Here is a 47,691-nt window from a genome sequence, read left to right as displayed (position 1 = left end):
GTATGACAAGGACGGGCTGCTCGTCAAGGCACAGAACGCGGAGAACCTGCTGGAGTTCACCCGCGACAGGAAGACAGGGCTGGTCACCGGGGAAAAGCAGGGAGAATATACCGTCAGCCGCACGTATGACAGCGAGGGAAACTGCACCCGCATCACCAGCAGTCTGGGAGCGGACATCCGCCATACATACGACCGGGAGGGTAATTTGCAGACCATGCAGGCGGGCGAGGGCTGGCAGGCGTCCTGGGTGCGTGACAACACGGGACTGGAGGTGCAGCGCACCTTCTCCGGCGGTGTGACCGTCAGGACGGAGCGCGACCGTTTCGGGCGCGAGGTGCGCAAGTCGGTGCGTGCAGGCAGCATCGAGCGCGGGGCGTACCGTTATGAGTGGGGTATTGCCAACCGGCTGCTCGCCAAGGAGAACGAGCTGACCGGGACGCTCATGCGCTACGATTACGACCGTTTCGACTTCCTCATCCGTCAGGAAACGACAGACGGCTCTGAAACGGACGTGATTTACCGCGTGCCGGATTTCGTGGGAAATCTTTTTGAGACACCGGAGAAGAAAGACCGCAAATACGGTGCGGGAGGACGATTGCTGGAAGATCCGAATTGTTTCTACCACTACGACGACGAGGGCAACCTCGTTTTCCGCGAGTTCAAGGAGCTGCAGGACAACAACGTGGTCCATGACCGCAAGCGCATGGAGAAGGAACGCGGCATCCGCTGCCTGGCAACAGGCACGGGCTGGCTCTACGAGTGGGCGTCCAACGGTATGCTGAAGAAAGTGATACGTCCGGACGGCAGGCCCGTGGAGTTCCGTTATGATGCGCTGGGGCGCCGTACCGCCAAGCGGTATTTCGACAAGGTCACACGTTGGGTGTGGGACGGCAACGTGCCTTTACATGAATGGTGCTACAAGGTAACGGAAACACAACAGGACGAAGGAGGAAACACCGCTCCAAAAGAACCGGCAGAAGATATTACCACCTGGGTGTTCGAGGCGGACACGTTTGTGCCTGCGGCAAAGATACTGGGCGATAAGCAGTTTTCCATCGTATCCAACTACATGGGCACACCCATCCAGATGTACGACGAGCAGGGGAACAAGACCTGGGAATGTTCCTTGGATATTTACGGCAAAGTCGTTAACTTTGTGGGAAAATCCCGATATGATTGTCCTTTCAGATTCCAGGGACAGTATGAGGATATTGAAACTGGACTGTATTATAATAGATTCAGGTATTATGATGCTAATATCGGAAGTTATATTTCTCAGGATCCTATAAGGTTACTTGGAAATAATCCTACCTTATATGGATATGTAAGTAACCTAAATTTATTCATCGACCTTTTTGGATTAGAAACATACTTTACAAGATTAGGAAATTTTGGAGAAAAGAGAGTTATGGAAGCATTAAACAAATCAGGGAATTACACATATATATTTCAAGTCCAAAATGCCGCTAATCAAGGTATAGATATAATAGCTAAAACCAAAGATGGGTATTATGATGTGTTTGAAGTAAAAACAACAAGAGGAAGCAAAGCCCCATCATTATATGGCGATCAACTAATGCCTAATGAATTTATCATAAATCGGCTACTTAAAGCTAACAATAATACTGAAGCTTTTCGTATCAGTCAAGATAAAGTTGAGCAAATATTATCTAATATGGGCAGAAAGTATCTTATTGAAGTAAAAGTCGGAAATGGTTACAAAGGACGATGGTATGTAAAAGGAATGGAACAAAAAGATTGGATTACTGAAGCAAAAAAACAAAGGAAAAAACATTAATGAATATGAATAAAAAGATAAAAAAAATATTGGAAAAGTCTGTAAATGAAGAGCCTAATGCATTCATGGAAGAACATAAGCAAAAAATAGTCCTTTTTGCAAAGAGTCCTCATATTGCTACATTAGACTATTTATCTATGCGATTAGTTGCTAGTTTCTACTTGCAAAAATACTGTAAATTATTTTGGTATAACCCTAATGAAAATAACTTTTATTTAATTTTAGATTATTTATTTTACTATTTTTCAAGCTATATTGTTTATTTTTCAGACTCAAATCGAAAAAATGAATTAGTGAATCAAGTCGGATTAGCATCTGCTTTTTTGGGAGTTTTGACTTTTTTCCAAAAAAAAGAATCCGATATTATGCTATGTATTTTAATTGAAAGAATAGATGATGTATTAAAGAGCGATTTTCCTTATGTATACTATCAAGATACAATTCTGCAAGAATCAATTGTTATGTATGATAAATATTATAATAAAAACAACAGCCACTTATTAAATATTTATGCAAAAAAGGAATTTAATTCCATATATGCCAAGTTGATAGACAATATCTGTACAGATGACACGAATCTTTTAAACCAACTAATAGATGATATTTGTATCTATCATTTACGCAAATGTAATGACAACAACTTCTCTAAAAATGAGTTCTATTTTACAGAATGGCAATTAATTCCGACAGAAATAATAGTATTATTACGTTATCGATACATTCAAGGCAAATGTATTAACTTTATAACAAACGAACTGATAAAAGATTTTATTCCATTTTTAACAGCAAAAGCATTCACTCTTTCAGAAGAAACCAGCCTATTTAAAGATAAACTTTATAATACATATCTTAACAAGGCTATAAAATCTTTGAATAATTCAAAGGTAATGGATATATTAAATTTATAATTTATGAATACTGACAAGACAACTCATTTTATGCCCAAAAATCAATATACTGAAGTCTCTAAAGAGATAACTGAATTTGTAGATAAATACACTCAAGATAATATTGGTAATAATGCAAATATTATTATCAAGACATTTGATGCCAATCATAATAGATGGTTTCATATAGTACCATTTATGGAAGATTGCAAAGGATATGCAGAGGCCCTTATGCGTTATTGTATTGCGGTTGACAATCAGCCAACATATGAATCCCTGCAAAAATTGTCTTCATACATATCAGAATTTGAAAATTACAACTTGGCACATCATGCATATCGTAAAGATCTATATTATTCCCTTGGCATCGCTTGGCATCGTCTTGGGAAAATATATGACAAATTTGCTATAGAGGCATTTAAAAAATATATATTCTACCTTCTTGGCCTATCAAGCCATACATCCTATTCCCCCATTTGCTACTCTTTCAGGAAATGCACAACCTACCTTTATCAGTCACTAGCATTAGAGCAACTGAATCTGTCATCTCCCTGTACATTTAATGACCCATTTGATAGCCCTATTATCAGCCTGCTAGACAAAAATGATGAAATAGCAATGCTAATTAAATCTGCCTATCTTGATTGCGTTAAAATATCATGTTTTGTAAGTAACGTAATGCAGCCATTCCATGAAGACGGAAATATATTGGGGGAAATTGTACGAGATAAAAGGAAACAAGAAGATAATACTTCAGAAGAATTTCAAAATGAATTAATGTGGGCACATTATGCCGACTATCATAGGGGGATATGTATCAAATATCATTTTCCAAACTCTTTAACCAGTCTCTATTCTGAACCTGGAACATCTGTTAAATACTTCAGAGATGTCCAATATAAGGATGACTTATCTGTTCTGACAGAGAAAGATAGTATAACTATTGAAGATGCTTTTTTCGCTAAAAGTAAAGCTTGGAAATACGAAAATGAGCTTAGGCTAATTCTGTGCGATCCGAACAGTACCGGTCTGTACGATTCTATTGATATTCCAAACTGTATTGAAGCAATATACTTTGGAGTAAATTGTGCAAATAAAGATATCAAAGTCATCAGAGAAATAATGAAGAATAAGGAACTTATAACAAAACAAGAAAGAATAGTGAACGACAAACGTGAAACTGTTGAAACAAGGACTCCTATTAGCTTTTACCAAATGGAGTTTGATTCTAAAAAATTCGGTTCACTTATAGCCAAGAAATTACAATGATAAGACAATGAAGGAGAAAGAGAGAATAGATAATTTCCAAATTGGAAATGTTTATGCTGTTGAACTAATAAATAAGACATGAGGGATTATTCAATTATGTCATATTAGCAAAGTTGAAAATGTTTGTTTTCTAACTTATGCCTTGTTTGATATAAATGAAAAATCAATATCAACGTTAAAGAATGAAATTTTGAAATATGATTTATTGACTCCATTTATTGTTGCTACTCTTTCAGAACGTCCTACAAAAGGGATAATGCTGTAAGAACAATGTCTTAATCGATTTAATTCTAACTGATTGAATATTTAACAATAAATACAGTTGTATCTTAAGTGAATATTTTATGAAAGAATTGCTTATATATTATAATTTGATACTTTGAATTTAATGTTCTTATTGGTATATTGCTAATTATCAGACTGATAATTTTATCTTATATCGGACTGATGTTATAATAATGATACATCATAATTCTAATTATATCTATGAGCCAATACAATAACATTTTTATAAGCAGAGAAGATTTTCTGGATTATAAAGCAAAAGGAATTCCGTTTACCGGATTTGTAATAGGAGAAGGGTATGCTTTTGTACAATATCAGGAGTATCACGAGGATATGGATGGAACAGTCATGGATATAAACGACAATATACCATCATACCAGATATGCATACCTAACATTGTCCAAGTCCAATGTATTGATACATCAAAGGAAATGATAAAAAAAAGCCTTAGAGGGCTATTTAGCAAAAATGGATACGCAAGATATGTTGTGTGTGAAGGGGATACCTTAGCATATATTGCAGAAATGTTTGACGTTACTGTTGAAGAATTAAAAAGTTGGAACGAGCTGTCAAGTGAAAGTTCAATATCAATTGGACAAAAATTATTAATAATTGACATAACGGAAAGAAGGATTATAGATATACTTCACACGGTAGATAATGGAGAAATTAAAGAAGCTGGAGCTTTAACTTCTCTTGAATTTTGGTTGGATTCACCATCCGACAATTTTCTTGAAGGCATAGGTAAAATAGCGGCCAACATGCTTTATAGCACGATCAATTCTCCTGTTGTCTTTTTTACAGGTCATACTTTAGCTGGAGCAAGTCAATTACCGGAAGAACAGTTTGAAGCCTTTTTGGATATAATATCGTATCCTTTTTTGAAAGGAATCAAAGCTATTGGCTTTTGCGGTAAAGTCAACAAAGGATTAAAAGGATATAATCAATTCCTAAAAACAAAACAATATAAGATGTATAAACCTTCAGGCAAAGGTTGGCAAAAAGAAGCAAGCAAAAAATTCAAGCAGGCAAGAGAACATTATATTATGCATCATAGAGCTAAAGAATACTGGGATAATGTAAACGAGGGGATTTCGACATGGAATGAATTCTCTAAAGATAATAATGATTGATATGGTAGGATTATAATATTTAGGCAAATACATTATTGGGTTATGGTATAAATATGTAAAACGAAAATATATACTTTATATGGAGTTTGAAGTTCATCTTTCTAATTTTTTTATTGTGCTTGGAAGTATGTAGTGGCTCTCATATTAGGCATAACAATTATTTATTTTTCAATTAAATAAGAAAAGCAGAATGGCTAATATCATCACATTAGAACGAATAGGAAAATTCATCATTTGGTTTTGGAATAAGTATATTAAGAAAAGATATATACCTTATATTGACCTTGAATTTCATTATCCCAACTATCTCTTTATAGCACTGGGATGTCTTGTTGTTGCCATTTTTTTTGTCATTGCAATTACTTATTTTTCAATTAAATAAGGGAAGCAGAATGGCAAATATTATAACATTGGAACGGATAGGGAAATTCATCATCTGGTTTTGGAATAAGTATATTAAGAAAAAATATATACCTTACATTGACCTTGAATTTCATTATCCCAACTATCTCTTTATAGCACTGGGAAGTATTGTAGCTGCTATTGGACATAGCAATTATTTAAGGTGAGTTCGATATAATCCAAAACATCGTGAGTTGCCCGTCTTTGACAAAATAAAGGTCAATGGCTGGCTTCTTTTCACGCTATAGCAAAAAATATCTTTCTTCAGATGACAGAATAGACAATATATCGAATAAGGCTTTAGGATACTGATTTTCAATTACTCTGTTTCTTATTCAGCAAAAACGCTGATATAAAATAATGTTGCTTACCTACTTACACAAGAGATGTCTTTTCCACACCATCCAACGAATCTTCCTCCATGACGGAACTTGGAATGTGCGGGCAAGAAATACAGCACCGATCACTTCTGCACCGACCCGTTCCAGATTTCGGACAAATCCGGTCAGGCTGCTTCCTGTTGTGAAAAGGTCATCCACAATCACTACCTTTTTCCCTTGCAATGCCAGCGACATGGAATAGTTCGCCGTATCAACGCTCGACCGTTGGGCAGCTGTGTGCTTGCTTTCCCGGTTCCTGATGATTTCTATCAGATGCAGTCCGGATAGGGCATAGCCATACCGTTCCAGATAATGGGCTATTTTTGCGAAACGTCTGTAATACCGTTCAGAGGTACTACACGGCATAAATACCGCTGTCACATTCTCATTGACAGAAAGAACTTTAAATGCTTGTGAGAAATAGTCTTCACATAGTTCTTTTCCATCCTTAAAAGCATACACATTTTGTACAAAATCCGTCTGCTCATCCCTCAGCCAGCTTTCATACCGTTGTGGAAAATAATAGCCGGCACACACGCAACGTATTTTCCCGAAACGGAAAGCCCGCATCGGTTGTACGATGTCAAACAGTTCCGGGCATGTCAGTGCATACAACAAACCGGCATGTCTGCTCCCGGCCATCACGGCTTGTCCGGCTAATTCTTCCCTGTCTTCTTTCTTGTAGCAGGCCACCGCATGCTGGAGGAATGCTTTTGCCGCCTTTCGCCTCCAGTATCTGGCATAAGCCCATAGCCCGACAATACATAAGACTATGCCTCCGTTTATCAATAGGGTCAGGATAAAATCATTCATTATTCATGAAATTAAGATTAGACCAGACTAAAATAGAGATTATTTGATGAACACTTTGCTATGGACAGATGTTTTTAGCTTATATTTAGATTCAAGCGGCTAAACATGCAATTAAATAAGAGGGTTTGCAAATGCTTGAAATTTACAATCACATGAATCTTCTATGACATTTGATGCCATTGACAGCCAGTTACCGACATCTGTTTTGACAATACGATTACAAGTAATATATTTGCTCAATCTAAAATGAAATGTATGGAATTTGTATGTATAGAGGCTAAAACATTTGAAGACATGTGCATGGCTTTGGAATTGCTCAAGAAGAAAGTGGAAACGTTGTCCCAAAGGCATTTGCCCAAGCGACTGGACAAATGGCTGGACAATCAGGAAGTATGCGCCATATTGCGTATCTCGCCACGAACCTTGCAATCTTTGCGTAGCAACGGTACTTTGTCTTACACCCAGATTGACCGCAGGACCTATTATCAGGAGCACGATGTTATGAGATTATTAGGAATGGCAGGCTATAGACGTAAATCGAGGAAGGAGTCCGAAAGATGAGTAAAGTTATAATGCGTGACGATCCGCAGGCTATTGCGTTTTTCCAGGACATGAAGCATTTGTCTGCTTTACTCGACATGCTGGGAACCAATACGCGGCCGATATTGAATGGAGAAAGTTTTCTGACTGACACCGAACTGGCACAGCACTTGAAATTGACAAAGCGCACGTTACAGGAATATCGTAACACAGGAAAAATCCCGTTTTATCATATAGGCGGTAAAATTCTGTATCGGGAAGCAGACATAGAGAAACTGCTTGTAGAGAACAGGCGGGAAGCTTTCCGGTAAAGAGAGATAAAAACCAGAAAGGATTGTCGTTATGAGAAACAATCCTTCCTGGTTTTATTATATTTCAGACTTCATGCAATATTTTAGCGGAATACTCCGGCCACTTCCTTCATATCCTCCATGATGCTGTTGTCAAGCACCCGCGCGTAATGCTGGGTCATGCGTGTGGACGAATGTCCCAGCATTTTCGATACGTTCTGGATGGCCACATGGTTGGCGAGCGTCACCGTGGTCGCGAAGGTGTGCCGGCTGACATGGACGGTCAGGTGTTTCTTTATGTCGCATAAAGTAGCTATTTCCTTCAGATATTCATTCATCTTCTGATTCGACGGGATGGGCAGGCAAGGTGCGTCCGGATCTTTTTCGTTCCATCCTTTGTATTTCTCCAAAATGGCGATGGCAGGCGGTAGCAACGGCACATTACTCGTGCAGGTTTCCTTGTTCGTCGTGATTTTCACCCTCGACTTGTGTATCCACAGCTTCCCGTTGTTGTCCCTGTACAGATGTATGGGACGTAGGGTACTCACATCTATGTACGAGAGCCCGGTGAAGCAGCAGAACAGGAAGAAGTCCTTCACATGGTTCAGCCGTGCCGTTGAAAACTCCTTCTCCATGATTCGTTGCAATTCGTCCAGTGTGAGGAAAGTCGGGCATGTCTCTTCCTTCTTGAACAGCCGTTTCCGTTTACCCACCAGCGGATCAAAGTTCAGCCAGCCGTTATCCCTGGCTATGCCCAACACCTTGCGGAAGCAGCTCATGTATTTAGTAAGTGTATTCTGCGAGAGTTTCCTCTCTGTCCGCAGGTGCATTTCAAATGTGTCGATGAATTCCCCGTTCAGTTCGTAGAACGTGATGTCCTCCTTCTTATAGAATTCCTTTACTACTGTTTTCAGCGATTCATAGCAGTTGTCATAGCGGGAGATAGTAGACGGTTGGTATTCCTGCCCGATAAGAGAACGCCAGTCATCAATACATTTTTTCATTGTTTCCACAACCAAATGTCTTTCCTCCTTAGAGAACAGTTTGACCAGCATGTTTCTGGGAGTGATCAGCGCATCCCGGCAGAGCAGTTCCTTGTGGATTTGATACAGCCGTACTTTCAGAGCCTCTATGTAACTGTTCAGTTCCAAGGACACACGGTCCTTCCCTTTACTGCATCCCTTCAGGTTATTCCACAGATGGATGGGTACAGAGCGTTGGATGCGTATCTCATCCTGTTGCCCGTTGATGGTTATCCGGAGGAACACCGGAGCCTCGCCGTTTTTCTTCAGCCTGCTCTTGCGGATGAAGAACAAAACCTTCATTGAATCCTGTTTCATTTCACCTTGTTTTTTACGTTACAAAATTAGCAAAATAGGGAACAGGTAATTCCTATACAAGAATATGAAAATCAGCGAAGTATAATACATTTCAGGTGCTTTTTTCAGTGACCCTAAAAAGGACCCTGAATTTGCCCCTCATAACTTCTCTAAAACGCTATTTTTTGCCGCCCGAAAACCAATAAAAAAGCCCTAATTCCGTTGGGAATCAGAGCTTTTCCTAATTTTGCTTTTTCGAGTTGCGGTGCGTACGGGACTCGAACCCGTGACCCCATGCGTGACAGGCATGTATTCTAACCAACTGAACTAACGCACCAGTTATTTCTAACTGTTTATTTTTTTGTTGGCGGTGCGTACGGGACTCGAACCCGTGACCCCATGCGTGACAGGCATGTATTCTAACCAACTGAACTAACGCACCAATTATTCTCGGCTTTTGAGTTGTTTTATGTCTCAATTGCGGTGCAAAGATACAACAATTTTCCGTACTTGCAATACTTTGACCGATTTTTTTTCAAAAAAAGTGATTATCACCTCATTTTTTACCGAAATCCGGCTGTTTTGAGGTGATAATCGTTGAATTATGGGCAAGTTATTTTATTCTCTTATATCCGTATTTTGCCAGGTCTCCAAGTTCTTCTTCGATACGGAGAAGCTGGTTATATTTTGCCATTCTGTCCGAGCGGCTCAAAGAACCTGTCTTTATCTGACCGCTGTTGGTTGCTACAGCGATGTCTGCTATTGTGGCATCTTCTGTTTCTCCGGAGCGGTGTGATGTAACAGTAGTATAGCCATGTCTGTGTGCCATTTCTATTGCATCGAGTGTTTCACTCAGCGAGCCGATCTGGTTTACTTTTATCAGGATTGAGTTTCCGCATCCCATTTCTATACCTTTTGAGAGGAATTCCACGTTAGTAACGAACAGGTCGTCGCCAACCAGCTGGCATCTGTCACCGATTCTTTCTGTAAGTTTCTTCCATCCATACCAGTCGTTTTCGCTCATACCGTCCTCTATTGAGTCGATAGGATATTTGTTTATCAATTCTTCCAGATAGTCAATCTGTTCGTCAGAAGTACGTTTCTTTCCTTTTTCTCCTTCGAAAATTGTGTAATCGTATATTCCGTTCTTGTAAAACTCTGACGAAGCACAGTCCATACCAATCATAATGTCTTTTCCTGGTTCGTAGCCTGCGGCTTTGATAGCAGAGATTATTGATTCAAGAGCGTCTTCTGTACCGTTGAGTGAAGGTGCAAATCCACCCTCATCGCCTACTGCAGTGCTGAGTCCTCTGTCATGAAGTACTTTTTTAAGGGCATGGAAGACTTCTGCCCCCATTCTAAGTCCTTCGCGGAAGGATTCTGCACCTACAGGACGAATCATGAATTCCTGGAAGGCTATAGGAGCGTCGCTGTGAGAGCCTCCGTTTATGATGTTCATCATAGGTACAGGCAAAGTGTATGTATTCACACCGCCAATGTATCTGTAGAGAGGGATGTTAAGATAGTTTGCGGCTGCCTTTGCTACAGCAAGCGATACGCCTAGAATTGCGTTTGCTCCAAGCTTTGATTTGGTCTTAGTGCCGTCCAGTTCAAGCATCTTCTTGTCTATAGCTCTTTGTTGCAGCACGGACCAACCTGTAAGTGCAGGTGCAATGACATTGTTTACGTTATATACAGCTTTCAGTACGCCTTTACCTCCGTATCTGCTTTTGTCATTATCGCGCAGTTCAAGAGCCTCGTTTTCACCTGTTGATGCTCCTGAAGGAACAGATGCTCTACCTGTAATTCCTGACTCAAGACGAACTTCTACTTCTACTGTCGGGTTTCCGCGTGAATCCAAGATTTCACGTCCTTTGATTGATTCTATTCTCATAATCTTAAATTGTTTATTTGTTTTATATTTTACAAAGATGGAAATCTCCATCATTATTTACAATACCTAAAAGTTGGTATTTTTAATGTCATGGTATAAAAGAAAACAGGTTGCTGTGGCAAATGTAGGTACATTTTACCAAGGCAACCTGTGTATCTATATGTTATAAGGAACTGTTATCAATAGTTGTTTTTCTTAACTTCGAAATAAGCCTGTGGGTGAAGGCATGCAGGACATATTTCAGGAGCCTCTGTACCTACGTGTACATAACCACAGTTGCGGCACTGCCATACTGTTTCAACATCTTTCTTGAATACCTTTCCTTCTTCGATATTCTTAACGAAAGCTCTGTATCTTTCTTCGTGTCCCTTTTCAGCTACGGCAATTTCACGATACATTTTTGCGATTGCAGGGAAACCTTCTTCGTCTGCAATGTCAGCAAAACGTGGGTAATCCAATGACCATTCTTCGTTTTCTCCGGCAGCTGCTGCTTTCAGGTTTTCAAGTGTTGTACCGATTACGCCTGCTGGATAGCTTGCTGTGATTTCTACCATTCCGCCTTCAAGCCATTTGAACATACGTTTTGCGTGTTCCTTTTCCTGATCTGCAGTTTCAGTGAAGATTGCAGAAATCTGTTCGTAACCTTCTTTCTTTGCTACACTTGCAAAATAAGTGTAACGCATTCTAGCCTGTGATTCACCTGCAAATGAGATTGCCAAATTTTTCTCTGTTCTTGTTCCTTTGATGCTTTTTTCCATAATTGTAGTTATTTTGTTGGGTTAGACTTCTTGTTTTATTTTCACACTGCAAATGTAATATATTTATTCAAATTTGTAATTATTACAATTTTTAATTTATAATCTTTTAAGCTTTTAGCCTCAAATCATAATTTATATAGTTATAAAAGTATGTTATATGGCAGAAAATACGTAATTTTGCAAAAAAATATTTATAAATAGAAATAAGATTGTTTTATGAAAGGGGTTGAGTTTCATCCTAAACTGTTTTCTACACTCAAGAATTACAGTAAATCAGATTTCATGACTGATTTGATGGCGGGTATAATAGTAGGTATTGTAGCCTTGCCGTTGGCTATCGCGTTTGGTATTGCTTCAGGTGTAACTCCTGAGAAAGGTATCATTACGGCTATTGTGGCTGGATTTATCATTTCGTTCCTTGGTGGCAGTAAGGTGCAGATAGGTGGTCCTACAGGTGCTTTTATTGTTATCATCTACGGTATTATCCAGCAATATGGATTGAGCGGACTTATGGTTGCCACTATGATGGCGGGAGTCTTGCTTATATTATTAGGTGTATTCAAGTTGGGAACTGTTATAAAGTTCATCCCCTATCCTATTATTATAGGTTTTACCAGTGGTATTGCCGTAACAATCTTTACTACACAGATAGCAGACATCTTTGGCCTTGATTTCAGGGGAGAGAAGGTTCCTGGAGATTTCATTGGTAAATGGATGCTCTATTTCAGACATTTTGATACAGTGAACTGGTGGAATGCCATAGTAAGTGTAGTCAGTGTGTTTATCATAGCTATAACTCCAAAGTTCTCAAAGAAGGTGCCTGGGTCGCTTGTTGCCATTATTCTGGTTACTGTAGGAGTGTGTTTGCTGAAGCAGTATGCAGGAATCACATTTATTGATACTATAGGCGATCGTTTCAGTATTAAGGCTGAGCTTCCTTCGGCAGCTGTTCCTGCGATAAATTGGGAGGCTATACAGAATCTTTTCCCTGTAGCGATAACTATAGCAGTTCTTGGAGCAATAGAATCTTTGCTTTCTGCTGCTGTGGCTGATGGTGTGATTGGTGACAGACACGATTCAAATACAGAACTTATAGCTCAGGGTATTGCCAATGTGGTATCTCCTATTTTTGGAGGTATTCCTGCAACAGGAGCAATTGCCCGTACTATGACAAATATCAATAACGGAGGAAAGTCTCCTGTGTCAGGAATTGTACATGCAATAGTTCTTCTTCTGATACTTCTTTTCTTAATGCCGCTTGCACAGTATATACCTATGGCATGTCTTGCCGGAGTATTGGTTATTGTATCATATAATATGAGTGGTTGGAGAGTGTTTATGGGATTGCTCAAGAATCCTAAATCGGACGTTACAGTTCTTCTTATAACATTCTTCCTTACAGTAATATTCGATTTGACAGTAGCTATTGAGGTGGGATTGCTCATTGCTTGTGTACTGTTTATGAAACGTGTGATGGAAACTACTCAGATTTCTGTTATAAAGAACGAGCTTGACCCTAATAAGGAATCGGATATGGAAGTACACGAAGAGCATCTTATTATTCCTGACGGTGTAGAGGTGTATGAGATTAACGGTCCTTATTTCTTCGGTATAGCAACTAAATTTGAGGATTTGATGGCGCAGTTGGGTGACAGACCTAAGATTCGTATCATACGTATGCGTAAGGTTCCGTTTATCGATTCTACAGGTATTCATAACCTTACTACACTTTGCCACATGTCGCAGAAAGAGAATATACATATCATCTTGTCTGGTGTAAACGAGCATGTACATAAGACACTTGAGAAATCAGGATTCTATGAACTCCTTGGCAAAGAAAATATCTGTAGCAATATAAACGAAGCCTTGGCTGTAGCTACAAAAGAAATTGAAGAACTCAATAGAAAATAAAGCTTTTAACAATTAACATAAATGCTCCATGTTGTTAACAAACGTGGAGCATTTTCTTTATTTATTAAACTATGTTATAAAGCATAGATTTTTGGCTGAAATACTTGCAGATTACCAGAAAGTCCGTACCTTTGTACTGTGTTTTTCATAGTATTAGATTTTAAGGTTAACAAAGGTTGGAGTACAGCGGTACTCCTTTTTTTATGTCTATACGTTTCGTACGATAAAATATAGTAAAAACCGCCGGCTAGAGATATGTGATGTATATCTAGCCGGCAGTTTTTGTTTCTTATTATAAATTACAGAATAACGATACGAAGAACGGTACGCTAAGGTTTATCAGAATTCCGTGAAGAATAGCCAATGGGATGGCCTCCTTGCCTGAATATTTGCTGATAGTGGCCAATAGAATATCTGATGATCCTATACCTGCGGCAGATATAGGTGCAAGCTGTCCGAAATATTTTCTTATTACCGGGGCACAAATCAGGGCCGTCATTTCGCGGAATATATTTGCAAGCAGGGCGATAGTTCCGAGTTCTGTGGCAAGCTGAAGTCCTATACTTGGTGTTTTAAGCTGAGTTATAAGTACTGAAGATACGGAATAGTATGCAAAACCGCTACCCACTGCCATACAGTCGAATATGCTCCATCTGCTCAGAATAAATGCTGCAATTGCAGAGAAAACGAATGTTCCTGTCACTGTAGCAATTGGTACAAGAAGCATCTTAAAACTCAGTTGCGATACAAATCCTTTTATGTCCTGATTGCCTCCAAGATTGATGCCAAGCAAAAGCATAAGTACATACAACACATATACCGATAGCTTATGCGCATCGAAATCCATTGTAACAAAATAACCGCCCAGACATCCCAATATAAAGAATACCAGAATCATTATGCTTCCTTTCATTTTCCGGCTCCTTTCTTGAAAAACATGTTGAATACCAGCATGGCTGCTACAGAGCTTCCTACGAGGCTTAAGGCAGATATTATTGCTGCTTGCTCGCAGTAGTAAGTCAGATTGTTAATTATTAGTTTGTTTGCCCCTACCGACAGTCCGAGAATAAATAAAAGAAGGCAAACTACAATTTGTATAAGTACAGTTACCTTGCTTAGGTCTTTTTTACTGCGCAGACTATAGCCTATCAAGGCACCGATTGCCATAATAGAAATAAAAATGAACATGTGAAGTTATAAATTAAAATTAGACATAGAAAATAAAAATCCTCGCTTGGAGTATATTCTATGGCACATTAGTGAAATTAAAAGATCGTATAGACCAGATTATTTTCATTTTTAATATCAATTTATAAGTTTTTGTGTTGCATGAAATCGGGCGCAAAGGTACGCTTTTTTCTTTTATGTTATATTTGATATACAAGAAAAATGTTTTGTGCTGTAATTCGAATATTTTATGTTTATATTGCTTACAATTTGATATGTATATTATATTACGAATTGATAGTGTATTATTAATGATGAATAAATATTCGTTTTTATTACACAATTATATAAACAAAAAAGCCCCAAGAGATTGTCTCTTGAGGCTTCCTTGTGTTGGACTACCAGGATTCGAACCTGGACAAACAGAACCAAAACCTGTTGTGCTACCATTACACCATAGTCCAAACTTATTGCTTTCTTTCGAAATGCGTGGCAAAGATACTATCTTTTTACGTTATCTTCCAAATTTTCTTTAACTTTTTTCGTACTTACAGGTTTATATTTATCATTAAATCATCGAAAAATAACACTATTGTTCTCCTTCGTGATTATGCTTCCTCAATACCCTGTGCGGCAATTCTCCGTGTCCAAGCAATTCTATAGGGCATTGCAGCTTTTCTTCTATCCATTCGGCAGAGACTTCGCTTTGAGGGTGATAGTCCAATGTACCGTTTACGCAAGCTATACTCTTTACGTTTTGCAATACCGAACCTATGTCGTGGCTTACCAGAATTATGGTTCTTTCCTTGTTTATTTCTTCAAGCAATGAGTACAGCCTGGCTTCGAAGCGTTTGTCGATATAGGTATTGGGTTCGTCAAGGATTATTGCCTTTGGATTTGATACTATGGCCCTGCCTAGTAAGGCTCTTTGCATCTGTCCTCCGCTCAACTGTCCGATAGGTTTGTTTTCCAGTCCTTCCAGTCCCATCATAACCAATGTCTCTTCTACTCTTCTATGATGTTCTTTAGTGAATTTGCTGAATAGTGTCTTTTGCTTGTTTAATCCCGATAATATTACCTCATATACTGATATGGGGAATTTTTTGTCTATTGAATTATATTGCGGCAGATAGCCTATTTCCAACCTGTCTGCGGGTATTCCGTTATTGTAGTATGTTATTTTTCCTTCCGTAGGTTCAAGCAGTCCAAGTATAACCTTAATCAGTGTGGTCTTTCCTCCTCCGTTCGGTCCTATTATACCGAGGAAATCCTTTTCTGATATTTCAAGGTTTATGTTGTGCAGGACAGTTTTTTTCTCATATCCGGCAGAAAGATTTTCTATTTTTATTATGGTGTTGTTCATTATTCTTTTGCTGTATCTTCTTTTGTACGTAATGCCTTTGCCGTTTTTACCATTTCTTCAGTCCAGTTATAGTTCAGCGGATTTACCGGAACCACTTCCACTCCAAGCTCCTTGGCTATGGTCTCTGCATTTCGCATGTCGAACTCCTGCTGTACGAATATTACTTTGGCGTTCTTTTCCTTGCATAGTTTTATGAGCGACTGCAGATGTGCAGGCGACGGTTCTTTCCCTCCTTCTTCTATGCTTATCTGCTCCAGACCATAGTCTCTGGCGAAATAAGTCAAGGCCGGATGATAAATCAGGAATGTCTTGTCGGCATCGGCAATGATTGATTTTATAGTCTCGTCTGTATTTTCTATAATTTGGGTAAGGCTGTCAAGATTATTCTTGTAGTATTCCGAGTTCTTTGCATCCAGCTCTTCTAAGGCATTATAGATATTGTTGGCTATTATTTTGGCATTTTCCGTAGAATTCCAGATATGTGGCTCCACTCCATGTGCGTGATTTTCTACTGTTTCTTTGCCGTGCGAGTGCGAACATTGCTGATGAATGAGGTTTACTCCGGCAGAAGTATCGTAGAATTGCAATTTAGGGAAATTCTCCTGTAGCTTGTCTATCCACGACTGTTCGAAACCTATATATCCTATGCGCAAGTATGCTGTACTTTTACTTAGACTTACCATCTGCTGTGGAGTAGGGTCGTATGTTTCCGGACTGCTTCCTTCCGGTACCATGCTTACTACCTTAAACTTGTCGCCAGCTATTGTTTCAGTGAAATATCTCAGCGGTTCTATGGTGACAGTTATTGTAGGCTTGTCGTTCCTTTCGGCATTTTGGCACGATGACAATGCCAGAAGCAAGCATATTATTGATAATAATGTTTTCATGTTATGATTAAAATTTAAAGGATTTATACTACTTGTCGGATACTTTTTTGGTACCTCTCAATATCTCTCTTTTTCCTCCAGGAGGACCGGCAAGTCGTTCTACGGTGAAGCCTGCTTTCTGAAGCATACGTCTGACAACTCCTTTTGCGCAATATGTGGTCAGTATCCCGTTGTCGTCAAGCACTTCATACAGATTGTCAAACAGTTCCTGACTCCACATCTCAGGTTGTTTTTCAGGAGCAAAGGCATCGAAGTATATAATGTCGTATCCTTTCTTGAAATGATATTCAGTGAAGTCGCCTTCAATCTTTTCTATTGTGAAATATTCCGAAACTGTTTGTGGAGAGTTCCATGCGGCACTGTGGATAGAATAAAACAGTTCGCTTTCTTCCGGCGCGATAAGTTCCGGATAGTCAAGCCGCTTTATTGTTTCCATATTCAGAGGATATTTCTCTATTGTGGTATAGAAAATATTTCTTTTCTCTTTCTGGGCCTCGAGAGATGTCAGGAATGCGTTTAATCCTGTTCCGAACCCAATTTCGAGTATGCGCGGAATTGTAGCCGACGAGTGTTTCAGTCCCATATTGATAAATATGTGTTTCGACTCTGTCAGTGCTCCTTTCACCGAGTGATAGTGTTCGTCCAGTTCCGGTACGAACAATGTATAACTTCCGTCTGCAGTCTTTTCTATTTCCATAACCTAAATTCTATATAGTTTGTTACAAGGATATCAGCTTTAGGGTTGTTGCCACCAGAATGGCATATCTGGCAAGTTTTCCCAAAGTCATGGATATTGCAACTATAATCGCATTAGCTCTCATAAGTCCCAGTACTACCAGTATGGCATCGCCTATCACAGGCAGGAAGGACAGAAATGCTATCCACGATCCTTTGCCTTTGATAAACCTCTCGGCCTTGTCCATCTGTTTCTTTTTCACTCCAAGATACTTTTCTATCCATTCCATTTTTCCAAGATGTCCTATCCAGTAGCATGTCAGTCCGCCAAGAGCGTTTCCTGCCGTTGTGGATAGTGTGGACAGTACAGGGTCAAGTCCCAGTCCTATACATGCCAGCAATACTGCCTCCGAACTGAACGGCAGTACTGTCCCTGCCAGGAATGCCGATATGAACATTCCCCAATATCCCCATTCTGTAAGAAACTGAAGCATTGTATCCATATCCACTTAAAATCCTATGTTAGATGAGAAATGTATCATTACGTTATATGCAGCCATCATAGCTATTATAACCATTGATGCTATCATAAATATATATGTAAATTTGTTTGTCTTCTGTATCATAATATATCCGTACAGGATGGCACACATGGTGATTATCACAGGCAGTATGGATTTCAGCATAACAGGCTGTGCAATCATAAGTATTGTTTCATAAATACCTATTGTGTTTATTACTCCTATGATGATTCTGTTTCTCACCTTGTCGCTTTGCGATGTCATTATGCTGCTGACACCGCTTACAGATGACAATAACAATATGTATCCGGTCGTTATAATTTGTGGCAATGGTATAGTTCTGTAAGCTTCGATATTCCACTCGAATATATTATTGAAGTATGTAAGGACAGTAAGACTGTTGCCAGCGTATATGTCGTATCCGGATATAATCCAATATGGAATACATAAACCTATTATGCCTGCAAAGAATGTTCTGACACTCAATGTCCTTAGCTGAGACATGACGATGAATATCAGTGGTGCCGATAGGATTATCCCCGGTTCTATGAGACTTCCTATGCTTAACCATAGAAAGGCATGGAAAATATATGACGGAACATTCTTTGATTCATAACTCCTCAGAAGACAGTAAAGGCTTCCCATGAAAAGCAACAATATCCAACATTCCCCTTTGCCGTATTCATGTATGCACAGCGATGATGAATAAAGTATTGTAAATAAGGCAGAGGGCAATGACGAACGGCTTCTTACCAAAACAAATGATGTGTTAAGCTCAATGAGAAGATATGTGACAAATCCTCCTGTCAGGAAAGGGATGATTTCCATCTTGTCATTAAATGTTGTTACCCATAAAATGACAGATAATATGATAGCTACCGGAAGAGTCAGTCTCCCGGTAGCTATCTCATATTGAAAGCGGTTACGCATGATATATTATAAATCGAAACCTATGTCTGAACGGAAATATTTCTTCTCGAACTGTATCTTGCCGGCGTTCTGGAACGACATAGCCAGGGCTTCTTCCTTGTTTGCTCCGTAAGAGCTTACAGCGATGACACGTCCTCCGGCAGTTACTACCTGTCCGTCCTTAACAGCTGTTCCGGCATGGAATACTATACTTCCTCCTGCTTTAGCATCTTCTATGCCGCTCATAGGGAATCCTTTCTCATATGCTTCAGGATAGCCTCCTGATACCAACATAACGCATACAGCCGAGCGTGGGTCTATCTCAAGAACACGCTGGTCGAGGTTGCCTTCTGCAACACCCTCGAGCAGGTCAACCAGGTCGCTCTTGATACGGAGCATTACGCTTTCTGTTTCTGGGTCACCCATACGTACGTTGTATTCTATCACCATTGGTTCGCCCTTCACGTTGATAAGTCCGAAGAAGATGAATCCCTTATAATCGATACCTTCTTCTGCAAGACCTTCTACTGTAGGACGTATGATACGGTCTTCCACCTTCTTCATCCATTCTGCATTTGCAAACGGAACAGGTGAAACAGAACCCATACCTCCTGTGTTAAGACCTTTGTCGCCTTCGCCGATACGTTTGTAGTCTTTTGCTTCAGGCAATATCTTGTAGTTCTTTCCGTCTGTAAGAACGAAAACAGAGCATTCTATACCACTAAGGAATTCTTCGATAACAACTGTGGCAGAAGCACTTCCGAACATACCGCCAAGCATTTCCTTCAGTTCCTTCTTAGCTTCTTCCAGTGTAGGGAGAATCAATACACCTTTTCCGGCACACAATCCGTCAGCCTTAAGTACGTATGGAGCTTCAAGAGTCTCAAGGAAAGCCAATCCTTCTTCAAGGTTTTCGGCTGTAATGCTCTTGTAGCCTGCCGTAGGGATATTGTGACGCTGCATAAATCCTTTTGCAAATTCCTTGCTTCCCTCAAGCACTGCACCGGCTTTAGAAGGGCCTATAACTGGGATTGATTTCAATGCTTCGTCGTCGCGGAAAAAGTCATATACACCCTTTACCAATGGATCTTCCGGACCTACTACCACCATGTCAACCTTGTTTTCAACGACAAACTGTTTGATGGCATTAAAGTCGTCAGCCTTGATAGCTACATTTTCACCAACTTCGCGTGTTCCGGCATTTCCCGGAGCGATGTACAATTTCTCAATTTTTGAGCTTTGTGCAATTTTCCATGCCAGAGCATGTTCGCGGCCGCCTGAGCCAAGTAGTAAGAGTTTCATATTATATTTGGTTTTTAAGTTTTAAAGTTCTTAATTAGTTGACAAGTTGACGAGTTGACAAGTTAACGAGGCTTCAATTCGGATAGAGAACCTTGTCAACTTGTAACTGATACCTTGTTATCTTCATTTTAAAAAGTCATCAAAGTATCTCGAAATGTGTTCATGCAGATGAACTCTTTCTGTTCCAATCATGTTATGTCCTGATTCAGGATAAACGAAGAAGTCAGGATGTGTTCCTGCATCAATGCATGAACGCAGGAAAGTATAGCTGTGCTGAGGAACGCATGTCGGGTCTTCTCCGCCGATAATAATCAGCAGTCGTCCTTTCAGGTTTCCAGCTTTCAGGTTCAGATTAGAATTCTTGTATCCTTCCGGGTTTGTTTCCGGTGTGTCCATGTATCTTTCGCCGTACATCACCTCGTAGTATTTCCAGTCGATAACAGGACCTCCGGCTACACCAACCTTGAATATTTCAGGATAAGTGAGCATAAGGTTTGTAGTCATGAATCCTCCGAAGCTCCATCCGTGTACCCCTATCCTATTGGCGTCAACGTATGGAAGTGATTGCAGCATCTTTGCTCCTTCCACCTGGTCTTTCATTTCCTCCACACCAAGCTGACGGAAAGTACAGTTTTCGAATTCCCGTCCGCGATTGTCGCTTCCACGGCTGTCAACTGTAAGCATTACATATCCTTTCTGTGCCATGTACAAGTCCCATCCACGAGCATCGTAGAAACGAGTGTTGTGTATCATCTGTGCGTGAGGACCACCATACACGTAGATAATAGCAGGATATTTCTTGTTAGGGTCGAAGTTAACCGGCTTGATAAGTCTGTAGTAAAGATCAGTCTTACCGTCTGCAGCCTTGATTGTTCCAAGAGTTATCTCAGGCATATTGAATTTCTCAGGCATTGGGTCGCTTGAAGTGAAGATAGTGACACCCTTTTTGCCGTTTGTAGGCAATATGCTTGTTTCGCCTGCTACACTGAACGAAGTCATGTTGTCGATGATATAAGTACCACCGGCAGAGAGTTGTGCTCTGTGGTTACCGTCTTCCTTGCCAATCAGAGTACGTTTGCCGCTCTTTATGTTGAGGCTGTAGATGTTAGTCTGCAAAGGTGAAACCTCTGTAGATGCAATGATGATTTCCTTTTTCGCTTCGTTGAAACCGAGGATATCCTGTACCAGCCAGTTGCCTTTGGTGAGTTGTTTTACCTCTACATATTCTTTGTATTTGTTCATACCTTCTATCAGTTCCAATGTGACAGGTCTAGGTTTCTTTGTATCGAACAGATACAGATGGTTGAAGCCGTCTCTCTGGCTCTGGTAGATAAATTTTGTTTCATCCCAAGGCAGGAATGTAAGAGGATGCTGAGGCTCAACATATTTAGGATGAGATTCTTCGTACAGTACACCGATTTTTTTACCTGTCTCGGCATCGTACTTAACGAGTTGTGCATAGTTCTGGTCGCGGTTCACTTCTATCACATAGATGTTTTCCTCGTCCGGAGCCCATGATATGTTTGTGAAATATCTGTCAGTAGGGTCGCCTGCATCCAGATAGACTGTCTTTCCGCTCTCTGGATTATATATACCTACGGTTACCTTATGGCTTGTCATGCCTGCCATAGGATATTTGTCAGGTTCTAGGGTTGCTGTACGTGTAGTGGTATTCACTTGCGGATAGTCTGTCACCATACTCTGATCCATGCGGTAGAAAGCAAGATATTTCCCTTCAGGACTCCAGAATGTACCCTTGTAAATACCGAATTCATTACGGTGTACAGCCTGTCCGTAAACGATATCGTGTATATCGTTACCACCGCATGCGGCTTTCTCAATGTTGATGTCAGGATTAACCTGCTTGTCTGCTATTTTCTCGGAAGCTATATGTAGGTTGTCGCCCACTGTATATGCCACAGTCATGCTTTCCTTGCAGAAATCAATATTGGCAGCTCCCTTGTTTATTTTGATAGCCGATTTTACAGCCTTGTCTTCGAAGTCATAGACTATGATGTTACCATCGTGCGAGAGAAGTATTTCCTTTTCCTCTCCCCAAGGCATTGAAGCACCCATGAGCGAACGTAGCTGCTTGATACCCTTAGTCTTTTCGTCAGCCTGTAATGCTGTATTTATTTCATCCAAGGTGATGATAGTCTTTTCTTTTCCGTTCTTTTTGTCGATAGATACTATCTCTTCCACTCCTGTGCGGATACATACGTCGCCCCACCATTTCAGACCTGACATTCTTTTCGGAATGAGGTTGAAATAGTTGTCACCTCCCGGTATTACATCCTGTAGTGTGAACGAAGTCTTTTCCTGTGCCAGGATTCCTGTAGTAGGGATATTAAGTGCCATTATACTCAATAGGGTTATAATTTTGTTCTTGAGAATCATGTTTTTCCTGTTACGTTATAGAATCGTTTTAAAAATATGAAACCTTGCTGGGTAAAACCTTACCCGGCAAGGATATGTATTAATCAACGTTGTTTTCTTCTGTTGACAACAAGTCTTCCGGCTTGCGTCTGCTGTGCATATATCTTGGTACAGGCGCGCCTTTAGGACGTCCGTCGTCTGTTGACGGGCGTGGAGTGCGTGGCTTGTTTTCGTCGCGGTATTTGAATTCGCTCTTTCTTTCGCGTGTGAATTCTTTTCCGTCGCCAGCTCTTCTACCTCTGAATACCGGTTTTGCATCGCCGTCTTTACGGTCTCTTCTATCGCCTTTGTCGTTGCCGAAAGGTTTTCTGTCCTTGCGGTCACCTTTGCCGAAATCAGGTTTATCACTCCTTCTTCTTGGTCTTTCGCTTCTTTCTTCGCTCTTGGCCTTGAAGTTCTTGCCTTCTTCACCGCTTCTGAATGCCTTGAACTTACCATCGAACAGCTGATATTGGCGGAACTGACATTCCAAAGCACCGTTCATCAGACGTATTTTCACACTTGGCTTAAGTCCTATCTGGTCGAAACATTCGTCACGGTAGCTCAATATCCATGCATCGTTACCGGTGAAAGCATGTTTTAGTCTCTCTCCTATCATCTTGTACAGACCAAGCAGGTCGTCCGATGAAATTCTTTCACCGTAAGGAGGGTTTGTAATGATGATACTCTTTTCTGCAGGCTGTTCAAACTGCTGGAACGGTTGGATTTTCAGTATGATATCCTTGCTCACTCCGGCAGCCTTGACGTTGTGAGTGGCAATCTCATTTGCCTTAGGATTGTTGTCATAACCGTATATCTTATGGTTGAATTCTTTTTCCTGCGAGTCGTCGTTATAGATTGAGTCGAGAAGTTCACGGTCGAAGTCTTTCCATTTTTCGAATCCGAATTCTTTGCGGAACACACCCGGAGCTATATTGCGTGCTATCAGTGCAGCCTCGATAGGAATGGTACCCGAACCGCACATAGGGTCGATAAGGTCGCACTCGCCTCTCCAACCTGTCATCAATATCATTCCGGCAGCAAGGACCTCGTTAAGCGGAGCCTCAACCTGTTCCTGACGGTAACCGCGGCGGTGAAGAGATTCGCCGGAACTGTCAAGTGAAAGAGTACACTCGTTTTCAGCTATGTGAATGTTTATAGCCAGGTCAGGTTTGTTTATACGTACAGAAGGACGGTTTCCAGTCTTTTCGCGGAAATAGTCCACAATGGCATCTTTCACCTTGTACGCAACGAATTTTGAATGGCGGAATTCTTCCGAGAATACTACAGCATCGACACTGAAGCTGCTCATATTGTCAAGATATTCATCCCATTCAATGGCTTTTACGGCGTCATAGACTTCGTCGGCCGAGTTTGCAGTGAAATGTTTGATTGGTTTAAGAATACGGATTGCGGTACGGAGGCAGAAGTTTGCTTTGTACATCATTGCCTTGTCACCTGTGAAGGAAACCATGCGGCGACCAATTTCAATGTTGCCGGCTCCTAATTCTGTGAGTTCTTGTGCCAATACTTCTTCCAGGCCTTGGAATGTTTTGGCGATAAGCTCGAATTCTTGATTCATGTTTGAAAAAAAATTACGTAATTTTGTTTTAGGGTACAAAATTACGTAATTTCAGTCGCTTAATCAACGATTTAACTGTGTTTCTTATAATAATTCTATAAAAGCGTCCACGTCTTCCTCGCGTGTGGCCCAGCTGGTGACGAATCTTACCACTGTTTCCTTCTCTCCGCGCGGTCCCCAAAGTTCAAAACCTGCGAATTGTGAGAGCCTGTCTATTTCGGCATTTGGCAGGCAGACGAACTGCTGGTTTGTAGGCGAGTCGATATGGATTTTATATCCTTTGTCCTTGAAAGCCTGTTTCAGCTTCATTGCCATTCGGACAGCGTGTTTTGCGATGTTCAGGTATAGCCCGTCGGTGAACAGAGTCTCAAACTGGATTCCCTGCAGTCTTCCTTTTGCCAGCAATGCACCATGTTGTTTTATCAGAGGAAAGAAATGAGGCAGACGTTTCGGATTTGCTGCCACTACAGCCTCACCGAAGAGGGCACCAACCTTTGTTCCTCCTATGTAGAACACATCACACAGCCTTGCCACATCTTTCAGTGTTACATCAGTTCCTTCTGCCGCCAGACCGTAACCTAGTCTTGCTCCATCCATATAAAGTGGAATATCTGCCTTGCGGCATACGCGGCTGATGCTTTCCAGTTCTTCAAGTGTGTATAGTGTTCCGTATTCCGTAGGATGAGAGATATAAACCATTCCCGGGGCAACCATGTGTTCGTAAGTCTCGTCGCGGTAGAAATCGGATATATATTTCTCTATGTCCTCAGCCTTGATTTTGCCTTCATATTGGGGTAGAGTCAGCACTTTGTGTCCTGTAGCCTCTATCGCTCCCGATTCGTGAACATTGATATGTGCGCTTTCGGCAGCCAGTACTCCTTCGTGATGTCTTAGCAGTGCGTCTATAACTGTGGCATTGGTCTGTGTACCTCCCACAAGGAAATGTACGGCAGCTTCAGGTTGTCCGCAAGCCTCTCTGATAAGCTGTTTTGCTCTCTGTGTATATTGGTCGGAACCATATCCTGTGGTATGTTCAAGATTGGTCTCCATAAGCCGGCGCATCACTTCCGGGTGTGCCCCTTCCATATAGTCTGTATAAAAGTATAACATTGTTGAATGATTTTATAATTCGTGTGCAAATATATGCATGATAACTCTTATATAGTAGAATTTATCAGTGATTAATGTTGAAAAATATCTAATTTTGCAGTGTAAATTTATGAAGACGATATGACAAGTTTGCACAATGCCAAATATCATATTCTGGCGATACTGACGGTAGCTGTATGGGGAACAACATTTATATCTACAAAAGTTCTGATAAACAATGGTTTGACTCCTCATGAGATTTTCTTTATACGCTTTGTTATTGCGTATATCGGAATATGGTTTATTTCGCCCCGCAGGATATTTTCAGAGAATGTAAAAGACGAGCTTACTTTACTGGCTGCCGGACTGACCGGTGGTACACTGTATTTTATCACGGAAAATACGGCTTTGCAGTTTACTCAGACCACTAACGTGGCTTTCATTATATGCATAACTCCGCTGATAACAACCGCTATGTCTCTTTGGGTAAACAAAGACAGTAAAGTGGGGCGTGGATGGGCTGTAGGATCATTAGTCGCACTGGTTGGTGTGGCTATTCTTATATTCAACGGCAGTGTCATTCTGAAGTTGTCGCCCGTAGGAGACTTGCTGACACTTGCCGCTGCATTGTCGTGGGCATTCTATAGCCTGATAATAAACAAACTTTCGAAGAAATATAACTCGGTCTTTATTACACGGAAAGTTTTCTTTTACGGAGCTTTATGTGTTCTGCCCACATTTGTAGTCAATCCGCCTTCATTCCCTGTCGAAGGTTTTCTTCGCCATGAGGTATTTCTTAACATAATGTTTCTTAGTGTTTTGGCCTCACTTGTATGCTTCGTTGTATGGAATGTAGTACTGATGCGTATAGGCACTATAATGTCATCAAACTATCTGTATCTTAACCCATTGTTTACAACAGTTGCAGCGTCCATATTTCTTGATGAAACCTTGACCGGCTATGCTGTAGCCGGTGTTATATTGGTAATGCTTGGAGTATATATTGCTGCCAGAAAAGGGTGATTGCTGATTTTGAGTTTATTTTTTTATTTTCCTGATATTTCCTGATTGTTTTAATGTTAGATTGAATAAATTTCTTATTTTTGTAAATGTTGATTTATAGGGCCTTATGTGTTTTACTTTGGAATTTAATAACTATATGAAATAATGGAAAGTAATATTATAGAAAAGCATGAAGAAGACATATCTCCGAAAGTAGTAAATATGTTTGAGAAAGTACGGGGGAAAATTATAAGTCTTAGGAATAGTCAAGTCATACTTGATTCTGATATAGCTGAGTTATATGATGTTGAAACCAAGCGAGTGAATGAGGCTGTAAAAAATAATAAGGATAAATTTCCTGACGATTATATGTTTCAATTAACAAATGAGGAAGTGATATATTTGCGGTCGAAAAATTCGACCGCAAATATATCGCCCAAATCCCGTGTCCTCCCTAAAGCTTTTACGGAAAAAGGTTTGTATATGTTGGCTACTATACTTAAAAGTAGGCAGGCTACGAATGTAACATTTGCTATAATAGAAACTTTTGCTACTGTACGTCAGTTAAAAAGAGAATTGGTGTCATTACATAAAGAAAGCGGTGTAAAAGACCAGCAATCCAGGATGAAACATTTTGGAGAAATGTTATCTAATATAGTTATGCCCGATTTGGAAACATCTGAAACGGAATCTAGTCTGGAAATTAATTTTTTGATAGGCAAGATTAAACATACTGTTAAACGTATAAAAAGACAAAATGATTCAGATTTGACTGAAATGAAGTAAACTATAAATCTATAATTGTCGAAAGTAAGGTATATCCTGAATAAATTCCATATCTTTGCGATACTTACTTCTAATAACTTATATATGAAAAAATCTATAATCACATCCTTGGCATGTATGCCATTCCTTTCTTTACTTTCGGCACAGGACAGACCGAACATCATAGTATTTCTGGTTGACGATATGGGACTGATGGATACTTCCGTACCCTTTATTGTAAATAATGACGGTGAACCTGAAATGCAGCCACTTAATGAGTGGTATAGAACTCCGAATATGGAGCGTCTAGCTTCACAAGGAGTACGTTTCTCTACGTTTTATGCACAAAGCGTGAGCTCGCCGTCTAGGACATCGATGATGACTGGACAGAATGCGGCACGACATCACACGACAAACTGGATTAAATCTGAAAGCAATAACCGTGATACTTACGGGCCGTATGAATGGAACTGGACAGGACTTAAACGTACTGATATGATTTATCCACTTGTACTTAGTAAGGCAGGCTATAAGACGATACATATCGGTAAGGCGCATTTCGGATGTTTCGGCAGTGAGGGTGAAGACCCTATTAAACTGGGTTTTGATGTGAATGTGGGAGGTTCATCCATAGGTGAACCGGGAAGTTATCTGGGTGAAAACGGATATGGACATATTGCCGGTAACAGAAAAAGGGCTGTACCTGATTTGGAAAAATATCACGGTACTGATACTTTCCTTTCAGATGCGCTTACTATAGAGGCGGTTAAGGAAATACAAAAGGCTGTGGCAGAAGGAAAACCTTTCTATCTGAATATGTCGCATTATGCGGTACATACTCCGCTGGATATCGATAAGCGTTTTATAGATAATTACCCTCGCACAAAGAAGGATGATGCACGTGCTTTTGCCGCGCTTGTGGAAGGTATGGACAAATCGCTTGGTGATTTGATGGACAAGCTGAACGAAATGGGAATAGCCGAGAACACTATGATTATATTCCTGGGCGATAACGGCAGTAACGCTCCTCTTGGTGACGCGGCCGATTATGGCTCGTCAGCCCCGCTGAAAGGTAAGAAAGGGGCAGAATACGAGGGAGGAGTGCGTGTACCGTTCATTGCCGCATGGGCTAAACCTGACGATACAAACAAGTTCCAGAAAGAATATCCTGTCGCACGCAATTATGTACAGACGCAGATGGGTACAATTATGGATATCTACCCTACTGTGCTTTCCATTGCAGGTGTAGAGGCTCCGGAAGGTCATGTACTTGACGGAAGCGACCTGAAGAAACTTTTTGCCGGAAAGAAAGACAACACTCGTAGGGATGATTTATTGATACATTTCCCTCACGAACACCGTGGAAATTACTTCACCACGTATAGAAAAGGTGACTGGAAACTGATTTATTATTATAATCCTGATAAAGACGGTGTCCCATCGTATAAACTGTATAATCTGGCTGATGATCCGTATGAGAAAAAGGATGTGGCATCGGAGAATAGTGATAAAGTAAGAGAACTGTGTAAATTGATGGTGAAAAGACTTGAACTTGAAGGTGCCCAATATCCTGTGGGAAAAGATAATAAACCATTATACCCCGTTATACCATAAACTGCTGTTAATCATTTAATAATATCATTTATGAACAAATACTCAAGAACAATTTCTCTGATAGTCTTTCTATTGTTTTGCAAAGCTTTTGTAATGGCATCGGGCAATAATGGCATTACAGATATAACCGTAGATCAGGGATTTCTGACTGCAGGAAAAGGCAATGCAGACCATATTCTGTTGAGAATAAACCTTAAAAGGGATTTGCTTAGGGAAGCTCCTCTCCTATCAGGTTTGAGAATTTCGCTTGACGGAACTACTGACTTCAATGATGTTTCATCATTGAAGGTTTATGCTACGCAAACTCCTTTCCTTAACGGCGATATTAAGGCTTATTCATTGTTATTGGCTGAGGCCGGTGCTTCGGCAGAAAACAGTCTCGATATTTCTTTTTCTTCGGATTTCATGCCGTTGAAGGAGGTAAACTATCTGTGGCTTACTGCAGATATTTCGTCTGAGGCAAAAGCCGGAAACAAGATTGATGTCAGGTGTGAAGGTTTGTTGTGCAAGGATGGCTCGCTCATGTCTGTAGAATCTGGAAATCCAAAAGGTATTACATGTATATACGACAGACAGACCATGCTGTTCAATCCGTGGGACAACGGGTCTGAATTCTACAGAATTCCGGCAATGATAGTGCTTGAGAATTATTCCCAGAATAAAGGTCGCATACTCACTGTGACGGACAGACGTTTTAACAGTAATGCCGATTTGCCTAATAAAATAGACCTTGTAGCTAGACATAGCGATGACAATGGGGCTTCGTGGAGTGAAACCAAGACAATAGCCGGAAATTATAATCAGGGACCGGACTATGGATATGGCGATGCGGCAATTGTAGAAACGGAAAGCGGTAAGGTGGTTTGTCTTATGGCTGCCGACCGACAGTTCCAGCGTTCTACCTATGACGACCGTATTAAGGTTTATCAGACATCCAGCAATGATGGTGGCGAAACATGGGAGCAGCCTCACGAAATATCTGATGCGATATACGATGCTGTATATAAAGATGCTCCTTCAAAGCTTCAGGGTGTGTTTGTCACTTCCGGAAAGGGACTGTGCCTTAAACATCAGAAAAGAAAATCTGTGAATGGAAGAATTCTGTTTGTAATGGTTTGCAAGTTCACGGACGGCCCTTACTGCAATTATATAGTATATTCTGATGATGAGGGAAAGACATGGAATGTGTCGAAAGAAGCGGCTTTTATTGGCGGTGATGAGGCCAAGCTGGTAGAGGAACATGACGGTACGGTCGTGATCTCTACACGCCGTAGCGGAGAACGCGGATTCAATGTTTCGCACGATGGCGGACTTACATGGGGAAAAGGTTATACTAACAAGGATTTGTGGGGCAACAGCTGTAATGCCGATATGCTGGTATATTCCAAGGATATATATCTGCATACAATGCCTAACGCTGAGAACCGCAGTAATCTGACGATTTATGCCAGCAAGGATAAGGGAAAGACATGGCCGTACAAATACGTGTTCAACAGCCTTCCTGGAGCATATTCCACTATAGTGAAATGTGAAGATGGCTCAATAGGTATATACTATGAGGATGGAACAATGAGTGACCATTATTCGATGAACTTTATTTCCATGCCATTGGAATGGATTTTAAGATAATATTCTGATTGCTTTATAAACAAAAAACTCCGGTACTGTTCTAAGTGTGAAGTACCGGAGTTTTTGGCTTTATATATTCTGTTTTATTTTCTTTGCACTATGCGTGCACCTGCCGGAACGCTTTCTGTAACCCAGATGTTTCCTCCGATGGTTGCCCCCTTTCCTATCGTGATACGTCCCAGTATTGTAGCGTTTGAATATACCACTACATCATCTTCAAGTATAGGATGTCTTGGTATTCCCTTTATAGGATTTCCGTTTTCATCCATTGGGAAACTCTTTGCACCGAGGGTAACACCCTGATACAGTTTCACATTGTTGCCTATGATACATGTAGCCCCTATTACTACACCTGTTCCGTGGTCGATAGTGAAGTGATGCCCTATTGTAGCCCCCGGATGTATATCAATACCTGTTTCCGAGTGTGCCATTTCAGTTATTATTCTTGGTATAAGAGGAACGTTCAGAGTATATAGCTCGTGTGCTATTCTGTAGTTTGTAATCGCTCTTATAATCGGGTAACAGCAGATTATTTCGCCAAAACATGTCGCGGCAGGATCGCCGTAATATGCAGCTTCCACATCCGTAGCAAGAATACTCCTTATTTCAGGAAGGCGGCTGATAAATTCAGATGCAATATGGGCAGCCGTATCGCGGCAAGGTTCGTCTTTTGTTTCCATTCCGTTGTTCTCCACTCCGAAGCACAGACCGGCCTGAATCTGTTCGGTAAGCAGTTCGAACAGTCTTTCCAGATTGACTCCGATATGGTAGTTTATGTTCTGGCTGTTGATATTCGACTTTCCGAAATATCCCGGAAACAATATTGCCCTTGACAGGTCGATGATTTCTTCCAGGGCTTTTCCCGAAGGTAAAGGCTCTCCGTCCTTATGTTGGTGGAAAAGTCCGCGGTAAGAGTTGTTGTCCGACAATTTGTCAACAATGTCTGTAAGTATATGCGAATAATCAAATAAGGTCATATTGCTCTGATTTTTATTATATTATTGGCAAAAGTAAAGTATATTTTCTTATTTCGGTAATAAAATGAATATTTTTTGACTGAAAACGTGTTTTGACATAAAATAAAAATACAGTAAATTTGTTCCGCATTAAAATTTATATCCATTATGCCGATAAAAAAGAATAACAATCCTTTTGCTTTCAAGGCCAAGCAGGGAGCAAAGAAAAAAAGCAGTGGCAAACGTATTGGAAAGTCCAAGCCGGAAAAGGCTAACAATCAGTTGAACAGACGTGTGAAATAAAAAAATGATACGATACATGCAACAGTCGCGGCATGATCGTATCATAACTATGATATGGTAATTATTAGAAGTGTCCCTAAAAGAATTTCAATTCATATTTTATTTCGAAGCAAAATTAGGTAACTGATATTACATTTTTGTTTTCTATTTGTTACATCTGTATTTTTTAATTTTTATAGCCGGATATTTTAAGGGCTTCTACAGGATGGTCTGTAGTGATATAATCAACATTCAGTTTGAGCATGTTTTTGATATCTTCCGTATTGTTTACTGTCCATACGTTTACTTTCATACCCAGCTCGTGTGCTTCTTTTACCCATTCAGGCTTTTTTTCGAATACTTTGTAATGATAGTCTATACCATTTATTCCCTTTTCCTTAAGCTCTTTAGGTGAGATATCCCCATTCAGATATGCTATCTCGGATTCTGGAGTTAGTTGTGCCAGGGTCTCACAAATGTATTTGCTGAATGAAATGTATTCCACTTGTTTTTCCATTCCTGCTTCCTTTACCATTTTAACGGCTTTCTCTGAAATTTCCTTTTCCTGTTCTTTTGTCTTGTGAGGCTTGATTTCCAGTATCATCTGTATATCCTTTAACTTCTTTCCTTCTGCAAGATATTCTTTCAGTGTAGGGATTTTTTCTCCGTTCTTCAGCTTTATTCCGTTAAGTTTGCTGTAAGGAACTTCGGCAATTGTTATTCCGTTTACGTTGTCATCGTGGTTCACTACAATCACTCCATCACTTGTGAGCTGAACATCAAATTCCGAGCCGTAAACTTTGGCTTCTGCAGCTTTCTTCAGTCCGGTAATTGAGTTTTGGGCAGAATTCTCTGTTTTCCAGTATCCGCGATGAGCTATTATCTGTGTCTGTGCCTGTGCAGTGTAAGTCATGAATGCCAGTGTGCATCCCAAAAGAATGTTTTTTAAATTCATAATTTCAGTATGTTGTTTTATTATCACAAAAGTAAAATTAATTTTGTATGAGCTGAAATTATTGATATTAAATTTGTATATCTTTTTATTTTCAAACTTATTACAAAATATTGGAATATGTTATATCTGGACGTATATGGCACTCCGCCGTACATTTTATATGGCGCAGTATTATAAAAGATAAAAATAGTATTACAAGTTATTTTACTAAAGTATTATTTTTGTGGAAAACTTTAAAGATATGAGAAAAACATTGTTAGCAGCACTCATGCTGATGCAGATGGGCGCATGGGCAAAAGTTGATTTGCCCGAAATTTTGAGTGATAATATGGTATTGCAGCAACAGACCGAAGTTAAACTTTGGGGAAAAGCCAAGGCAAATGCCGAAGTAAGTATCAGTCCGTCATGGACAAACAATATATATACCGTGAAAACGGATAATGACGGAAAGTGGATTGCAGAGATACAGACACCATCGGCAAGCTATACACCATATACCATAACACTTTCAGACGGAGAGGTGACAACTTTGAATAATATATTGATAGGAGAGGTGTGGTTCTGTTCGGGACAGTCTAATATGGAAATGCCTCTGGCTGGTTTCTGGAATTGTCCGATAGAAGGTGCAAACGAGACTATAGCAACTGCTTCACAATGGAAGGGGATACGTGTTGCCACAATAGAGAAAAACGGTCAGTTGGAGCCTGTAGATAGATGTAAAGGAAGTTGGAAGGTAAGTAATCCGGCTAATGCAGGTGCTTTCAGTGCTACAGCATTCAATTTCGCCATGATGATGAACCGCGTGCTGGATATTCCTGTGGGAATTATAAACTGTAGCTGGGGTGGAAGTACCGTAGAGGGCTGGCTTCCACGTGACATCGTATCGCAGTATAAGGATATCAATCTGAAGAAAGACATCCGTAAGGAAGACGGTCATGACTGGTGGCATTACATGAGTCCTACGCTGATGTACAATGGTATGCTCAAGCCGCTACAGAACTACACTATAAAAGGCTTTCTGTGGTATCAGGGAGAATCTAATGTAGGAAAGCACAAAACATATCCTGAGCGCCTGAAAACGATGGTAGAACTATGGAGAAAGGAGTGGGGGCTTGGTGAACTTCCATTCTATTATGTAGAGATTGCTCCTTTCGGTTCGCGTGAGACTAACGGCAGTGCATTGCTTCGCGAAGCGCAGTTCAAGGCACAGTCAATAATTTCAAACAGCGGTATGATTTCCACCAACGACCTTGTAGAAGAGTACGAAAAGGACAATATCCATCCAAAGGACAAGACAGATGTGGGTAAACGTCTGGCATACATGGCATTGAGCCGCACATACGGATTCAAGGGAATGGAAGATATGGGCCCTGTATATAGGTCAATGGAAGTAAAAGACGGTGCTGCAATTCTTTCGTTCGATCATGCAAAAGACGGTTTCAACCACCTGAAAGGTATGGAAGGATTTGAGATTGCCGGAGATGATAAAGTGTTCTATCCTGCAGAAGCAGAGGTATATAACAATCTTCAGATAAAGGTTAAGTCGGACAAGGTTAAGAATCCGGTTGCAGTTCGTTACTGTTTCCGTGATTTCAAGCCGGGTAATGTGGCAAATCTTCGTGAGCTTCCTATGTATCCGTTCCGTACTGACAATTGGGAATAATATAGGTTTGTAATATGAATTAAACGCTGTTTAAACAGTATTTTAGAGGTTTATAAATACTGTTTAAGCAGCGTTCTTTATTATTATTACTTTCGTCCGAAATCGGCAGGAATTTCGCCCCACAAGTCTGTTTGCCATTTCAGGATAGGAGTGGAGTAGGAGTTGTTCTTCAGCCAGTTCTCGGCTCTTTCTATATACTTGAACAGTTCCTCTGTTTTGGCATTTCTCACAAGATTAGTCTTGCATTTCTTTTGTTTCACCCACAGCTGAGCGTTTCTGCTGTCCGAATATATAGGCATGTCAAGACCTTTCTGTTTCAGCAGTGCCAGACCGTGTACTATTGCAAGGAATTCACCAATGTTGTTAGTTCCATACACAGGTCCGAAATGGAAAATCTGTTCTCCGGTGCGTAGATAGACACCGCGATACTCCATCATACCCGGATTTCCGCTACATGCGGCATCTACGGCTATACATTCGAAGTTGAAATTCTCCGGAAGATTTGCTTCCTGTTTTTTGGCAGTGCTTTCTCCGCTTTTTCTGCCGGGAGGGTTCATGAACTCATGCGCAGGTGAAGCAAAGGCGTGCTCTGCTTCTTCCCTCGTATTGAAGGATTTGTAGAGCGCGCCTTTGAAACCTTTTATCTGGAGCTGGCAGTCAGTCCATGAGTCATATATCCCCGGATTTACACCTTTCCAGACTGTATAATATTTCTTTCCTGCCATTATTACATTCTTTCAGGTACTTCGATACCAAGAAGTCCCATGGCCAGTTTCACAACCTTTCCTACGTTCTTGCTCAGTGCAAGGCGGAACACCTTAAGAGCCTCGTTTTCTTCGCGCAGGATGCTGAAATCATGATAGAACTGGTTGTATTCCTTAACCAGGTCGTAGGCATAGTTGGCAATGATAGAAGGATTATAGTCGCTTCCTGCCTGTGCCACTACGTTTCTGAAGTCGGCAAGCATCTGTATCAGACCTTCTTCCTTAGTGCTTAACTCAATGCCTGTATTAAGTGTTTCAGGAATGTTTATACCAGCTTCTGCAGCCTTTCTCAAAATAGACTGGATACGTGCATAAGTATATTGGATAAATGGTCCTGTATTACCGTTGAAGTCGATAGATTCCTTAGGATTGAAAGTCATGTTCTTTCTGGCATCTACCTTCAGGATGAAGTATTTCAATGCTCCAAGACCTACTATACGCGCTATATCATCGGCTTCTTCCTTAGTCAGACCATCAAGTTTTCCAAGCTCAGCGCTTGTTTCCTTTGCAGTTTCAATCATTGCTTCCATCAGGTCGTCGGCATCGACTACAGTACCTTCGCGGCTCTTCATCTTACCTTCTGGAAGTTCCACCATACCGTAAGAGAAGTGTACAAGGTCCTTACCCCATTCGAAGCCAAGCTTGTCGAGCAGTATTGAAAGAACCTGGAAGTGATAGTTTTGTTCGTTACCCACAACGTAAATCATCTTGTTGATAGGGTAGTCCTGGAAGCGAAGTTTCGCTGTACCTATGTCCTGAGTCATATATACGGATGTACCGTCACCACGGAGCAAGAGTTTGTGGTCAAGGCCTTCGGCAGTAAGGTCGGCCCATACAGAACCGTCTTCTTTTCTATAGAAGAAACCTTTTTCAAGACCTTCCATAACCTTTTCCTTACCTTCCAGATAAGTTTCAGATTCGTAGTATATCTTGTCGAAGCTTACGCCCATCATCTTGTAAGTCTCGTCGAAACCTGCATATACCCAGTCGTTCATCATCTTCCACAGGCCGCGTACTTCAGGATCATTAGCTTCCCATTTACGCAACATTTCGCGTGCTTCAAGCATCAGTGGAGATTCTGCTTCAGCCTTAGCCTTGGCTTCTTCCTCGTTCATGCCTTCAGCCATGAATTTAGCGGTAAGTTCCTTTACCTCAGCTTTATAATGCTTGTCGAATGCCACATAGTAATCACCAATCAGGTGGTCGCCTTTCTTGCCAGATGATTCAGGAGTTTCGCCGTTACCGTATTTCAGCCATGCCAGCATAGATTTGCAGATATGGATACCACGGTCGTTCACGATGTTTGTCTTTACTACCTTGTTGCCGTTTGCAGCCATAACATTAGCCAGTGCGTTACCCAGCAGGTTGTTACGCACGTGTCCAAGATGCAAAGGTTTGTTTGTGTTAGGCGATGAATATTCAATCATTACCAATGGAGATTCGTCTGTAGCGTTCTTTATACCCCATTTTTCGTCCTTGTTGATAGTATTAAGCAGCTCGACCCACACGTCCGATGCAATAGTCAGGTTCAGGAATCCCTTTATCACATTGAATTCCGCTATTGCCGGTTCGTTCTGTTTCAGATATTCACCTATTTCCTGTGCAGTCTGTTCAGGGCCTTTCTTTGACATTTTCAGGAAAGGGAACACAACCAAGGTTAAATGACCTTCGAACTCTTTCTTAGTCTTCTGCAACTGTACCATCTTTTCAGGCACTTCCTGTCCGTACAGTTGCTTGATACCTTGCAGTATCGCTGCTGTCAGCTTGTCTTCTATCTTCATTTATTTCAGTTTTTATTGTTTATCCGGATAATAATGCTGCAAATGTACTAATAAAAAGTGATAATCAGAAACATGTGTGGAATATATTGGATGAAGGTTACAGCCGGTTCAAATTTTACTAATTTCCTCTTCTGACATTCCTGTAATTGCAGCAATAGTACCTATATCCATTCCCATATTCTTCATATTACGGGCAATTTCCGTCTGTTTGAGTTTTTCTCCTTCTGCTCTTCCTACTTCCAAACCTTCTGCTCTTCCTTCCGTCCTGCCTTCCGCTCTTCCTTCCGCTCTTCCTACTTCCAAACCTTCCGCTCTTCCTTCCGCTCTTCCTTCCGCTCTACCTTCAGCCCTTCCTTCAGCCCTTCCTTCAGCCCTCTCGGTATTTATATTGTCTCTCAGAATCACGATATTGTCAAGATGTCTGTAGTATGCCTCTTTCTCTACTTTTGTCATATTGTCTATCTTTAGTTTTTCTCTCACGACTTCCAGACCGGGAGCATTTGCCCCTTCCGGTATTTCTCCTGTGTTCAGATAATAAATCCATTCTTCTAGCGGAGTTTTTGCCACTTTATTGAAGTCGTTTACTTTCAGGATATAATATTCCGGATAAAGTTGGCTTACTTCATCTACCTTGAATGTCTGCTTTTGGAACGGACTCAGTTCCAGAATGTCGTTAGTATGAATTCCGCGGAATTCAGTCTTTCCATGATAAACAATGTCCTTTCCGTGTCCGAGAGTGAAATAGACGATATTTATACTGTATATTTTTCTAACCTTGTCGTATCCTTCTCCTCTGTTTATGTATTCAGTCACCAGTTTTGATGTACCGAAAAGCATTCTTTGGAAGTAGGCATATTCGTTGTTGTTCTGCACTTCAATCAGGATTAGGTTTCCTTTTGAGTTTTCCGCCAGCATATCCACACGATTATACTTGTCGAATTCCTCTTCCTGATTGCTTTCGCTTTCCAGCAGGTTCTTTATGGTTATTTTTTCGTTCAGTAGGGTAGTAAGCAGTCCTTCCAGTACCTGAAAGTTTGCCTTGTCCCTAAGCAGGCGTTTCATTGCCCAGTCGAATCTGATATAATTTCCCATAATTTAAAATATTTTGATTTGTGCAAAAGTATTATTTCAAATCTTGTTGATTTCCTCTTCCGTCATTCCTGTGATGGCAGCAATAGTACCTACATCCATCCCCATATTCTTCATATTACGTGCAATTTCCGTCTGTTTGAGCTTTTCTCCTTCCGCTCTACCTTCAGCCCTTCCTTCAGCCCTTCCTTCAGCCCTTCCTTCAGCCCTCTCGGTATTTATATTGTCTCTCAGAATCACGATATTGTCAAGATGTCTGTAGTATGCCTCTTTCTCTACTTTTGTCATATTGTCTATCTTTAGTTTTTCTCTCACGACTTCCAGACCGGGAGCATTTGCCCCTTCCGGTATTTCTCCTGTGTTCAGATAATAAATCCATTCTTCTAGCGGAGTTTTTGCCACTTTATTGAAGTCGTTTACTTTCAGAATATAATATTCCGGATAAAGTTGGCTTACTTCATCTACCTTGAAAGTCTGTTTTTGAAACGGACTCAGTTCCAGAATGTCGTTAGTATGAATACCCCGGAATTCAGTCTTGCCGTGATAAACAATGTCCTTTCCGTGTCCGAGGCTGAAATATACGATGTTTATGCTATATATTTTTCTTACTTTGTCGTATCCTTCTCCTCTGTTGATGTACTCCGTCACCAGTTTCGAAGTGCCGAAAAGCATTCTCTGGAAGTATGCGAACTCGTTGTTGTTCTGTACCTCAATCAGGATAAGGTTTCCCTTTGAGTTTTCCGCCAGCATATCCACACGATTATACTTGTCGAATTCCTCTTCCTGATTGCTTTCGCTTTCCAGCAGGTTCTTTATGGTTATTTTTTCGTTCAGCAGGGTAGTAAGCAGTCCTTCCAGGACCTGGAAGTTAGCCTTGTCCCTAAGCAGGCGTTTCATAGCCCAGTCGAATCTGATATAATTTCCCATAATCTCAAAATTTAGTTTCTGCAAATTTAGTTATAAGATTTTGTTTTTCAAAGTATTGCTTTGTATGTGTTTGTGATTTGTTATCAAAAACTCTTTACATTGATGATAAGTCGTTTTAATGTCTAATTCATATTGTTGTAGTACTGTTTAAAGTTCCCCCGCGACTTTGCCTATTACTAAAAATGAACTTAAAGATAAAACTTTAAAGCAATAAACTTTTTATTATTAACTTTTAAAAGAGTACAATTATGAAAAAGAAATTTATGATGGCAGCAGTACTCCTAGGTGCATTGACACTGGGATCTTGCGTTGACGACAATGAGTCAGCATCAGTAACAGCGATTCGCGAAGCAAAAGCAGCACAACTTAGTGCATTAGCTAATTATCAACAAGCACAGGCTGAAGCAACAAAAATAATTGCAGAAGCAGAAGCTGCTTACAAAAAAGCAATGGCAGATAAAGAGCAACAGGAAACAGCAGAAGCACAAGCAAGATTTGAAGCTGAGTTAGAAGCTATCAAGGCAGAAGCTGAAGCTCGTTTGTGGGAGGCAAAGAAAAATGCAGCTCAATACGAACAAGACTTGATTGATCAGGCTGATGAACGTTTGAAAGAATTATATGCAACTTATGCATATGAATTATCGACACTATCTGATTTAAAGTCAGAAAAAGCACAGGCTGATTATGATTTAATTCGCTATAAAAATAATTTAGCATCAGTAAAAGAATATATAACCACACAAACAGCTATAAAACAAGCCTCTATTGATGAAAAAAAATTAAAGATTGAAGCATGGAAAACATATAGTGGTCTTGATAAAAATGATATCAAACTTGAAAATGAAAAACTCACTCAAGCTAAATATGATGCTTTTGCTAAATATCAAATCGCTAAAGAAACAAGAGAATCATTACAAGAACCGGCTGAGAAAGTTTTAGATTTATATGATGCTAGTAAAATCGAAATTTCTACAGTAGCGGCTGTTGCTGCTTTACAGGAATTTAATGCAAACTTCCCTTTAGGAAGATATGATTTTGCTGATTGGGATGAAGCTGAGAATGCATTGTCTGATTCATGGGATTATATTGACGGTGTTAGTTACGATGGAGAGACATACTATATCGAAGCGATAAATATATATTTGGATGGAACAAATTATTATGTTTCTCCAATTACAGAAGAATACGTTTCATTATCAGAAGAATTATCATATCCATATTCTATTGAGGCACCAATATATCAATTGAGAAATGAAGCCACAGAAACATTTATGTCTCAATATTTTGAAAGGAGTAAAAGCTCTTGGGAAGAAGTTCTTGGCTCACCAGCATCAGATAATAAGTTAGCTACAGGTTTCTATTTAATTAAAGAAAATGCTGAAAAGGAACTTGAAGAAGCAAAAAAAGAATTAACTGATGCTGAGGAAGAGTTCACAAAACTCGAAAAAGCATATAAAGATGCTTCTGATGCATTTGATGTTGCTTATGCAGATTATAAAGCAAAGTCTACAGCGCTGTCAACAGCCCAAACAGCTTTAACTAACGCTTATGAGAAATTAAATGAAGCTAATTTAAGCGGAGATCAAGATAAAATAGATGCAGCGCAAAAAGCGTATGATGCCGCTGAAGAAGCTAAAGAAAAAGCTCAAGAAGCATATGATAAAGCAAATGAAGTATACATAGATGCAAATAATGAGCTTAGTGAAGCACGAAATGATTATAACACATCAAAGTATACTACTCTACCTGACGCCAAAAATAAATTAAATGAAGCAGAACTCAGTTTGGCAAATGTAAATGACGATATAGAAAATTATAATGAACTTATTGAAAATTGGGACGAATATAAGACGAATTGGACAACATTGGTTGCTGCTTTAAAAAATGCTGACTATTCTAAAGAGGTCAATGAACTTGCAAGCAACGAGTCTGTAGCGGCATACATCACTGCAAATATTGAAGAACAAAAAGCGTCTGATGCTTATACAGAAGCGAGTACAGCTGCATCAGTTACTAATAATTTGTTGAATGATACTAACGTAAAGGATCCTGCAAGTGAAATCAGAACATTAGAAAATGAAATTGCTCAACTTGAAAAAGAAATAGCTGCATTAAGTGAAACTTATAATAATGGATTGAATAGCAAGGCTGAATATGAAAGAATGATAGCTGAGATAGAAGCGACAATTAAAGGATTGGAAAGCCAAATCGAATTACAAGAGGCTATCGTAGAAATGGCAAAGACACGTGTGGAAGAGGCTGTTGCTGATATGACTCCAAACGCATAAATCAAAATTATTAACGGCAAATAAAAAACAGTAAAATGAAAATATCTAAGTTTTTACTTTACGCCGTTATGCCCATGATGTGTATTACTGTGGCAAAGGCTCAGGAAAAAGGTCCACAAAAAAATGACTTTACTGTAGCAGCCACAGTAAGTTACAACAATAACGTGATGCAGAACGCGAAGCCTGGTAACTGGACATATTATTCCGTTACAGCAACTTCCACTAATTTCAGCGACCAGAAGTTGTCGGTCGGTGTAGAAGGTGGATGGTTCTTCAGCGATCTGTGGAAACTTAACTTGGGAGGCGGCATGAATATCTCCAAACATCCTGGATATTCAGGAGTTCCCGGCACATACGACCCTGCCAGTGGAGATGAAATAGGAGATGGGTCAATTCCTAACTATGCAGCAGTAGCAGACCAGAACTTTATTCAATTCAACGTCTTTACAGGTGTTGACCGATACTTTAAGACTAAAATTAACGGTCTGATGCCTTATTTAGGATTACGGGTAGGTTATGCTTACGGTCGTAACTTGTCGCAAACAGATGATGAAACCTACATGGGACGCTCAGTAGGTGAAGCTTTCAATATACGCGGTGCAATAACCGGTGGTGTTGATTACTTCTTTAACGATGCATTTTTCATCGGTGTACAAGTAGATCCATTCGCTTACACCTATAATTGTACTCTGATCAAACCGCAGGAAGGTTTAAGTAATCTTGATGCCGACAGCCATAATTTCACCATATTGGCTGCTCCGACAATAAAGATTGGATTCAAATTCTGAACTATTATATAAATTTAGTTTAGGATTACAGTAAAAAAGGCTGTCTCAAATGTGTTGTTTGAGATGGCCTTTCTTTGCATCGAAAAATATCAGATTCTGACAATTAATATTTTTAATGGAGCAGAATCTTTTACTGTGTAAGGGTGGAGTTCCCTTCTGGTACAGATGTTTATGATTGTGATTTCTTTATTGAATAATATTCTGTATAAATTCCAAACAAAATGGAACAAGGAGAAATAATACTTTACCAACCGGATGAAACTGTCAAGCTGGAGGTACACATGGAAGATGAAACAGTCTGGCTTACACAGGCACAAATGGTTGAATTACTCTGTTCTACAAAACAGAATATAAGTTTACATATCAATAATTTAAGTTTCTGATTTAATATTCCTTTGGGAGTTAAGAAGTTACAAAAGTTATCACTGCGCTTCGCTCCGTTAGAAGTTAAAGCCGATAGTTCCGCAAAGGGAAAGCTGCCATACACTTGTGCTATTGGCTTTAACTTCTTAGCTCGCTTTAGCGGACGATAACTTCCTCTAACTTCTTTAACTCCTGCAAGTTTAACTTCGTTGACCGTTGCTTCGGTAAAACCGAAACTTGTGTATATTATAAACAAAAAAAGTAACAAAAAACTTGCGCAATAACCAAAGGGTTATTATGTTTGTATTGTCAAATAATAAGAGATATAAAATATGAGTTTAGAACAGATTAAAAAAAGATTTGCTAATTCAAAGGAGCTTTCTTAAAAAAGAATTAGACCAGCTAAGATTTCTGGCAGAGATGACCGGAACCTACAATGAAGACTAAATAAACAAAAGATTGGACAGACTTAACACGATAGACAAAATCTTAGCAGAATTAGAGAAAAAAAAGAAGTAGAACAACCCTCCCGGAAGGGAGGTCTTAAATAATAAAAGCATTATGACACTACACGAAGAATTATCAGCACTAATACCAATGTTGGGAACTGATTCACCTGAGTTTTATGATAAAGTAAAATCCATAGCTTCACGCTATAACTCGGATGATGATAAAAAGACTATTGCGGATTTTATATCCGGAAGAATGCAGGATATAGACAACAGAATAGACACTCTTGAGGAAAAAACAATAAGGCTCCAGATGCAGGAAGTATCGGACGTTATCTCGCTATCATATCTTGCCAAACATTATTTCAATAAAAGCCGTTCGTGGGTGTACCAAAGAATGAACGGTAACCTCGTAAACGGAAAGCCTGCAAGGTTCACAGATGAAGAGCTTGCCACCCTTAACAGAGCCTTGAAAGATATTTCAGAGAAATTAGGCTCACTAAGTATCTCATATTGATACTTTTGTTATTTGACACTAAACCCCGATAGTTGAGCCGCTATCGGGGTCTTTTTCTACCACTGCCATATCCGGCACTAACCCCTACACCCCACCGTTTAGGCTTACTAACTCAAGTTTCGGATTTAAAATTCAACCTGCAATAAATGCATAAAAAAAGCCTTGGGTATTTCTGTATGTCACAGAAATTTAGTAAATTGTAAATGTTGAAAAACAGGGGACTTCTGTTTGATGATGAGAAAGCAGCGGTTGAATGCCTGAAAATCATCAGTTATTTCCGTTTGGCTAATTATTGGAAACCTATGGAAAGCGATAAGGTAAACCATATATTTAAGCCTGAAAGTAAATTTGAGAACGTAGTAATCTTAAATTATAAAAAGCTAACAGCCGTTTTACAATTTAGTTTGGTGTCCTGTGTTTTTTAGGATAAATCATTTTTGGTGTAGCGAATAAAAATAAAGGGAAATTGGATTATCTTTGAAAAATGTGTGATTCTGCACATTTTATGTTCGATAAATGTGAGAAAGACCACCAAAACCTAATATTGTTATGGACATAATGATACGGACGGGTATATTGATGTAAAAAAAGCCGGAACGAATCCGGCTATATTCATTTTATTATTTTGTTGCACTCCTCAATCTGTTTTTCGTCTAGTTTGCTTTTATATGAGTTGAATATATATTTGCCTACTGTGGAATTTCCGTTTTTAAGAACCTGCTGTACGATGAAAGTGGCGAATTCTGATTTTACTGAGTCTGCCGATAGTGATTTTCCGTACATGCCGTCAATGAACTTGTCTTTTTCCATCAGAAAATTCATCATTCTGTCGTTCTCTTCTGTATCTGCTACATATACCATGTCGCCCATTTCTACAGTGATGTTGCCTTTTTCAAGTACTACAGGCAGTGTGACAGGGAACATGTCGCTGTCGTTTTCATGTACCACCAGCTCCATGACCTTCGTAGCGTCATGTTTGCCTTCGAACGTGAATTTGCAGTCTTTAACTGTGGCACTGTCGCATTTGTGCCCTGCAGCATCCACCATATAGACTGTTCTTTCGTCGTATTTGGGGTTTGTTATTTTACCGTTAATTCTATATCCTTCGGTAGCTGTCTGTCCGCAGGATATTAATAGAAACGCGAATGCGCTTGTACCTAAAAGTCTGAAACTTTTCATATTATAGTTGTTAAGTTTAAAAAAGCACTCCGCAGCTTCGTGTGGAGTGCTTTAATAATCAGGTTAGAATTTCTATTTGGACTTTTCTCGGGTTTAGAATCTGAATCCAATCTTCAAGTTCGGAGTAGCAAAGAACCCGATGCTGTGATGACCTGCCTGATATACAGCAGAACCCTTAGGGCAAATCTGGATGCAGTCATAACGATAAGAAATAGGCTGCACTTCGAAGCCAAGAATCAAACCCTTGGCGATGCTGTATTCTATACCAGCGACTGCACCTACCCGCAGACCGAAAATCTGTCCGGCACGTGAGTTTGGAGTATATAGTTCTACAGGATCTTGTCCTTCAGTCATATCTCCATTTCCCATTGGGATATCTTCAATTTCATCCCCAGGAATATCGTTTACGTCACCAGTGCTACCACTACCGATAATAGTACCATCGCTATTTTGATAGTCGTCGCTATCATCATAATATTCACCAGTGTAAGGTAAACTTGTCTGGATCCTTCCCATTTGCCATGTTAAAATTCCACCGGCGTAAAGATTGATACGTTCGTTTTTAGTATTGAAATAATAGTTTGAACCTAGGCTTACAGACCATGCATTATTAATTCTGCCTTCTATATATTTTTCATTCATAATAGGCAATTCTGATACTGTATAGTCACCTTCTATAAAATCTTTTTTAGGGGTGGCATTAATGTTCATGCTGAACATTGCATTAACATCCCATCTGTCTGTAATGAAATATTTACCTTGTATTCCAATGAGATTGGTCAAACTATTAGTATTCAAATTTCCCAAACCAAGGTATATGCCAGGATCATTGGATTGGTTTCCAATGCCACCTAAGCCCAATTGTGGATGCTGGTTACTAGGACTCCAATAATTAGGTAATAAATAGTTCATATCCTGATTGAACATCTGGTTATTCCCAATTACTGCAGAAACCTGCCATTGACCTTTTTGAGGAGCAAACGACGCATCACTGCTGCTGTATTGTTGCGCCATTCCTGGCGCAACTGTACATACAGACAGAAGTAATATGCATAGTTTCTTTATCATACTTTTCAGTTTAATTAATTGATAATTATCTATCTTGACCTTAAATATTATTCAGCAGTCCCTTCGTATGCATTAAGAACTTTAGTTAATTGCGCTGTGAGCATATCAAGATTTTGCTGCTGATATTCAACGACTTTCGTTTGATCTTCTATCTCTTGATCGTAGTCTGTATAGCTATAGCTAGGATCAAATCCATTTTCATTATACTGAGTTATTAAGAAATCGTAATAATCGATCCAACTTTTTACATCATTAATTGTCGTTTCTGTATATGAAATAATATTACTAAGAGCTGCCAATCCATTTGTAGTAGTGAAACCATTATCAGGATCATAAACTACATATGAAAGTTCTCCATTTTCTATCGCTGCTTCTATTAAATCCAATTGTGCATCAAGTTTAGCAAATTCAGTTTGATTATCATATGGAATAGCTGTACCATTTTCGATGTTACCTCCAGTTGCAAAGTTTTTGTATGGATTTGTTGCACTGAACCATCCTGTTTGATGTGATGAGCCATTTTGTGTACCATTAATCAGGAAGCCTTTAAGTTCAACTTCCCACAAAGTAATAAATAAGTCATTATATTCAGCAACCTTAGCATCTTTATCTGCAACTAACTTTTCAATAGCCTCTTTTTCCTTGACCTGTGCTTCTGCAATGAAGTCGTAAGTGGCTTTCCAGTTTGCATAATTTGTGAAAGCAGGATAAACGAGATCAAAGTTAACAGAAGACCAATACAAGCTATATGCGCTATTATTAACTAAATCTTCAGCTTTTATGTCAGCAGGAATTGCATCTTCAGCTTTTTCAGGTTTTGTACCATCTTCTTTCAGGATAGGTTCAATGATATTTGCTAATGTATATGAGCCATAACTGTCACCAAAGAAATCTACATTAGCATTAACTAATTTCTGATAAGTAGATTCACCTTCATAGTTATAGCTGTAGCTTGCTGACAGATTTAATTTTCTATCGTAATTATTCGCACTATTAAAATCGTTCAATGCATCAGATATTAATATTGGTAATTGAGTTGCAAGAGTTGCATCTGTAAGTGGGTCGCTTCCATCTGCTGGTTTTTTAACATGGCTATCATAGAATGTTGCATATTCACTTTCCAATGCGCCATCTACAACATTTCTTTTTTGGTAGAATCCTACGATTGTAGATCTCCATTGTTTTGCTGTTGCTAATGTTATTGCAGTTCCTCCTGATGCTATGCTTTTGTTATATTCTTCATTATAACCGTTGATAGTATTTATCATGTCATCCATAGGCTTAGTAGTTTCATAACCACCATAAGCTTTTAAAGCGGCATTGAATGCGATATAGCTATCAATCCATGCATTTAGAGCAGCATCATAATCAGCTTTGTATTTAGCCTGATCACTTGCAAGACGATTCTTTTCAGCCTCAATTTTGGCCGAGATGCTTGGAACTACTTCATTGTTTTCGTCAAAGATATCATTCTTGCTTAGATTTGCTCCAGGGAATAAATCGTTATAGTCATCAACATAGTTATCTTGACCTTTATCTATAATTGTATTTGCCAGTGTCTCCATTTCATCTGCCAAATCCTGATATTGCAGGTATCCACTATTTAAAAAATCTTTGTTAAGGACGATGTCTGCAATTAATGCATCATAATCTTCGTTGAATACTTTATTCAATTCATTAAAGTCATAATGACCATTATTTAATGCTGTATATAAATCTTCTTGAATGGCAGCATTTACTTTATCTAAAGGAAGAGTAAATGAAGATTCAGCTTCAAGTTTTACAATAATATCCTGTACTGCTTTATTGGCAGCTGTAAAATCTTCACCTTCTCTCATTTGTAGGTATTTACTCCATTCTTGTTCTTCTTTCTCACGCAATGCAATAATCTGGCTTTCAATGTCAGCCTTTTGTTTTGTAAGAGCTTCAATATCTGCATTTTCTATTTCATTATAATTAGCAAGAAGAGATTCCAAAATCTCTAAATCTTTTTCATATTTAGTTTTTGTAAGCTCCAGTCCT

General features: G+C 39.8%; 40 protein-coding genes, 3 tRNA genes and 2 pseudogenes (1 of these 45 cut by a window edge). 18 read left to right on the top strand and 27 right to left on the bottom strand.

The features are described 5' to 3' along the window. The 4 genes and pseudogenes from NW213_RS12050 to NW213_RS12035 all read left to right on the top strand — a co-directional run. Positions 1-1,363 (top strand): annotated as a pseudogene (locus tag NW213_RS12050) (RHS repeat domain-containing protein); the annotation flags it as partial. Between the two features lie 440 nt (positions 1,364-1,803). Further along, complete coding sequence (locus NW213_RS12045; protein ID WP_258322924.1) at positions 1,804-2,706, top strand: hypothetical protein; 903 nt, start codon at positions 1,804-1,806, stop codon at positions 2,704-2,706. A gap of 3 nt (positions 2,707-2,709) precedes the next feature. Further along, a complete protein-coding gene (locus tag NW213_RS12040) occupies positions 2,710-3,954 on the top strand; it encodes a DUF2971 domain-containing protein (RefSeq protein WP_258322923.1) in 1,245 nt (414 codons plus the stop codon). 486 nt (positions 3,955-4,440) lie between these two features. Next, the gene (locus NW213_RS12035; protein ID WP_258322922.1) at positions 4,441-5,373 is read left to right on the top strand and encodes a LysM domain-containing protein; all 933 of its coding nucleotides are present in this window, start codon (positions 4,441-4,443) and stop codon (positions 5,371-5,373) included. Between the two features lie 773 nt (positions 5,374-6,146). Here NW213_RS12035 and NW213_RS12025 read toward each other — a convergent pair. Next, positions 6,147-6,968 (bottom strand): phosphoribosyltransferase, encoded by an 822-nt coding sequence (locus tag NW213_RS12025; protein WP_258322920.1) that lies wholly within the window; start codon positions 6,966-6,968, stop codon positions 6,147-6,149. Positions 6,969-7,223: 255 nt separating this feature from the next. On the opposite strand from NW213_RS12025, the gene NW213_RS12020 reads away from it, so the two are divergent. Together NW213_RS12020 and NW213_RS12015 are read left to right on the top strand one after the other, a co-directional pair. Further along, positions 7,224-7,529 carry a helix-turn-helix domain-containing protein gene (locus tag NW213_RS12020; protein WP_258322919.1) on the top strand — a complete coding sequence of 102 codons (306 nt, stop codon included), beginning with the start codon at positions 7,224-7,226 and terminating at the stop codon, positions 7,527-7,529. After that, the gene (locus NW213_RS12015; RefSeq protein WP_258322918.1) at positions 7,526-7,819 is read left to right on the top strand and encodes a helix-turn-helix domain-containing protein; all 294 of its coding nucleotides are present in this window, start codon (positions 7,526-7,528) and stop codon (positions 7,817-7,819) included. The genes NW213_RS12020 and NW213_RS12015 overlap by 4 nt, the downstream gene beginning before the upstream one ends. 83 nt (positions 7,820-7,902) lie before the next feature. Here NW213_RS12015 and NW213_RS12010 read toward each other — a convergent pair whose 3' ends face one another. From NW213_RS12010 to rbr, 5 genes are all read right to left on the bottom strand, one after another. Continuing rightward, positions 7,903-9,138 carry a site-specific integrase gene (locus NW213_RS12010; protein ID WP_258322917.1) on the bottom strand — a complete coding sequence of 412 codons (1,236 nt, stop codon included), beginning with the start codon at positions 9,136-9,138 and terminating at the stop codon, positions 7,903-7,905. A gap of 242 nt (positions 9,139-9,380) precedes the next feature. Next, positions 9,381-9,454, bottom strand: a tRNA-Asp gene (locus NW213_RS12005). A 28-nt stretch (positions 9,455-9,482) separates the two neighbouring features. Next, positions 9,483-9,559, bottom strand: a tRNA-Asp gene (locus tag NW213_RS12000). 171 nt (positions 9,560-9,730) lie between these two features. Beyond that, positions 9,731-11,011, bottom strand: coding sequence for a phosphopyruvate hydratase (eno, locus tag NW213_RS11995; protein ID WP_258322916.1), 1,281 nt, complete (start codon positions 11,009-11,011; stop codon positions 9,731-9,733). Between the two features lie 179 nt (positions 11,012-11,190). Further along, positions 11,191-11,769, bottom strand: coding sequence for a rubrerythrin (rbr, locus tag NW213_RS11990; RefSeq protein ID WP_154043679.1), 579 nt, complete (start codon positions 11,767-11,769; stop codon positions 11,191-11,193). Positions 11,770-11,985: 216 nt separating this feature from the next. On the opposite strand from rbr, the gene NW213_RS11985 reads away from it, so the two are divergent. After that, positions 11,986-13,680 (top strand): SulP family inorganic anion transporter, encoded by a 1,695-nt coding sequence (locus NW213_RS11985; RefSeq protein ID WP_258322915.1) that lies wholly within the window; start codon positions 11,986-11,988, stop codon positions 13,678-13,680. A 292-nt stretch (positions 13,681-13,972) separates the two neighbouring features. Here the strand turns inward: NW213_RS11985 and NW213_RS11980 are convergent, their stop codons facing one another. The 12 genes from NW213_RS11980 to NW213_RS11925 form a co-directional block, all read right to left on the bottom strand. Continuing rightward, a complete protein-coding gene (locus tag NW213_RS11980) occupies positions 13,973-14,593 on the bottom strand; it encodes a lysine exporter LysO family protein (RefSeq protein ID WP_258322914.1) in 621 nt (206 codons plus the stop codon). Next, on the bottom strand, positions 14,590-14,868 hold the full coding sequence (locus tag NW213_RS11975; RefSeq protein WP_154043682.1) for a LysO family transporter: 279 nt from the start codon (positions 14,866-14,868) through the stop codon (positions 14,590-14,592). Before NW213_RS11975 ends, NW213_RS11980 begins: the two co-directional genes overlap by 4 nt. 372 nt (positions 14,869-15,240) lie before the next feature. Further along, positions 15,241-15,311 (bottom strand) — tRNA-Gln (locus tag NW213_RS11970). A gap of 125 nt (positions 15,312-15,436) precedes the next feature. Beyond that, the gene (locus NW213_RS11965; RefSeq protein WP_154043683.1) at positions 15,437-16,210 is read right to left on the bottom strand and encodes a metal ABC transporter ATP-binding protein; all 774 of its coding nucleotides are present in this window, start codon (positions 16,208-16,210) and stop codon (positions 15,437-15,439) included. Next, positions 16,210-17,097: a metal ABC transporter solute-binding protein, Zn/Mn family gene (locus tag NW213_RS11960; RefSeq protein WP_258322913.1), complete on the bottom strand. Its 888-nt coding sequence runs from the start codon at positions 17,095-17,097 to the stop codon at positions 16,210-16,212. Before NW213_RS11960 ends, NW213_RS11965 begins: the two co-directional genes overlap by 1 nt. Before the next feature lie 28 nt (positions 17,098-17,125). Further along, positions 17,126-17,794 carry a tRNA (5-methylaminomethyl-2-thiouridine)(34)-methyltransferase MnmD gene (mnmD, locus tag NW213_RS11955; RefSeq protein ID WP_258322912.1) on the bottom strand — a complete coding sequence of 223 codons (669 nt, stop codon included), beginning with the start codon at positions 17,792-17,794 and terminating at the stop codon, positions 17,126-17,128. Positions 17,795-17,816: 22 nt separating this feature from the next. Beyond that, positions 17,817-18,275 carry a YqaA family protein gene (locus NW213_RS11950; protein ID WP_154043686.1) on the bottom strand — a complete coding sequence of 153 codons (459 nt, stop codon included), beginning with the start codon at positions 18,273-18,275 and terminating at the stop codon, positions 17,817-17,819. A gap of 6 nt (positions 18,276-18,281) precedes the next feature. After that, positions 18,282-19,223, bottom strand: coding sequence for a hypothetical protein (locus NW213_RS11945; RefSeq protein WP_258322911.1), 942 nt, complete (start codon positions 19,221-19,223; stop codon positions 18,282-18,284). A gap of 6 nt (positions 19,224-19,229) precedes the next feature. After that, positions 19,230-20,504: a phosphoribosylamine--glycine ligase gene (gene purD, locus NW213_RS11940; protein WP_258322910.1), complete on the bottom strand. Its 1,275-nt coding sequence runs from the start codon at positions 20,502-20,504 to the stop codon at positions 19,230-19,232. A 123-nt stretch (positions 20,505-20,627) separates the two neighbouring features. Next, positions 20,628-22,862 carry a DPP IV N-terminal domain-containing protein gene (locus tag NW213_RS11935; RefSeq protein ID WP_375338142.1) on the bottom strand — a complete coding sequence of 745 codons (2,235 nt, stop codon included), beginning with the start codon at positions 22,860-22,862 and terminating at the stop codon, positions 20,628-20,630. Positions 22,863-22,980: 118 nt separating this feature from the next. After that, positions 22,981-24,501 carry a class I SAM-dependent RNA methyltransferase gene (locus NW213_RS11930; RefSeq protein WP_258322908.1) on the bottom strand — a complete coding sequence of 507 codons (1,521 nt, stop codon included), beginning with the start codon at positions 24,499-24,501 and terminating at the stop codon, positions 22,981-22,983. A gap of 84 nt (positions 24,502-24,585) precedes the next feature. Beyond that, entirely contained in the window at positions 24,586-25,611 is a 1,026-nt protein-coding gene (locus tag NW213_RS11925) for a low specificity L-threonine aldolase (protein WP_258322907.1), read from the bottom strand. A gap of 120 nt (positions 25,612-25,731) precedes the next feature. Here NW213_RS11925 and NW213_RS11920 point away from each other — a divergent pair, with 120 nt between their 5' ends. The 4 genes from NW213_RS11920 to NW213_RS11905 all read left to right on the top strand — a co-directional run bounded on the left by NW213_RS11920 (position 25,732) and on the right by NW213_RS11905 (position 30,600). Beyond that, positions 25,732-26,613, top strand: coding sequence for a DMT family transporter (locus NW213_RS11920; RefSeq protein ID WP_204394218.1), 882 nt, complete (start codon positions 25,732-25,734; stop codon positions 26,611-26,613). Positions 26,614-26,757: 144 nt separating this feature from the next. Next, entirely contained in the window at positions 26,758-27,378 is a 621-nt protein-coding gene (locus NW213_RS11915) for an ORF6N domain-containing protein (RefSeq protein WP_258322906.1), read from the top strand. Positions 27,379-27,462: 84 nt separating this feature from the next. Beyond that, positions 27,463-28,971 carry a sulfatase gene (locus NW213_RS11910; protein WP_258322905.1) on the top strand — a complete coding sequence of 503 codons (1,509 nt, stop codon included), beginning with the start codon at positions 27,463-27,465 and terminating at the stop codon, positions 28,969-28,971. 30 nt (positions 28,972-29,001) lie between these two features. After that, complete coding sequence (locus tag NW213_RS11905; RefSeq protein WP_258322904.1) at positions 29,002-30,600, top strand: sialidase family protein; 1,599 nt, start codon at positions 29,002-29,004, stop codon at positions 30,598-30,600. A gap of 83 nt (positions 30,601-30,683) precedes the next feature. Here NW213_RS11905 and NW213_RS11900 read toward each other — a convergent pair whose 3' ends face one another. After that, positions 30,684-31,577 (bottom strand): serine O-acetyltransferase, encoded by an 894-nt coding sequence (locus tag NW213_RS11900; protein WP_154043696.1) that lies wholly within the window; start codon positions 31,575-31,577, stop codon positions 30,684-30,686. A 147-nt stretch (positions 31,578-31,724) separates the two neighbouring features. On the opposite strand from NW213_RS11900, the gene NW213_RS11895 reads away from it, so the two are divergent. After that, positions 31,725-31,859 (top strand): hypothetical protein, encoded by a 135-nt coding sequence (locus NW213_RS11895; protein WP_258322903.1) that lies wholly within the window; start codon positions 31,725-31,727, stop codon positions 31,857-31,859. A 166-nt stretch (positions 31,860-32,025) separates the two neighbouring features. Here NW213_RS11895 and NW213_RS11890 read toward each other — a convergent pair whose 3' ends face one another. After that, positions 32,026-32,793, bottom strand: coding sequence for a glycerophosphodiester phosphodiesterase family protein (locus NW213_RS11890; protein ID WP_258322902.1), 768 nt, complete (start codon positions 32,791-32,793; stop codon positions 32,026-32,028). Between the two features lie 241 nt (positions 32,794-33,034). On the opposite strand from NW213_RS11890, the gene NW213_RS11885 reads away from it, so the two are divergent. Next, positions 33,035-34,456, top strand: a complete 1,422-nt coding sequence (locus tag NW213_RS11885; protein WP_258322901.1) for a sialate O-acetylesterase — start codon at positions 33,035-33,037, stop codon at positions 34,454-34,456. 86 nt (positions 34,457-34,542) lie between these two features. Here the strand turns inward: NW213_RS11885 and NW213_RS11880 are convergent, their stop codons facing one another. From NW213_RS11880 to NW213_RS11865, 4 genes are all read right to left on the bottom strand, one after another. Continuing rightward, the gene (locus NW213_RS11880) at positions 34,543-35,181 is read right to left on the bottom strand and encodes a viroplasmin family protein (RefSeq protein WP_204394207.1); all 639 of its coding nucleotides are present in this window, start codon (positions 35,179-35,181) and stop codon (positions 34,543-34,545) included. A 2-nt stretch (positions 35,182-35,183) separates the two neighbouring features. Next, entirely contained in the window at positions 35,184-37,001 is a 1,818-nt protein-coding gene (gene argS, locus NW213_RS11875; protein WP_204394205.1) for an arginine--tRNA ligase, read from the bottom strand. 108 nt (positions 37,002-37,109) lie between these two features. Continuing rightward, complete coding sequence (locus tag NW213_RS11870) at positions 37,110-38,093, bottom strand: Rpn family recombination-promoting nuclease/putative transposase (RefSeq protein ID WP_258322900.1); 984 nt, start codon at positions 38,091-38,093, stop codon at positions 37,110-37,112. A 36-nt stretch (positions 38,094-38,129) separates the two neighbouring features. Then, the gene (locus NW213_RS11865; protein ID WP_258322899.1) at positions 38,130-39,017 is read right to left on the bottom strand and encodes an Rpn family recombination-promoting nuclease/putative transposase; all 888 of its coding nucleotides are present in this window, start codon (positions 39,015-39,017) and stop codon (positions 38,130-38,132) included. Between the two features lie 248 nt (positions 39,018-39,265). Between NW213_RS11865 and NW213_RS11860 the strand changes: the two genes are divergently transcribed. The 5 genes and pseudogenes from NW213_RS11860 to NW213_RS17000 all read left to right on the top strand — a co-directional run bounded on the left by NW213_RS11860 (position 39,266) and on the right by NW213_RS17000 (position 43,847). Continuing rightward, entirely contained in the window at positions 39,266-41,305 is a 2,040-nt protein-coding gene (locus tag NW213_RS11860) for a hypothetical protein (RefSeq protein WP_258322898.1), read from the top strand. Positions 41,306-41,340: 35 nt separating this feature from the next. Beyond that, entirely contained in the window at positions 41,341-42,093 is a 753-nt protein-coding gene (locus NW213_RS11855; protein ID WP_258322897.1) for a BT1926 family outer membrane beta-barrel protein, read from the top strand. 221 nt (positions 42,094-42,314) lie between these two features. Next, a pseudogene (locus NW213_RS11850) lies at positions 42,315-42,467 on the top strand (DNA-binding protein); the annotation flags it as partial. Between the two features lie 550 nt (positions 42,468-43,017). Continuing rightward, the gene (locus tag NW213_RS11845) at positions 43,018-43,422 is read left to right on the top strand and encodes a DUF5053 domain-containing protein (RefSeq protein WP_258322896.1); all 405 of its coding nucleotides are present in this window, start codon (positions 43,018-43,020) and stop codon (positions 43,420-43,422) included. Positions 43,423-43,625: 203 nt separating this feature from the next. Continuing rightward, the gene (locus NW213_RS17000; protein ID WP_375338141.1) at positions 43,626-43,847 is read left to right on the top strand and encodes an Abi family protein; all 222 of its coding nucleotides are present in this window, start codon (positions 43,626-43,628) and stop codon (positions 43,845-43,847) included. 187 nt (positions 43,848-44,034) lie between these two features. On the opposite strand, the gene NW213_RS11840 is transcribed toward NW213_RS17000, so the two are convergent. The 3 genes from NW213_RS11840 to NW213_RS11830 all read right to left on the bottom strand — a co-directional run. Continuing rightward, on the bottom strand, positions 44,035-44,601 hold the full coding sequence (locus tag NW213_RS11840; protein ID WP_258322895.1) for a DUF4369 domain-containing protein: 567 nt from the start codon (positions 44,599-44,601) through the stop codon (positions 44,035-44,037). Positions 44,602-44,694: 93 nt separating this feature from the next. After that, positions 44,695-45,669, bottom strand: a complete 975-nt coding sequence (locus NW213_RS11835) for a BT1926 family outer membrane beta-barrel protein (RefSeq protein WP_258322894.1) — start codon at positions 45,667-45,669, stop codon at positions 44,695-44,697. 47 nt (positions 45,670-45,716) lie between these two features. Further along, positions 45,717-47,691 carry the 3' portion of a hypothetical protein gene (locus NW213_RS11830; protein WP_258322893.1) on the bottom strand. The gene runs 563 nt beyond the window's last position, so 1,975 of the gene's 2,538 nt are visible here — the last part of the coding sequence; its start codon lies beyond the right edge, outside the window; it ends in the stop codon at positions 45,717-45,719.

This window comes from Bacteroides sp. ET336 (assembly GCF_024733815.1).
GTDB classification, from domain to species: Bacteria; Bacteroidota; Bacteroidia; order Bacteroidales; family Bacteroidaceae; genus Phocaeicola; species Phocaeicola cellulolyticus.
This window is presented reverse-complemented; position numbering and strand designations above follow the sequence as displayed.

Coding starts and splice junctions, on each gene's coding strand:
- NW213_RS12045 (WP_258322924.1), top strand. CDS start 1,804: ATGAATAAAAAGATAAAAAAAATATTGGAAAAGTCTGTAAATGAAGAG.
- NW213_RS12040 (WP_258322923.1), top strand. CDS start 2,710: ATGAATACTGACAAGACAACTCATTTTATGCCCAAAAATCAATATACT.
- NW213_RS12035 (WP_258322922.1), top strand. CDS start 4,441: ATGAGCCAATACAATAACATTTTTATAAGCAGAGAAGATTTTCTGGAT.
- NW213_RS12025 (WP_258322920.1), bottom strand. CDS start 6,968: ATGAATGATTTTATCCTGACCCTATTGATAAACGGAGGCATAGTCTTA.
- NW213_RS12020 (WP_258322919.1), top strand. CDS start 7,224: ATGGAATTTGTATGTATAGAGGCTAAAACATTTGAAGACATGTGCATG.
- NW213_RS12015 (WP_258322918.1), top strand. CDS start 7,526: ATGAGTAAAGTTATAATGCGTGACGATCCGCAGGCTATTGCGTTTTTC.
- NW213_RS12010 (WP_258322917.1), bottom strand. CDS start 9,138: ATGAAACAGGATTCAATGAAGGTTTTGTTCTTCATCCGCAAGAGCAGG.
- eno (WP_258322916.1), bottom strand. CDS start 11,011: ATGAGAATAGAATCAATCAAAGGACGTGAAATCTTGGATTCACGCGGA.
- rbr (WP_154043679.1), bottom strand. CDS start 11,769: ATGGAAAAAAGCATCAAAGGAACAAGAACAGAGAAAAATTTGGCAATC.
- NW213_RS11985 (WP_258322915.1), top strand. CDS start 11,986: ATGAAAGGGGTTGAGTTTCATCCTAAACTGTTTTCTACACTCAAGAAT.
- NW213_RS11980 (WP_258322914.1), bottom strand. CDS start 14,593: ATGAAAGGAAGCATAATGATTCTGGTATTCTTTATATTGGGATGTCTG.
- NW213_RS11975 (WP_154043682.1), bottom strand. CDS start 14,868: ATGTTCATTTTTATTTCTATTATGGCAATCGGTGCCTTGATAGGCTAT.
- NW213_RS11965 (WP_154043683.1), bottom strand. CDS start 16,210: ATGAACAACACCATAATAAAAATAGAAAATCTTTCTGCCGGATATGAG.
- NW213_RS11960 (WP_258322913.1), bottom strand. CDS start 17,097: ATGAAAACATTATTATCAATAATATGCTTGCTTCTGGCATTGTCATCG.
- mnmD (WP_258322912.1), bottom strand. CDS start 17,794: ATGGAAATAGAAAAGACTGCAGACGGAAGTTATACATTGTTCGTACCG.
- NW213_RS11950 (WP_154043686.1), bottom strand. CDS start 18,275: ATGGATACAATGCTTCAGTTTCTTACAGAATGGGGATATTGGGGAATG.
- NW213_RS11945 (WP_258322911.1), bottom strand. CDS start 19,223: ATGCGTAACCGCTTTCAATATGAGATAGCTACCGGGAGACTGACTCTT.
- purD (WP_258322910.1), bottom strand. CDS start 20,504: ATGAAACTCTTACTACTTGGCTCAGGCGGCCGCGAACATGCTCTGGCA.
- NW213_RS11935 (WP_375338142.1), bottom strand. CDS start 22,862: ATGGCACTTAATATCCCTACTACAGGAATCCTGGCACAGGAAAAGACT.
- NW213_RS11930 (WP_258322908.1), bottom strand. CDS start 24,501: ATGAATCAAGAATTCGAGCTTATCGCCAAAACATTCCAAGGCCTGGAA.
- NW213_RS11925 (WP_258322907.1), bottom strand. CDS start 25,611: ATGTTATACTTTTATACAGACTATATGGAAGGGGCACACCCGGAAGTG.
- NW213_RS11920 (WP_204394218.1), top strand. CDS start 25,732: ATGACAAGTTTGCACAATGCCAAATATCATATTCTGGCGATACTGACG.
- NW213_RS11915 (WP_258322906.1), top strand. CDS start 26,758: ATGGAAAGTAATATTATAGAAAAGCATGAAGAAGACATATCTCCGAAA.
- NW213_RS11910 (WP_258322905.1), top strand. CDS start 27,463: ATGAAAAAATCTATAATCACATCCTTGGCATGTATGCCATTCCTTTCT.
- NW213_RS11905 (WP_258322904.1), top strand. CDS start 29,002: ATGAACAAATACTCAAGAACAATTTCTCTGATAGTCTTTCTATTGTTT.
- NW213_RS11900 (WP_154043696.1), bottom strand. CDS start 31,577: ATGACCTTATTTGATTATTCGCATATACTTACAGACATTGTTGACAAA.
- NW213_RS11895 (WP_258322903.1), top strand. CDS start 31,725: ATGCCGATAAAAAAGAATAACAATCCTTTTGCTTTCAAGGCCAAGCAG.
- NW213_RS11890 (WP_258322902.1), bottom strand. CDS start 32,793: ATGAATTTAAAAAACATTCTTTTGGGATGCACACTGGCATTCATGACT.
- NW213_RS11885 (WP_258322901.1), top strand. CDS start 33,035: ATGAGAAAAACATTGTTAGCAGCACTCATGCTGATGCAGATGGGCGCA.
- NW213_RS11880 (WP_204394207.1), bottom strand. CDS start 35,181: ATGGCAGGAAAGAAATATTATACAGTCTGGAAAGGTGTAAATCCGGGG.
- argS (WP_204394205.1), bottom strand. CDS start 37,001: ATGAAGATAGAAGACAAGCTGACAGCAGCGATACTGCAAGGTATCAAG.
- NW213_RS11870 (WP_258322900.1), bottom strand. CDS start 38,093: ATGGGAAATTATATCAGATTCGACTGGGCAATGAAACGCCTGCTTAGG.
- NW213_RS11865 (WP_258322899.1), bottom strand. CDS start 39,017: ATGGGAAATTATATCAGATTCGACTGGGCTATGAAACGCCTGCTTAGG.
- NW213_RS11860 (WP_258322898.1), top strand. CDS start 39,266: ATGAAAAAGAAATTTATGATGGCAGCAGTACTCCTAGGTGCATTGACA.
- NW213_RS11855 (WP_258322897.1), top strand. CDS start 41,341: ATGAAAATATCTAAGTTTTTACTTTACGCCGTTATGCCCATGATGTGT.
- NW213_RS11845 (WP_258322896.1), top strand. CDS start 43,018: ATGACACTACACGAAGAATTATCAGCACTAATACCAATGTTGGGAACT.
- NW213_RS17000 (WP_375338141.1), top strand. CDS start 43,626: ATGTTGAAAAACAGGGGACTTCTGTTTGATGATGAGAAAGCAGCGGTT.
- NW213_RS11840 (WP_258322895.1), bottom strand. CDS start 44,601: ATGAAAAGTTTCAGACTTTTAGGTACAAGCGCATTCGCGTTTCTATTA.
- NW213_RS11835 (WP_258322894.1), bottom strand. CDS start 45,669: ATGATAAAGAAACTATGCATATTACTTCTGTCTGTATGTACAGTTGCG.